53 protein-coding genes, 3 pseudogenes and 1 riboswitch (2 of these 57 running past the window's edge) are annotated in these 56,006 nt (G+C 68.1%); of the genes and pseudogenes, 26 read left to right on the forward strand and 30 right to left on the reverse strand.

Annotated features, from left to right (window positions below; translation table 11 throughout):
* Positions 1-77, reverse strand: partial view of a phosphomethylpyrimidine synthase ThiC gene (thiC, locus tag RLT59_RS18295; protein WP_311304392.1) — the 5' end (the start) only. Its footprint begins 1,735 nt before the window's first position; only the first 77 of its 1,812 coding nucleotides appear in the window; the start codon lies at positions 75-77; its stop codon lies beyond the left edge, outside the window.
* Positions 70-203: riboswitch (TPP riboswitch) on the reverse strand. It overlaps the preceding gene by 8 nt.
* Positions 204-273: 70 nt before the next feature.
* Between thiC and RLT59_RS18300 the strand changes: the two genes are divergently transcribed.
* A complete protein-coding gene (locus RLT59_RS18300) occupies positions 274-1,611 on the forward strand; it encodes a YibE/F family protein (protein WP_311304393.1) in 1,338 nt (445 codons plus the stop codon).
* A gap of 82 nt (positions 1,612-1,693) precedes the next feature.
* Here the strand turns inward: RLT59_RS18300 and RLT59_RS18305 are convergent, their stop codons facing one another.
* From RLT59_RS18305 to RLT59_RS18320, 4 genes are all read right to left on the reverse strand, one after another.
* Positions 1,694-2,131: an SsgA family sporulation/cell division regulator gene (locus RLT59_RS18305; protein ID WP_024489558.1), complete on the reverse strand. Its 438-nt coding sequence runs from the start codon at positions 2,129-2,131 to the stop codon at positions 1,694-1,696.
* 101 nt (positions 2,132-2,232) lie between these two features.
* Entirely contained in the window at positions 2,233-3,003 is a 771-nt protein-coding gene (locus RLT59_RS18310) for an IclR family transcriptional regulator (protein ID WP_311304394.1), read from the reverse strand.
* Between the two features lie 259 nt (positions 3,004-3,262).
* The gene (locus tag RLT59_RS18315; RefSeq protein WP_311307768.1) at positions 3,263-3,475 is read right to left on the reverse strand and encodes a DUF5326 family protein; all 213 of its coding nucleotides are present in this window, start codon (positions 3,473-3,475) and stop codon (positions 3,263-3,265) included.
* 143 nt (positions 3,476-3,618) lie between these two features.
* Entirely contained in the window at positions 3,619-3,936 is a 318-nt protein-coding gene (locus RLT59_RS18320; protein WP_073736338.1) for a cupin domain-containing protein, read from the reverse strand.
* Between the two features lie 68 nt (positions 3,937-4,004).
* Between RLT59_RS18320 and RLT59_RS18325 the strand changes: the two genes are divergently transcribed.
* The 6 genes from RLT59_RS18325 (at position 4,005) to RLT59_RS18350 (ending at position 8,754) form a co-directional block, all read left to right on the forward strand.
* Positions 4,005-4,382, forward strand: a complete 378-nt coding sequence (locus tag RLT59_RS18325; RefSeq protein ID WP_311304395.1) for a phage holin family protein — start codon at positions 4,005-4,007, stop codon at positions 4,380-4,382.
* 67 nt (positions 4,383-4,449) lie between these two features.
* A complete protein-coding gene (locus RLT59_RS18330) occupies positions 4,450-5,580 on the forward strand; it encodes a cystathionine gamma-lyase (protein WP_311304396.1) in 1,131 nt (376 codons plus the stop codon).
* A 217-nt stretch (positions 5,581-5,797) separates the two neighbouring features.
* A complete protein-coding gene (locus RLT59_RS18335) occupies positions 5,798-6,694 on the forward strand; it encodes a LysR family transcriptional regulator (RefSeq protein WP_311304397.1) in 897 nt (298 codons plus the stop codon).
* Positions 6,695-6,757: 63 nt separating this feature from the next.
* Positions 6,758-7,237: an NUDIX domain-containing protein gene (locus RLT59_RS18340; protein ID WP_073736334.1), complete on the forward strand. Its 480-nt coding sequence runs from the start codon at positions 6,758-6,760 to the stop codon at positions 7,235-7,237.
* A 96-nt stretch (positions 7,238-7,333) separates the two neighbouring features.
* The gene (locus RLT59_RS18345; protein ID WP_311304398.1) at positions 7,334-7,861 is read left to right on the forward strand and encodes a DUF2269 domain-containing protein; all 528 of its coding nucleotides are present in this window, start codon (positions 7,334-7,336) and stop codon (positions 7,859-7,861) included.
* A gap of 5 nt (positions 7,862-7,866) precedes the next feature.
* Positions 7,867-8,754 carry a GNAT family N-acetyltransferase gene (locus RLT59_RS18350; protein WP_311304399.1) on the forward strand — a complete coding sequence of 296 codons (888 nt, stop codon included), beginning with the start codon at positions 7,867-7,869 and terminating at the stop codon, positions 8,752-8,754.
* Between the two features lie 24 nt (positions 8,755-8,778).
* Here the strand turns inward: RLT59_RS18350 and RLT59_RS18355 are convergent, their stop codons facing one another.
* Entirely contained in the window at positions 8,779-9,216 is a 438-nt protein-coding gene (locus RLT59_RS18355) for a hypothetical protein (protein ID WP_311304400.1), read from the reverse strand.
* A 58-nt stretch (positions 9,217-9,274) separates the two neighbouring features.
* Positions 9,275-10,486, reverse strand: coding sequence for an MFS transporter (locus tag RLT59_RS18360; protein WP_311304401.1), 1,212 nt, complete (start codon positions 10,484-10,486; stop codon positions 9,275-9,277).
* Between the two features lie 143 nt (positions 10,487-10,629).
* On the opposite strand from RLT59_RS18360, the gene RLT59_RS18365 reads away from it, so the two are divergent.
* From RLT59_RS18365 to RLT59_RS18375, 3 genes and pseudogenes are all read left to right on the forward strand, one after another.
* Entirely contained in the window at positions 10,630-11,088 is a 459-nt protein-coding gene (locus RLT59_RS18365; protein ID WP_311304402.1) for a MarR family winged helix-turn-helix transcriptional regulator, read from the forward strand.
* A 46-nt stretch (positions 11,089-11,134) separates the two neighbouring features.
* Positions 11,135-11,332 (forward strand): annotated as a pseudogene (locus RLT59_RS18370) (GNAT family N-acetyltransferase); the annotation flags it as partial.
* Positions 11,306-11,914, forward strand: a pseudogene (locus RLT59_RS18375) (DNA glycosylase AlkZ-like family protein); the annotation flags it as partial. The pseudogenes RLT59_RS18370 and RLT59_RS18375, both read left to right, overlap by 27 nt.
* Positions 11,915-11,954: 40 nt before the next feature.
* Here RLT59_RS18375 and RLT59_RS18380 read toward each other — a convergent pair.
* Entirely contained in the window at positions 11,955-13,337 is a 1,383-nt protein-coding gene (locus RLT59_RS18380) for a serine hydrolase domain-containing protein (RefSeq protein WP_311304403.1), read from the reverse strand.
* Between the two features lie 161 nt (positions 13,338-13,498).
* Here RLT59_RS18380 and RLT59_RS18385 point away from each other — a divergent pair, with 161 nt between their 5' ends.
* Positions 13,499-14,254 carry a dienelactone hydrolase family protein gene (locus RLT59_RS18385; RefSeq protein WP_311304404.1) on the forward strand — a complete coding sequence of 252 codons (756 nt, stop codon included), beginning with the start codon at positions 13,499-13,501 and terminating at the stop codon, positions 14,252-14,254.
* Between the two features lie 58 nt (positions 14,255-14,312).
* Positions 14,313-14,720, forward strand: a complete 408-nt coding sequence (locus tag RLT59_RS18390; protein WP_311304405.1) for a RidA family protein — start codon at positions 14,313-14,315, stop codon at positions 14,718-14,720.
* 23 nt (positions 14,721-14,743) lie between these two features.
* Here RLT59_RS18390 and RLT59_RS18395 read toward each other — a convergent pair whose 3' ends face one another.
* On the reverse strand, positions 14,744-15,445 hold the full coding sequence (locus tag RLT59_RS18395; protein ID WP_311304406.1) for an N-acyl homoserine lactonase family protein: 702 nt from the start codon (positions 15,443-15,445) through the stop codon (positions 14,744-14,746).
* 137 nt (positions 15,446-15,582) lie between these two features.
* On the reverse strand, positions 15,583-16,263 hold the full coding sequence (locus RLT59_RS18400; RefSeq protein WP_311304407.1) for a TetR/AcrR family transcriptional regulator: 681 nt from the start codon (positions 16,261-16,263) through the stop codon (positions 15,583-15,585).
* A 116-nt stretch (positions 16,264-16,379) separates the two neighbouring features.
* Between RLT59_RS18400 and RLT59_RS18405 the strand changes: the two genes are divergently transcribed.
* The 3 genes from RLT59_RS18405 to RLT59_RS18415 all read left to right on the forward strand — a co-directional run bounded on the left by RLT59_RS18405 (position 16,380) and on the right by RLT59_RS18415 (position 19,346).
* Positions 16,380-17,489 carry an FAD-dependent oxidoreductase gene (locus RLT59_RS18405; RefSeq protein WP_311304408.1) on the forward strand — a complete coding sequence of 370 codons (1,110 nt, stop codon included), beginning with the start codon at positions 16,380-16,382 and terminating at the stop codon, positions 17,487-17,489.
* Between the two features lie 130 nt (positions 17,490-17,619).
* Positions 17,620-18,486, forward strand: a complete 867-nt coding sequence (locus RLT59_RS18410) for an alpha/beta fold hydrolase (RefSeq protein WP_311304409.1) — start codon at positions 17,620-17,622, stop codon at positions 18,484-18,486.
* Positions 18,402-19,346: a helix-turn-helix domain-containing protein gene (locus tag RLT59_RS18415; protein ID WP_311304410.1), complete on the forward strand. Its 945-nt coding sequence runs from the start codon at positions 18,402-18,404 to the stop codon at positions 19,344-19,346. The genes RLT59_RS18410 and RLT59_RS18415 overlap by 85 nt, the downstream gene beginning before the upstream one ends.
* On the opposite strand, the pseudogene RLT59_RS18420 reads toward RLT59_RS18415, so the two are convergent.
* The 6 genes and pseudogenes from RLT59_RS18420 to RLT59_RS18445 all read right to left on the reverse strand — a co-directional run.
* Positions 19,307-19,888 (reverse strand): annotated as a pseudogene (locus RLT59_RS18420) (NADAR family protein); the annotation flags it as partial. The gene RLT59_RS18415 and the pseudogene RLT59_RS18420 sit on opposite strands and share 40 nt — an antisense overlap.
* 117 nt (positions 19,889-20,005) lie before the next feature.
* The gene (locus tag RLT59_RS18425; RefSeq protein WP_311304412.1) at positions 20,006-20,350 is read right to left on the reverse strand and encodes a DUF7638 domain-containing protein; all 345 of its coding nucleotides are present in this window, start codon (positions 20,348-20,350) and stop codon (positions 20,006-20,008) included.
* Positions 20,351-20,380: 30 nt separating this feature from the next.
* Entirely contained in the window at positions 20,381-21,481 is a 1,101-nt protein-coding gene (locus RLT59_RS18430) for a VC0807 family protein (protein WP_311304413.1), read from the reverse strand.
* Complete coding sequence (locus RLT59_RS18435) at positions 21,478-21,714, reverse strand: hypothetical protein (RefSeq protein ID WP_311304414.1); 237 nt, start codon at positions 21,712-21,714, stop codon at positions 21,478-21,480. The genes RLT59_RS18430 and RLT59_RS18435 overlap by 4 nt, the downstream gene beginning before the upstream one ends.
* Positions 21,677-21,991, reverse strand: a complete 315-nt coding sequence (locus tag RLT59_RS18440) for a TetR/AcrR family transcriptional regulator (RefSeq protein ID WP_311304415.1) — start codon at positions 21,989-21,991, stop codon at positions 21,677-21,679. The genes RLT59_RS18435 and RLT59_RS18440 overlap by 38 nt, the downstream gene beginning before the upstream one ends.
* Positions 21,992-22,016: 25 nt before the next feature.
* Positions 22,017-22,334: an ArsR/SmtB family transcription factor gene (locus tag RLT59_RS18445; protein ID WP_311304416.1), complete on the reverse strand. Its 318-nt coding sequence runs from the start codon at positions 22,332-22,334 to the stop codon at positions 22,017-22,019.
* A gap of 101 nt (positions 22,335-22,435) precedes the next feature.
* Here RLT59_RS18445 and RLT59_RS18450 point away from each other — a divergent pair, with 101 nt between their 5' ends.
* Positions 22,436-22,777 (forward strand): putative quinol monooxygenase, encoded by a 342-nt coding sequence (locus RLT59_RS18450; protein WP_311304417.1) that lies wholly within the window; start codon positions 22,436-22,438, stop codon positions 22,775-22,777.
* 236 nt (positions 22,778-23,013) lie between these two features.
* Positions 23,014-24,102: an IS630 family transposase gene (locus RLT59_RS18455; RefSeq protein ID WP_311304418.1), complete on the forward strand. Its 1,089-nt coding sequence runs from the start codon at positions 23,014-23,016 to the stop codon at positions 24,100-24,102.
* Positions 24,103-24,436: 334 nt separating this feature from the next.
* Here the strand turns inward: RLT59_RS18455 and RLT59_RS18460 are convergent, their stop codons facing one another.
* From RLT59_RS18460 to dnaB, 7 genes are all read right to left on the reverse strand, one after another.
* Positions 24,437-26,467, reverse strand: a complete 2,031-nt coding sequence (locus RLT59_RS18460; RefSeq protein ID WP_311304419.1) for a hypothetical protein — start codon at positions 26,465-26,467, stop codon at positions 24,437-24,439.
* A 58-nt stretch (positions 26,468-26,525) separates the two neighbouring features.
* Complete coding sequence (locus RLT59_RS18465) at positions 26,526-28,613, reverse strand: hypothetical protein (protein ID WP_311304420.1); 2,088 nt, start codon at positions 28,611-28,613, stop codon at positions 26,526-26,528.
* Positions 28,610-29,290 carry a hypothetical protein gene (locus tag RLT59_RS18470; protein ID WP_311304421.1) on the reverse strand — a complete coding sequence of 227 codons (681 nt, stop codon included), beginning with the start codon at positions 29,288-29,290 and terminating at the stop codon, positions 28,610-28,612. The genes RLT59_RS18465 and RLT59_RS18470 overlap by 4 nt, the downstream gene beginning before the upstream one ends.
* Before the next feature lie 83 nt (positions 29,291-29,373).
* Positions 29,374-31,995, reverse strand: coding sequence for a TniQ family protein (locus tag RLT59_RS18475; protein WP_311304422.1), 2,622 nt, complete (start codon positions 31,993-31,995; stop codon positions 29,374-29,376).
* Positions 31,992-33,152: an AAA family ATPase gene (locus RLT59_RS18480; RefSeq protein WP_311304423.1), complete on the reverse strand. Its 1,161-nt coding sequence runs from the start codon at positions 33,150-33,152 to the stop codon at positions 31,992-31,994. The genes RLT59_RS18475 and RLT59_RS18480 overlap by 4 nt, the downstream gene beginning before the upstream one ends.
* Positions 33,149-36,202 carry a TnsA-like heteromeric transposase endonuclease subunit gene (locus RLT59_RS18485; protein ID WP_311304424.1) on the reverse strand — a complete coding sequence of 1,018 codons (3,054 nt, stop codon included), beginning with the start codon at positions 36,200-36,202 and terminating at the stop codon, positions 33,149-33,151. Before RLT59_RS18485 ends, RLT59_RS18480 begins: the two co-directional genes overlap by 4 nt.
* 231 nt (positions 36,203-36,433) lie before the next feature.
* Entirely contained in the window at positions 36,434-37,894 is a 1,461-nt protein-coding gene (gene dnaB, locus RLT59_RS18490) for a replicative DNA helicase (RefSeq protein ID WP_063624777.1), read from the reverse strand.
* 476 nt (positions 37,895-38,370) lie between these two features.
* On the opposite strand from dnaB, the gene RLT59_RS18495 reads away from it, so the two are divergent.
* A complete protein-coding gene (locus RLT59_RS18495) occupies positions 38,371-39,708 on the forward strand; it encodes an MATE family efflux transporter (RefSeq protein ID WP_311304425.1) in 1,338 nt (445 codons plus the stop codon).
* 114 nt (positions 39,709-39,822) lie between these two features.
* Here RLT59_RS18495 and rplI read toward each other — a convergent pair whose 3' ends face one another.
* The 4 genes from rplI to rpsF all read right to left on the reverse strand — a co-directional run bounded on the left by rplI (position 39,823) and on the right by rpsF (position 41,563).
* The gene (gene rplI, locus RLT59_RS18500; RefSeq protein ID WP_073733221.1) at positions 39,823-40,269 is read right to left on the reverse strand and encodes a 50S ribosomal protein L9; all 447 of its coding nucleotides are present in this window, start codon (positions 40,267-40,269) and stop codon (positions 39,823-39,825) included.
* An 18-nt stretch (positions 40,270-40,287) separates the two neighbouring features.
* On the reverse strand, positions 40,288-40,524 hold the full coding sequence (gene rpsR, locus RLT59_RS18505; RefSeq protein ID WP_003967857.1) for a 30S ribosomal protein S18: 237 nt from the start codon (positions 40,522-40,524) through the stop codon (positions 40,288-40,290).
* Positions 40,525-40,568: 44 nt separating this feature from the next.
* The gene (locus tag RLT59_RS18510; protein ID WP_311304427.1) at positions 40,569-41,198 is read right to left on the reverse strand and encodes a single-stranded DNA-binding protein; all 630 of its coding nucleotides are present in this window, start codon (positions 41,196-41,198) and stop codon (positions 40,569-40,571) included.
* A 74-nt stretch (positions 41,199-41,272) separates the two neighbouring features.
* Positions 41,273-41,563: a 30S ribosomal protein S6 gene (rpsF, locus tag RLT59_RS18515; RefSeq protein ID WP_018101872.1), complete on the reverse strand. Its 291-nt coding sequence runs from the start codon at positions 41,561-41,563 to the stop codon at positions 41,273-41,275.
* A gap of 280 nt (positions 41,564-41,843) precedes the next feature.
* Between rpsF and RLT59_RS18520 the strand changes: the two genes are divergently transcribed.
* The 3 genes from RLT59_RS18520 to RLT59_RS18530 all read left to right on the forward strand — a co-directional run bounded on the left by RLT59_RS18520 (position 41,844) and on the right by RLT59_RS18530 (position 44,654).
* The gene (locus RLT59_RS18520; RefSeq protein ID WP_311304428.1) at positions 41,844-42,158 is read left to right on the forward strand and encodes a hypothetical protein; all 315 of its coding nucleotides are present in this window, start codon (positions 41,844-41,846) and stop codon (positions 42,156-42,158) included.
* A 191-nt stretch (positions 42,159-42,349) separates the two neighbouring features.
* A complete protein-coding gene (locus tag RLT59_RS18525; protein WP_311304429.1) occupies positions 42,350-43,468 on the forward strand; it encodes a lipid II:glycine glycyltransferase FemX in 1,119 nt (372 codons plus the stop codon).
* A gap of 154 nt (positions 43,469-43,622) precedes the next feature.
* The gene (locus tag RLT59_RS18530) at positions 43,623-44,654 is read left to right on the forward strand and encodes an alanine racemase (RefSeq protein WP_311304430.1); all 1,032 of its coding nucleotides are present in this window, start codon (positions 43,623-43,625) and stop codon (positions 44,652-44,654) included.
* 56 nt (positions 44,655-44,710) lie between these two features.
* On the opposite strand, the gene RLT59_RS18535 is transcribed toward RLT59_RS18530, so the two are convergent.
* Positions 44,711-46,207, reverse strand: a complete 1,497-nt coding sequence (locus RLT59_RS18535) for a glycosyltransferase family 87 protein (RefSeq protein WP_311304431.1) — start codon at positions 46,205-46,207, stop codon at positions 44,711-44,713.
* Between the two features lie 122 nt (positions 46,208-46,329).
* Positions 46,330-49,086 (reverse strand): transglycosylase domain-containing protein, encoded by a 2,757-nt coding sequence (locus tag RLT59_RS18540; RefSeq protein WP_311304432.1) that lies wholly within the window; start codon positions 49,084-49,086, stop codon positions 46,330-46,332.
* Positions 49,087-49,488: 402 nt separating this feature from the next.
* On the opposite strand from RLT59_RS18540, the gene RLT59_RS18545 reads away from it, so the two are divergent.
* The 5 genes from RLT59_RS18545 (at position 49,489) to RLT59_RS18565 (ending at position 54,738) form a co-directional block, all read left to right on the forward strand.
* Positions 49,489-50,193 carry a helix-turn-helix transcriptional regulator gene (locus tag RLT59_RS18545; protein ID WP_311304433.1) on the forward strand — a complete coding sequence of 235 codons (705 nt, stop codon included), beginning with the start codon at positions 49,489-49,491 and terminating at the stop codon, positions 50,191-50,193.
* 62 nt (positions 50,194-50,255) lie between these two features.
* A complete protein-coding gene (locus RLT59_RS18550) occupies positions 50,256-51,338 on the forward strand; it encodes an inositol-3-phosphate synthase (RefSeq protein WP_311304434.1) in 1,083 nt (360 codons plus the stop codon).
* 256 nt (positions 51,339-51,594) lie between these two features.
* Positions 51,595-52,731, forward strand: coding sequence for an IS30 family transposase (locus RLT59_RS18555; RefSeq protein ID WP_399126920.1), 1,137 nt, complete (start codon positions 51,595-51,597; stop codon positions 52,729-52,731).
* A 77-nt stretch (positions 52,732-52,808) separates the two neighbouring features.
* On the forward strand, positions 52,809-54,077 hold the full coding sequence (locus tag RLT59_RS18560; protein WP_311304436.1) for an MFS transporter: 1,269 nt from the start codon (positions 52,809-52,811) through the stop codon (positions 54,075-54,077).
* A gap of 277 nt (positions 54,078-54,354) precedes the next feature.
* Complete coding sequence (locus RLT59_RS18565) at positions 54,355-54,738, forward strand: LppU/SCO3897 family protein (RefSeq protein ID WP_311304437.1); 384 nt, start codon at positions 54,355-54,357, stop codon at positions 54,736-54,738.
* Positions 54,739-54,871: 133 nt separating this feature from the next.
* On the opposite strand, the gene RLT59_RS18570 is transcribed toward RLT59_RS18565, so the two are convergent.
* A protein-coding gene (locus RLT59_RS18570; protein ID WP_311304438.1) for a CCA tRNA nucleotidyltransferase crosses the window boundary here: on the reverse strand, positions 54,872-56,006 show its 3' portion. The gene runs 308 nt beyond the window's last position; only the last 1,135 of its 1,443 coding nucleotides appear in the window; its start codon lies beyond the right edge, outside the window; it ends in the stop codon at positions 54,872-54,874.

Genomic DNA, 56,006 nt, shown 5'->3' on the forward strand with positions numbered 1-56,006 from the left:
CTCGGACCGGCCCCGTCGCTCCGACCGCCCTCGTCGTTCTGACTGGAGGCAGGCATGCGTGCATCCGCTGTGGTCATGAGACCTACTCCCTACGCCGGCATTACCCGGTAACAGGTTCGGCGGTCGGCGCAGCTTGTCCCGTACGGATGTACGGAGATCAGCGCCCTCTCAGCCCGGTGCTCCGAGCTCCCGCGTGTGCAAAGGTGCCACCACGCTAACGCCCTCACGGGTGTGCTGAACAGTGGGCCCCGCTCCTCTTGCGATGATCGGCCGGTGACGTCTCCCCATATCGTTCCCGAGCAGCCGTCCCCTCAGCACACCCACACTCACGCGCACGGCCCTGCCGCACCCGTGTCCAAGCACCTGCGCAAGGTGATCGCCGCCGTACTGATCCCGTTCGCGGCCGCGGTCGCCGTCGGGCTCGTGGTGCTCTGGCCCGGTGGTGCGCCGGCGCACGAACGAACCGGTGTCGGTTTCGACCGGCAGACCCAGCAGGCGAAGGTGGTGAACGTCGACAAGGTCGACTGCAAGGACGTGAACGCGGCCCAGCTGCCGGTCGAGGGCGAGACCCCGTCGACCAAGGACCCGACGACCGGTGGCGGCGGGGCCGCACCCTGTGAGAAGGCCACGGTCGAGGTCACGAGCGGCAAGGACAAGGGGCGCACCTTCATCGAGGTGGTGCAGCCCGGCGCACCGCGACAGCTGCGGGAGGGGCAGGAAGTGGTGGTCGCGTACGCCCCCGACGCGCCCCATGACCTCCAGTACTCCGTGACGGACGTCAACCGGAAGTTCCCCATGGCGCTGCTGGCCGGGATCTTCGCCGTGGCGGTGGTCGTCGTGGGGAGACTGCGCGGGGTCATGGCACTGGTGGCGCTCGCCCTGTCGTTCGCCGTGCTGACCCTGTTCATCCTTCCGGCCATCCTGCAGGGCTCGAATCCGCTGCTCGTGGCGGTGGTCGGGGCCAGCGCCATCATGCTGATCGCCCTCTACATCTGCCACGGGCTGACCGCCCGCACCTCCGTCGCCGTCGTCGGCACCCTGATCTCGCTGCTGCTGATCGGGCTGCTCGGCTCGCTCTTCATCGGCTGGGCGAGCCTGAGCGGGAACACCGACGACAGCACCGGCCTCATCCACGGCCTGTATCCGCACATCGACATGAGCGGTCTGCTTCTGGCCGGCGTCATCATCGGCTCCCTGGGGGTGCTCGACGATGTGACGGTCACCCAGACATCGGCCGTCTGGGAACTGCACCAGGCGGACCCGACGATGAGTGCGAAGCAGCTTTACCGGGCAGGTATCAGAATCGGAAGGGATCACATCGCCTCGGTGGTCAACACCCTGGTGCTCGCCTATGCGGGCGCGGCGCTGCCGTTGCTGCTGCTGTTCTCGATCGCCCAGAGCGGCGTGGGCACGGTGGCCAACAGCGAGCTGGTGGCGGAGGAGATCGTGCGGACGCTGGTCGGCTCGATCGGGCTGGTCGCCTCGGTGCCGGTGACCACCGCGCTCGCGGCACTGGTCGTCGCCGCGGACCGTACGGGGGTCGGCGCGGAAGCCGGGGCTTCGGCACCCGTACGGAGTGGCAGAGGACGACGGCGACGGGCGAAGGCCTGAACGGTCACACACGGAGAGTGATTCACCCGTTAGGCAGGTGTGATGTTCGACCGGCACCCGGGCCCCGATAAGGCGGCTCCCGTCAGCCCGCGTTCTGTTCCTCGGCCAGAATTCGCCCCAATGCCTCTTCCAGATTGCCCTCGAAGTCACCCAGCGTGCACTCCTGGCCGAGCGGGACGAGCTTGTCCGTCCGGTCGAGAAACGCCACAAGGGGTGCCGTACCCGCCCTGAAGAGAGCGCGGTCCGCCCCCACCTGGAGCCGGATGTGGACGTCGCACAGTCCTTCGGGCTCGGTCGGCCCGATGTGTACGTCCCCGTCGCCACTGGGGCTGTTGAGGCCGTCGAGCAGCAGCTCGCGGCCAAAAGCCCAGGTGACCGGGGCATCGCCGGGGAGATGGAAGGTCATCCGGATCGCGTACGGATCGCACACTTCGTACCGGAGCTCCACCGGGATACGGAATGAGAGCTCCTCGGAGACGAGGAAGCTCATCATGACCTCAGCTTGAACCGACTCGCGCATCGTTCAACCCCGCAGTAGATGAATCTGGCCAGGAATGATCCCCCATGGCCCTATTGACGCCATCGTGGTGCACGCGATAGCAGATCACAAGGAGTGATTTTTCAGATACTGATAGAGAACACGAACGAACGCAAGAGGCTGGCCACTTCGCCACGTAGTCGTTCGACCGCGGGGAGCAACCGTTCTTCCTGGTCGAGAGGTACCGAAATGGCCATCGCCGCAGCCGTGAAACCGGCCGCGATCGGGATGGCCGCGCAGACCGTCCCGAGGGCGTATTCCTGCCGCTCGATGACGGGTTCCGTTCGCTCCAGGGATCGCAGCCGTTCAAGAAGTGCCGCGCGGTCGCGTACGGAGTACCGGGTCAGCGGACGCACCGGATGCCGGTCCAAGTGGTCCTCGCGGGCCTTCTCGTCGAGCTGGCTCAGCAGGCACTGGCCGATCGCGTGGGCGTGCCCGGTCTCCTGGAACGCGGCCCATTCGTCCACCGCGGGCGTGGCCGGGGTATCGGCGACGGCGACGAGCTCGATCTCGCCGTCGCGGTAGACGGCGCAGTACACCGGGGCCCCGATGATGTCCCGCCAGCGGTCCAGGGACTGGGTCATCCGGCTGCGCCGGTTCTGCAGAGCGCCGTCGCCCACCAGCCGCTCGGCGGCCGCGCCGAAGAGGAAGACGCCGTTCTCCCGGCGCAGATATCCCTCGTGGGTGAGGGTGCGCAGCAGGTGGTAGGCGGTGGGCAGCGGGAGTCCCGCCTCACGCGCGAGCTGTTTGGCCGGCGCCCCGTCACGATGGGCGCCCACGGCCTCCAGCAGTCTCAGCGCCCGCTGCACCGATCCGATCAACGTCGGCACAGCGGTACTCGATGCCGTGGTCAACGGTCACCCCCAGGCATGGTGACGGGCGGTCAGCCCGCCTGTGGAGGCCGCCCCCACAGGTCTGCCGCAGGTTCGAGTCCGGAGGCCGGATGCCTGTCCACCACTTGTCAGGTGGTGACTGACAGTGCTCTCCCAGGCGGCGGCAGCGAATTTCCACTGTATCCGCAGCGTCCGGAAGGGTTGCGGTTTCGTCTTCCGCTTAGCTCACCTGGGCTAACCGTGCGACCGGTGGTGCGGCCACCGGTCGTCCGCCGGTCGCCTACCAGTCGCCGCGCGAGGACGAGGACGACATGAACTTCCGCACGAGGAAGACGATCCCGCCGACCAGCACCACGAAGATCAGGATCTTGAAGAGCAGCCAGACGACGAAGCCGACCACGCTGGCGATCAGACCACCGAACACGACGATCGCGATGACGGGCACCGCGATCCACTTCACCCACCAGGGCATTCCCGCGAATATCTCCCGCACGGCCATCTGTCCTACCTCGTCTCTGTGAGTTCCTGCTCCGATGCTAGAGGCGCGGGGGTGGTCGGCGGGGGCCTCGCATCCCTTGAACTCCCCTGATCGAACCCTTAGGGACCCCCGAGAGACCACTCCGTCTCCCGGACCCCTCAGCCCTCGGGCGGCGAGAAGACCACCATCACCCGCAGGTCCTCGGTGATGTGGTGGAACTTGTGAGCCGTGCCGGCAGGTACATACACGACACTTCCTCTGCCCACCTGCGTCGTTTCCATGCCCACGGTGATCGACGCGCGCCCGCTGACGACCAGGTAGACCTCGTCCTGCTTGTGCGGCTGCTGCGGATCGAGCTCGCCGGCGTTCAGCGCGTACAGGCCGACAGACATGTTCCGTTCACGGACGAACTGCAGATACGCGCCGTCGTTGGCGGCCCGCTCCGCCTCCAGTTCGTCCAGTCTGAATGCCTTCATGGCCTGCCCGTCCCTTGCCTCTGCCCAGCCGGTGTCCGCCACCGATCATGTCTGCCACGATCAGACACATGAAGAATTTCGTAGTCAAGACGATCGCCAACGCGGGTGCGCTGGCAGTGGCCATCTGGCTGCTCCAGGACATCACGCTGACCGGCGGAAACACCGGCCGCAAGGTCCTGACCCTGATCGTGGTCGCTCTGATCTTCGGCCTGGTCAACTTCTGTGTAAAGCCGATCCTGAAGCTGCTCACCCTGCCGCTCTTCCTCCTCACACTGGGGCTGTTCACCCTGGTGGTGAACGCGCTGATGCTGATGCTCACCTCCTGGCTGGCCGGCCAGTTCGATCTGAGCTTCCACGTCCACGGCTTCTGGACCGCCGTCCTCGGCGGACTGATCATCTCGATCGTGTCCTGGGCGCTGAACGTGGTCCTGCCCGACGAGGACTGATCCGCGCGCACCTGGAACAGTGCAGGCAGTACCTGTGACGGACCGGGGAGAGAAGTGAGGACTCAGCATGAGCACCATGGGCGACGGAACCCGCGCGGTACGGGCCGGCCTGCCGGAACCGCAGCAGTACGAACCGACTCTCCCCGGTCCGGTCTTCGCCGCGCACTTCCACCTCTCCGGCGAGCCGACCGGCCCGTACACCTACGGCCGCGACACCAACCCGACCTGGACCCATCTGGAACGGGCCATCGGTGAGCTCGAAGCGCCGGGGGAGAGCGTCGAGACCACGGTCTTCGCCTCCGGAATGGCGGCGGTCTCGGCCGTACTGCTGTCCCAGGCGCGCAGCGGTGACGTGATCGTGCTGCCCGAGGACGGTTACCAGGCACTCCCCTTGGTACGGGCGCAGCTGGAGGCGTACGGGGTCGAGGTGCGGACCGCCCCTACCGGCGGCGATGCCCAGCTGGCCGCCCTGGAGGGCGCCAGGCTCCTGTGGATCGAGACCCCGTCCAACCCCGGGCTCGACGTCTGTGACGTGCGGCGGCTCGTGGAGGCCGCGCACGCGGGCGGGACGCTGGTGGCCGTGGACAACACGCTCGCCACCCCGCTCGGCCAGCGTCCGCTGGAGCTGGGCGCGGACTTCTCGGTGGCCGGCGACACCAAGGGCATGACCGGGCACGGCGACATCCTGCTCGGCCACGTGGCCTGCCTCGATCCCGAGCTGGCGGCCGGAGTGCGGCGCTGGCGCAAGGTGGCCGGCGCGATCCCGGGACCGATGGAGGCCTGGCTCGCACACCGCTCGCTGGCCACCCTGGAACTGCGGATCGAGCGCCAGTGCGCGAACGCCCTCGCGCTGGCCGAGGCGCTCACCAAGCACCCGGAAGTGACCGGACTGCGCTACCCCGGACTGCCCACCGACCCCTCGCACCGGAAGGCCGCGCGGCAGATGCGGCGCTTCGGCTCCGTGGTCTCGTTCGTGCTGGCCGACCGGGAGACCGCCGAGCGCTTCCTCTCCGCGCTCCGGCTGGCCGAGGACGCGACCAGCTTCGGCGGGGTGCGCTCCACCGCCGAGCGACGGGCCCGCTGGGGCGGTGACGCGGTGCCGGAAGGCTTCATCCGCTTCTCGGTGGGCGCCGAGAACCCGGAAGACCTGCTGGCCGACGTGGAACGGGCGCTGGCCGAGGCGGTCGACGGAAGCTGAGCGGCCGCACCGGCGGCAGCCGGTGCGGTACGGACGGCCCGAGCCTCCCCCCTCGTGGCTCGGACCGTCCCGGCCCTCCGCGTTCCCACACGAAGCACCACCACGACAAGGCTAGTTGACTCTGAGTCAGTGTCCAATCACAGTAGCCGCAGCGGCCTATCGACATATTTATGGTTGTCGGGGCCCGACACGTCGCAGCGGTGGGAGGGGACAGGACATGGACCTGGCCCTGCTGCGCACGTTCGTCACCGTGCACCGGGCCGGTTCGTTCACCCGGGCCGCCGCTCTGCTCGGCCTCTCCCAGCCCGCGGTGACCTCGCAAATACGCACGCTGGAGCGGCAGTTGGGCCGCCCCCTCTTCCTGCGCCGGGCCCGCGGCGTGACCCCCACCACGATCGGGGACGAGCTCGCGCACCGGGCCGCTCCCCATCTGGACGCGCTGGTGGAGATCGCCGAGGCGGAGCTGGACGAGGAGTCGGGCGTCCGGACGCTTCATCTGGCGGGTCCGCCGGAGTTCACCTCGCTACGGGCGCTGCCCGCGCTCACCCCGTTGATCGCCCAGGGCCTCGCCCTGCGCAGCTCGTTCTCCGCGGACACCGACGAGACGCTGGAGGGCCTGGCCGCCGGACACCACGACCTGGCCATCGTGACGGCCCGCCCGCGCGGCGGGCTGCTCACCGCGACCCCGCTCTGCGACGAGGAGCACGTGCTGATCGCCGCGCCCCGCTGGGCCGGGCGGCTCGGTCCGGGGACCTTGCGGCGGAACGGCCCGGTGGTCCTGGAACAGTTGCCGGTCGTGGAGGTGCACGAGAGCCTGCCGCTCGTCTCCCGGTACTGGGCCGCGGTCTTCGACACCCGGCCCGCGGCCGCCGGGACCGTCATCGCCCCGGATCTCCGGGCCGTCCTCGGATGCACCGCAGCGGGCGCCGGGCTGGCCGTCCTGCCCCGCTATCTCTGCGAGGGCGCCCTGGAACCGGGCGAGGTGGTGGCACTCCTCGACCCTCCGGTACCGCCGCTGCGGACCTACTTCCTCGCCGCACGGACCGGCACGCTCGCCCTGCTGCATCTCGCTCGCGCGCACGAGTGGCTGCTGCGCGCCGCAGCCGACTGGTGACCGCAGAGCGGTCCGGCAGCCCTCAGGTGTTTCAGAAGGGGTCCAGCGGGCCACTCTCTTGCCATGACCGAACGTCCCGTGGTCAAGCGCACCGCACGCGCCATCCTGCTCGACGGCAACGACCTCATCCTGATCAAGCGCACCAAGCCGGGGGTCGACCCCTACTGGGTCACGCCGGGCGGCGGGGTCGAGCCCGAGGACGCGACCGTAGTCGACGCCCTGCACCGCGAGGTGGACGAGGAACTCGGCGCCAAGATCACCGATGTGGTCCCCTGTTTCGTCGACACCGTGGAACACATCGAGGGCAGCGGGGTGAAGGGCGTCAAGGTCCAGCACTTCTTCGTCTGCCGGCTCGACTCGATGGACCTCTCCCTGCGTCACGGACCCGAGATCGACGCCCCCTGCGGGGAGTACGACGTCGTCCGGGTGCCGTTCAGCCGGGTCGGCATCGCCGCGGTGCACCTCGTACCCCTGTCGCTGCGGCATTACCTGGACGGCAACATCGAGGGCGTCCGGGCGATGCACGCGACCGACCTGGGCTGATCGGGGCCCCAAGCGGCCGGCTGCGCCGAGCTCGGTACGGACGGATACTCCCCTGGGCAGATGACCGGCCGGGCGGCCCCCGGCACCGTGTTTCACGTGAAACCACTCAAGCGTCGCCCCCGCAGAAGCCTCCTTGTCGCACACGTCGCGGTATCCGTCAGCTGGCTCGGACTCAGCGTCGGCCTGCTGACGCTGGCCATCGTCGCCCTCTCGACCGGCGACCCGGATACCGCGCGTGCCGCCACCCTCTCCATGAAGATCTTCAGCGACTGGCTCGTCGTTCCGGTCGCACTGCTCTCACTCATCAGCGGCCTGGTTCTGTCGCTCCGCACCCCGTGGGGGCTGGCGCTCCATCGCTGGGTCTGGACGAAGTTCTGGCTCACCCTGATCACGACGGCGCTGTCCGTCTTCGCCTTGCGCCCCGGCATCAACGAGGCAGCGGAGCTCGGCAGGGTCGACATCGACCTGGTCGTCGCCCCGTCGGTGGCCACGGCGACCTATCTCTTCATCACTGCCGTCTCGGTACTGAAGCCGTGGGGCCCTACCCGGCGCGGCCGGAGGCTGCGGATCTCGGCCAGTTCCGTTAAAGCGGTGGACGCGCGATCATCGCGTCGGACAGCCTGACCCTCATGCCCAGCTCACTGCCCCGCCCGCTCGCCGGTCTGCCCGTCCGGCGTCTCACCCGGGACGATCTGGTCCCCTGCGCCGACCTCAGCGAGGACCGCGGCTGGCCGCGTGACGAGCACCGCTGGGGGCTGCTCCTGGCGGCGGGAACCGCTCTCGGTATCGACGATCCGGACGGCAAGGGCCTGATGGCCACCTGTGTGGTGACCTCCTACGGCCCCCGCATGGCCGCCATCGGCATGATGCTGGTCGCGGAACGGTACGCAGGGCAGGGGGTCGCCCGGTACCTCATGCACGAGACGATCGGGACGACCGGCGGCTTCCCGCTCAGCCTCTACGCGACGGCTGCGGGCCGGCCGCTCTACGAGGAGCTCGGATTCACCGCGGTGGGCAGCGCTCAGCGCGTGAGCGGGCATTTCCGGCCGGCTGCCGGCTCCGGCGGTCCGGACGCGACGGATCAGGCGGGACGCACGGTCCGTCCTGCCTCGGCCGGGGATCTCCAGGCCATGCTCAGGCTGGACGCGGACGCCTTCGGGCTCGACCGGACACACCTCCTGACCCGCCTCCCCGCCTTCGCCGACCATCTGCGGGTGGCCGAGGACGACGGTGAGCTGATCGGCTACGCGGCGCTCTGGCCGAGCGCGGGCAGCCATGTCGTCGGCCCGCTGGTCGCGCGGGACACAGCGGCGGCGAAGCTGCTCGTGGCCTCGCTGGCCGGGGCGACCGAGCGGCCGCTCCGTGCCGACATCGACGCCCGCCACCAGGAGCTCCTGGACTGGCTCGGCGAACGCGGGCTTCAGCCCGGTTCCGAGACCACGGTGATGAGCCTCGGGGACCGGCAGCCGGGGGACTGGAAGCAGTGCTTCGCACCGCTGAGCGTGGCGACCGGCTGACGCCGGGACAGCACTCACAGCGAGTCAGTTGTCGAACCAGACGGTGAGCCGGACGTTCTCGCCGCCGTGCACGGCGGCGAGGGCTTCCATCACGGACCACACCGGCTCCCACTCGCCCTCCGCCGGCACCGCGTCACGCCGGAGCATCCGCTCCACCCGGTAGCGGCGCCCGCCGTCCCGCCGCTCCGTGCCCTCCGGCCACTCCGCGTCGCCGTAGCCGCCGGCCGCACCCGCCACGGGATCGACCGTCAGCCCGGCCACCGCGGCGAACCGTGGACTCCAGGCCGCCTTGGAGACGAGCGCCCAGACGCCGTCCACCTCTTCGTACTCGTGGATACGGCGGTCCGTCGTCTCGGCCGGTTCGTCCCAGTCGACGGACTTCAGCTCGTCCCAGCCGATCCAGCTGGGGCTGTGCGCTGTGTCGCATGAGCGGAGATTCTCCGGCCGCAGGGGAGTCGGCACCACTGAATTACCTTGGCCCTCAGGGCGGATGAGGCTTGTATGACGCAGGGGGCCGAGGTCAGCCCCGGCCCGCGGGCGCGGCGGCCGGTTCCGGGAGGCGGTCGGTGGCGGTCCGGCCCCGGGTCGCCGTGCGGCGCTCCAGGGTGCTGGAGACGAAGGCCAGGACCAGCGCGGAGGCGGCCAGGACCGCGCCGACCCAGTTGGGCGCGGTGTAGCCGAGACCGGCGGCGATGACGATGCCGCCGATCCACGACGACAACGCGTTGCCGAGGTTGAAGGCACCGATGTTCACGGCGGAGGCGAGGGTCGGAGCACCGGCCGCCTGGTCGAGCACCCTCTTCTGGAGCGGGGGCACGGTCGCGAAGCCGAGGCCGCCGATCAGGACGAGGGTGACGGCTGCCGCGATCTTGTTGTGGGCGGTCAGGGTGAACAGCGCCAGGACCACGGTGAGAGCGCTCAGCGACACGTACAGCAGGGGCATCAGGTGGCGGTCGGCGAACTTGCCGCCGAGCAGGTTGCCGCCGACCATGCCGAGGCCGAACAGGACCAGCAGCCAGGTGACGGACGAGGCCGAGTAGCCGGCGATGTCGGTCATCATCGGCGTGATGTAGGTGATCGCGGCGAAGACACCGCCGAAGCCCAGCACCGTCATCGCCATGGCGAGGAGTACCTGCACGTTGCGGAAGGCGGCGAGCTTGTGGCGCAGCCGGACGCCTTCGGTCCTGGGCTGCTCGGGGACGAGCTTGGCGACGCCGAGCAGGCCGATGACTCCGAGGGCGGCAACGAGGAGGAAGGTGGTGCGCCAGCCGGCGCTCTGCCCGATGTAGGTGCCCAGCGGGACGCCGACGACGTTGGCGACGGTGAGTCCGGTGAACATCATGGCGATGGCACCGGCCTTCTTGTGCGGGGCGACGAGATCGGCCGCCACGACCGATCCGATGCCGAAGAAGGCTCCGTGCGCGAGCGAGGCGATCACGCGGCCGGCGAGCATGACACCGAAGACGGGGGCGGTCGCGGAGACCACGTTGCCGATGACGAACAGCCCCATGAGGAGCATCAGCATGCGTTTGCGGGTGACCCGGGTACCGAGTACGGACATCAGCGGAGCGCCGAGGACGACCCCCATCGCGTAGCCCGAGACGAGGTAGCCGGCGGTCGGGATGGAGACCGGGAAGTCCGCGGCCACCTCGGGGAGCAGTCCCATGATCACGAACTCGGTGGTTCCGATACCGAAGGCCCCGATGGCGAGAGCGAGGAGCGCGAGCGGCATGGGTGACCCCTCCCTTGGAGATTGCGTCTGCGCCTTACGAGCGTTCACAATAATTGCAGGCGCTGATTAATTGCAAGCGCGGGCTATTGCGCGGGTCGCCTATCCTGTAGGTAAGCAGCTCCAGCACCGGAGGAGAGACACCCATGACCGCGACGGACCCGGCACTGACCGCCCTCTCCCAGGGCTGGTGCGCGCTCTCCCTGCTCCACGGGAAGATCGAGGCCCATATCGAGCGTGCTCTGCAGAGCCGGCATGACCTCAGCGTGCGGGAGTACTCGCTGCTGGACGTGTTGAGCCGGCAGCACAGCGGTCCGGGCGGGCATCTGCAGATGAAGCAGGTGGCCGACGCCGTCGTGCTCAGCCAGAGCGCCACCACTCGACTGGTCACCCGCCTTGAGGACCGCGGTCTGCTGACCCGGTACCTCTGCGACACCGACCGCAGGGGCATCTACACCGATGTCACGGAGGCCGGTCTCACCCTGCTCGCCGAGGCGAGGCCGACCAATGACACCGCTCTGCGCGCCGCACTCGACGATGCCGCCAAGGACCCCGAGCTGGTGCCGCTCGTGCGGGCGGTCGAGGAGCTGAAGGCCCCCGTGTAGGCGGATGCCGCAGCACGGCCCGGGGCCACTGCGTAGGCTGCTGATCATGAGCGATCTGGACATACGTGCCGCGGCCATCGACGACCTGCCCGAGATCGTGGCCATGCTGGCCGACGATCCGCTGGGCGCCGAGCGCGAGTCGCCGGACGACCTCACGCCCTATCTGGCGGCCTTCCGGCGGCTGGCCGGGGACCCGAACCAGCACCTGATGGTCGCCGTGCGCGCGGACCGGCACCGTGGTTCCTGAACGTCCAGCCAGTTCCGCTGGACGGCGGCCGAGCCGCGACCGGTTCCGGCAGCCGCAGAGGCGCAGGCAGAACTGGCCCTGCACTGGCTCCGCTCCTACGGGCCCGCCTCCGAGGCCGACCTCAAGTGGTGGACGGGCTGGGGGCTCGGCCAGGTCCGCAAGGCGCTGGCAGCCGTCGGAGCCGAGGAAGTCCGGCTCGACGACGGCTCGACCGCCTGGGTCTCGCCCGGAGACACCGCACCCGAACCTGCCCCGGAGCCCTGGGCGGCGCTGCTGCCCGCGCTCGACCCGAGTGCGATGGGCTGGGCCGACCGAGGCTTCCACCTCCCCGCCGAGCACCGGGCGGCCCTCTTCGACCACTCCGGCAACATCGGCCCCACGGTGTGGTGGGACGGCCGCATCGTCGGAGGCTGGGCACAGCGCGCCGACGGCGAACCGGTGTGGCGGCTCCTGACCGACACCGGGCGGGATGCCGCCTCCGCGATCGAGCAAGAGGCATCCCGGCTGGCGGGCTGGGTGGGGGAAGCACGGATCACACCGCGCTTCCGCACCCCTTTGGAGCGGGAGTTGACCGCCTGAGCCGCCCGCCCGCTGCCCTGTTTCACGTGAAACAGGACGCTCAACTTCCCAGGCCACGCCACCCGTTCTCGTCCACTCCGCCCGGAACGGCTGCTGCGGGGTCGTACGGCTCGCGCGTGAAGACGAACGAGCCCAGGTCCAGGTGGTTCACGCTGCCGTCGTCGTTCCGGACGATCCGCAGCGTCTCCCCCGCGTAGTAGCCGTCCAGCCCGATCCAGGTGCCGTCCGGCCGGGCGGTGAACCGAGCGCCTCGGCCGTCACCGTGGAGGCCTCGGAGCTCCAGTCCGCGATCGGCGTGCAGGCGCAGGATGTTGGCACGCGTACCCCAGTACCAGGGGCCGGTCAGCGCGAGCAGCTCCGCGTCCACCTCGGGCAGCGGGCGCCAGGGCTCCGGAATGCGGGGCTCGGCCTCCGCGACGATGTCCACGAGCTCGGCGGCGACCTCACCGATCAGCGGCCCGGAGGTGGCGTTGGCGAACACCACCGCCGCCACGTCCTCCTCTGCGCAGAACCACAGGGCGGCCAGGAATCCGGGGAGCGAGCCGGTGTGCCCGACGAGCGTGCGGCCCTTTCTCTGGATCACCTGGAGCCCCAGACCGTAATTCCCTTCCCAGTCCCCCTGCTCGGGGGGTGCGGACGGCGCCTTCATCTCCGCCACGGAGGCGGCGCAGAGCACCCGGTCGTCGCCCTCAGCTAGGAAGGCGGCGAACCGGAGAAGGTCGGCGGTGGTCGACCAGAGCTGGCCGGCCGGAGCCATCAGTCCGAGGTCCTCGGCCGGCTCGGGCAGCATGGCGTCAGCCCACGGGTGGACGGCCCAGCCACCGGTATGGGGTGCCTCCGGCCCCGGACTCGTACGGTGCATGCCCAGCGGCTCCAGCAGCTCTCGCTTCAGGACCTGCGCCCAGGCCGCCCCGCGCACGGCTTCGATCAGCGCTCCGAGCACGGTGTATCCGGGGTTGGAGTAGTGATGACGACGGCCGGGCGGGTGCATCCGGGTCTGCTCACCGAGCACATCCGCGAGCTCGGGCCGCAGACTTCCCGGCGTCCGTTCCCACCACGGAGCGGGCGACTCCGCCGCGAGCCCCGCGCTGTGCCCCAGCAGCTGATGGATGGTGACCTCGCCCGACCCCGTTCCGGGCAGGTGCTTCTCCAGCGGATCGGCCAGATCCAACAGCCCCTCGTCACGCAGCCGCAGGACCAGCACCGCGGTGAACGTCTTGGTGAGGGATCCGATTCTGAACTGCGTGTCGTCATCGGGGGCATGGCCGTCGACACAGGTGCGGGCGCCGTTCCAGACGGTCTGCCCCTGCCGCCGGACAGCGGCGACGACGGAAGGTGAGCGCCCGTCGGACTGGGCGGTGGCGATGCGGTGCAACAGGGCGCGCCGCGTAGCCGGAAGCAACTGTTCAGCGGGAGTGGTCATCGTCAACAACTACCGCCCCGGCCCGCTCCGGGGCCACCTCATTCCCGGGTCCGGTGACCGCCGACAGCCGTTGGTGCCTGCTACGAGGGGGCGTCCGGCGGTGTTCCGCCGAGGGTGAAGTCCCGCCCGGCCGGGGCCGGGGATCACTACAGTCCAGTCATATGACGACGGTTACCACGCGCACGGTCGAGTACCCGGCCGACGGGCTGACGATGATCGGATACCTCGCGCTCCCGGCCGGCACCGGCCGCGCGCCCGCAGTTCTGCTCGGGCCCGAAGGGCTCGGCCTGACCGATGTCCAGCGCCGCCGGGCCGACGCACTGGCCGAGCTGGGTTACGTGGCGCTGGCCTTCGACATCAACGGCGGACGCTGTCTCGAAGACCCCCAGCAGATGCTGGCGCACGTGACCCCACTGCTCGCCGCCCCCGACCGGATGCGGGACATCGGGCACGCGGCGCTGGACGTGCTGCGCGCCGAACCACGGACCGATCCCGACCGGATCGCCGCCATCGGCTACGGCACCGGAGGCATCATCGCGCTGGAACTCGGACGCGACGGAGTCGACCTCCGCGCGATCGGGACGGTCAACGGACTGAACACGGGCCGGCCGGGCGAGGCGGCACGCATTCACTGCCCGGTCTGGGCCGGCGTCGGTTCGGAGGACCCCATCATGTCGTCCGCCCAACGCGACGCGTTCACCGCCGAGATGCAGGCGGCGGGCGTCGACTGGCGCTTCGTCGTCTACGGCGGAGCCCTGCACGCCTTCCACCATCCGACGGTCGACCACACCGTGCTCCCCGGCGTCGGCCACCATCCGCTCCACGCGGGGCGAGCCTGGCGCGACGTACTCGATCTGCTCGCCGAATGCGTGCCGCTGGGGGAGCCGGCCACGGCGGCGGGAGGGCCGGCGGCATGACACGGCAGGCGGGGCGGCGTCCGTCCCGCCGCACCGACCGGGAAAGGAACCCGCAACCATGGCTCGTGCCATCACCCTGATCCGCTCCGACTCCCTCTCCGACGTCGCCGAGTACGCCTACGCGGCCACGGCACCCGCCGAGGCCCGCCTGATCTTCCTCGCCGGTTCGTGTCCGCTGAACGATGACGGCTCCACGGCCGCGATCGGGGACTACGCGGGCCAGGCGGCGAAGGCGATCGAGAACATGCGGACCGCTCTCGCCGCCGCGGGCGCGTCGCTCCAGGACGTGATCAGCACCCGCGTGCTCGTCGCGTCATCCCGCCAGGAGGACCTGGTGACCGCCTGGCAGGTAGTCCGCGACTCGTTCGCCGACCATGACGTCCCCAGCACCTTGATGGGTGTCACCGTGCTCGGCTACCACGACCAGCTCGTCGAGATCGAAGCCGTCGCCGCCGTAATCGACTGAGCCCCGCCCGCACCTCCGAGTGCTCAGCGAGGCGGTTCCCAGACCGAGCAGTCATGTGCGAACAGCACACGCCGCGGGTCGAACTCCAGGAGCCGCCCCAGCCACGGCCTGTACGTGGGAAGCGGCTGCCTCAGATCCTGGAGTCCGGCGAGGTGAGCCAGCTGGTCGGCTGCGAAGTGGGACGCGAAATCGTGTGCCTGCCCGGCGAGGACGACGGTGCCGTCGTCCTGCCGGACCACCAGGGACTGATGGCCGTCGGTGTGGCCAGGGGTGGGGATGATCCACACTCCTGGCCAGATCTCCGCCTCTCCGGAGATCTCCTCGTAGCTCGCACCGGGGAAGTCGACGAGTTCGTCCACGGTGTGGTCGCCCCGCCGTGCGGCCGCCAGTTCCACGTCCTGCACCAGGATCGGTCTGCCGCCCACCAGTGGATCGCCCCCGCAGTGGTCGAAGTGAAGGTGACAGTTCACCACCAGGGACACATCCGAGAGGGAGACTCCGGAGGCTGCGAGCGCCCTCCGCAGTTCTCGGCGCTGTGGGCGGTAGTGGGCTTCGGTATCAGGACCGGCGTCCCCGATGCCCGTGTCGAAGAGGATCAGCCCCTCGTCACGTCGGACCAGGTAGGCGAGTACGGATTCGACGCGCGGCTGAGGGCCACCGGTCTCCGACGCGGGTCGGACGAAGTGCCCCAGGTCGAGGCGACGAACGGCCGTGTTGTTGCTCATCCGGTCACCCTGGCAGGGAACTGCCGCCGTCCCAGGGATGTTTGCCGACGGCGTACAGGGGGGCGGCCGAGGACAGGCCGGACAGCGGGGGCCACGGCGGAGTATGCGGCGAAGCCGTCGTGTCCTCCGGCCGCGCGTCACCGTGAGAGACGGGCCTCGATGCCGTCGAGCAGGAAGTCGAGGCCGAGCCGGAAGGTCTGGTCGGCGTCCAGGTGGGCGGCATCCCGCACCACCGTGGCCAGCGCGGGGAACCGTCCGGTGGCGAAGGTCCGCTCCAGATAGGGCCCGAGCGAAGCCTGCCAGCGCTTCTCGTCCATCCCGGTGGCCCGTTCGGCACGCCGCTCGGCGTTCTCCCGGCGCACCGCGCCGATCACGTACGCGTTGACGGCGGCGACCACCGGCATGGTGGCGTCCAGGCCGATATCGCCCAGGGCCGCCACCACCCTCTCGCCGCCGGCCAGCGCGTTCGGCCCCAGCTGGGGCCGGCCGCCCAGCAGATCCGCGAGCCATTCGTGCTCGTGAGCGGCGTGCCGAGTGGCTTCGGCAAGAGAGCGGAGCACCTCGCGCCAGCCGTCTCCGGCCGGCCGGATCTCGGCGTGGGCAGCATCGACCATCAGGTCGAGCAGCTCCTCCTTGCCCGCGATGTAGCTGTACAGCCGCATCGGACGGACATCCAGTGCGGTGGCGACCTTGCGCAGCGACACCCCGTCCAGGCCGTCCGCGTCGGCCAGCCGGATCGCCGCTCGCACGATGTCCTCCCGGCACAGCGGCACCGGTACCGGACGATTCGGGGGCTCCGGCCTCTCCCACACCAACATGCGCTCACAATACATCGCATCGAGCGATACAGTGTATCGGCCAGTACGGTGTATCAGCGTGTTCGTGTATCAGCAGGTTCATGTATCAGCAGGTTCGTGTATCGAAGGGGAAGAGCATGACCATCGCCATCGTCGGAGCCGGCCCAGGCGGCCTGGCCCTTGCCCGGGTGCTGCACGTGAACGGGATCGACGCCACCGTGTACGAGCGGGAATCTTCACGGGAGGCGCGCGGTCAGGGCGGCATGCTCGACATCCACTCCGGGCAGTGGGCGCTCCGGGAGGCCGGTCTGATCGACCGGTTCCACGCTCTCGCCCGGGGCGAAGGGCAGGACATGCGTCTCCTGGAGCCGGACGGCACCCTGCTCCTCCAGGAGGACACGCCCGACGACGCCCCGTCCGAGCGCCCCGAGATCGACCGCGCCGATCTGCGCGACCTGCTGCTGGACTCCCTCCCCGAGGGCACGGTGCGCTGGGGACACGCCTACGAGTCCGCCGACAACGGCCTGCTGCGCTTCGCCGGCGGCGGCAGCGCCCCGTACGACCTGCTGGTGGGCGCGGACGGCGCGCGGTCCCGGGTCCGCGCCCTGCTCACCGACGCCCGCCCGGCGCACATAGGCCAGAACGTCGTCGAGATCGGCATTCCCGACATCGACCGCACCCACCCCGACCTCGCGGCGATGGTCGGGCGCGGCAACTACTGGGTGCTCGGCAACGGAATCTCCCTGGCGGCGCAGCGCAACGGCGACGGCCGTGTTCGCATCGGCATCAGTTTCTACAACACCGCCGAGGACTGGTTCGCCACCAGCGGTATCCCGTTCGACGACCCGGCCGCCGCCCGTGCACGGCTGATCGACCTGCTCCCCGGCTGGGACGCACGGTTCACCGCGCTGATCGCGGCCTGCGACGACACGGTCGTACCGCGCTCGATCACCACGCTCCCGCCCGGCCTGACCTGGCCGTCGGCGCCGGACGTCACCCTGCTCGGTGATGCCGCGCATCTGATGCCGCCGGTCGGTGAGGGCGCCAACATGGCGCTGATCGACGGCGCACTGCTCGGCCTCGCGCTGGCCGCGCACCCGGACGACGTACCCGCCGCCGTCAAGGAGTACGAACGCGAAATGTTCGAACGCACCGGCGCCGCCGCCCGGATGTCCGCGAAGATGCAGGACCTGCTGATGTCGCCGGACGCCGCCCGGCGGATGCTTGAGTTCTTCCAGCCCGGCTGAGGGCGGTACCGCCCATGCCGCCCTCGGCCACTCGGTGACGAGGCGGCGTGGGCGGTATCGCCCCTGGGGCCTGTCCGGCGGCGACATTTGTACAAGACCGATCGCCGTACGCGCAGGCATCGTCCCGTACATGGAACATGAAGACGTCACGCACTCGCACGGGATGCACGTGGACCGCCACGGCCCGCGGCAGGCCCCGCCGCTGCTGCTCATCCACGGATCGGGATTCTCCGGCGGCTCCTGGAGACCGATCGTGCCGGCCCTCTCCGCGCGGCATCACGTCATCCGGGTCGATCTCCCGGGGCACGGCCAGTCCCCGCCCGCGCCGTCGTACGACGTGCCTGGGCAGGCGGGCCGCCTGGCCGCCGCGCTGGACGAGCTCGCCGTCGGTCCGGTCACCGCGGTCGGGCACTCCAGCGGCGGCTACATCGCCACCGCGCTCGCCGAACAGCGCCCGGACCTGGTCCGTGCGCTCGCGCTGATCAGCAGCGGCCCGAGCCCGGACGCGCTCCTTCCGCAGTCCACCGTCCTCCGGGCCCTGACCGCCCCACCGCTGGGCCCGCTCCTCTGGTCGGTCCGCTCGGACTCGATGCTCCGCAGGGGGATGACCTCGCTGTGCGACCGTCCGGTGGACATCCCGGACGACCTGATCACCGAGGCCCGGGGCATCGGCTACCGCACGTTCAGGACCGTGCTGCGCCGGAACACCGCGTACATCGCCGAGCGGAGCGTCCCAGAGCGACTCGTCGCCCTCGGCGTCCCGGTCCTGGTGATCTTCGGCGCGGCCGACCGCCGCTGCCCGCCGCTGACGCCGCTCGCTGCCCTGGTGCCGTGTGGACCACCGGGTCACCCGACTGGACATCCGTGGAAGTCGCCGTCCCGCGGAAGCCCGAGCGGCTTCCCGGTGTCACCATGGCCGGATTCGCCCAACGCGCCCCGGCGCTCGTCGACATCACCATGGTCGCCCACCCCTCGGTCACCCTGTTCGTGGCCCTGAGCGAGGGAGAAGGCCCCGCTTACGACGCCCACGGCCGGCGCGAACGCGGCAGCGTCGTCGTCGGACTTACCCCGGGCGTCCTCCGGCTCAGCGGCCCGGAGACGGAACGGTGCCGGTGCCTCCAGATCCGGCTGTCGCCGGTCGTGGCGGCCGCCGTGCTCGGCGCATCGACCGAACTCGTCGGCTCGGTGGTCCCGCTGGCAGACGTCTGGGGTCGCGACGCCGGACGGACCGAGGACAGACTGCGCGCCGCCACGTCGTGGGACGAGCGGTTCACGATCGCCGGGGACGTCCTCGGCCGGCGGCTGGACGCCCGCCCTCCCCGCGACCCGGAGGTCGCTGCCGCCTGGTCGCGGATACTCACCGGCCGGGGGCCGGTGCGGGTCGGCGACCTGGCGAGCGAGGTGGGGTGGAGCGGTAAACGCCTCTGGTCCCGCTTCCGATCCCAGGCCGGCCTCACCCCCAAGCTCGCCGCCCGGCTGGTGCGCTTCGACCACGCCGCTCAGCTGCTCGCGGCCGGGGACGCCGCCGCTACGGTGGCGGCCGCGACCGGCTACGTCGACCAGTCCCACCTCCACCGCGAGGTCAGGGCGTTCACCGGCGTGACCCCCACCGCCGTCGCCGCCGCGCCGTGGCTCGGGTTCGACGACGTGGCGTGGCCGGCTCCGTCCGCCGCCCTGCCGTCGTCGAAGGGGCGCCGTAGCGGACGGACGCGGTCCGCTACGGCGGTCCCTCAGGGCCGGAGAGCCTGCTGGGCAACGAGTTCGGAGCGGGTCAGCTCAAGCAGCCGCCCCATCCAGTTCCGTCCCCGGCCGTCGGGAACATCTCGCCAGAAGGGCGAGTCCGAGAGACCGGTGTAGCTGATCCTGGCGTCCCCCGTGGAGAGGAGGACCCGGGCGGGTCCGGGGTGCTGGGTGAACTTCGCGTGCAGCAGCCCCGCCATGACCGCGTGCCGTACGTCCGGCCAGTCGTTCCGGTGCGCCGCGCGGCCGCCCAGCTCATGCGCCTCCCGGCCGGACGCCGCGTCCCGGATCGCGGCGCTGTCGGAGGCGTCAGCCGCGGACAGCGCCCAGTATCCGTGGAGCACGGACGCGTAGGACTCGCCGCCGAACATGATCTGCGCCGGGAATTCGTTGCGGAGCATGAACAGCCCCGGCTGCTCGGGCCAGCCCCGCGGGTAGACGGTCTCGTACGAGGTGAGCACCGCTCGGCCGGGGTCTGAAGGGTCGTCGGCATACCGGACGGCCTGCCGTTCCTGTTCGCTCCGTACGCCCTGGTCGCCGCGGTTGAAGTAGTCCAGGACGTCCCGGTGCATCTCCGCCGTCACGACGGGCCCATCGCCGTCGACGGCCTCACCGATGTCCGTGAGCAGGATCCGCAGAGGGCGGTCCTGACGGTCCATGTCCCCGAGCACATAGATCCGCAGATGCGGCGGAACCGCCAGGTACGCCGCCCGGAGCAGCGCCCGACCGGACTCGGTCGGCTCCCGCTGAAAGCTGCGGATCGCATCCCGGCTACGTTATCCGGCAGTCGGCCGCTGGTTGAGTGCTTCGATGCGGTCCGCGACCTCCAGAAGAAATCCCTCCGGAGTCAGCGGCTCGCCATGACGAGAGGCCCACTTCGACGGTTCTTCGGGAAGCGCCGGAGTCGTGGGGTTGCTCACCGCCAGCCGGCCCGTCGCGAGCGACTTCTCCAGGCCGGCCAGGTCCGTACGTTCTCCGCAGGTGATCGTTCCGTCCGCGAATACGATCAGGTCGTCGAGGTAGTACTCACTGTCCGGTGGATACCTCCGCCAGATGTGAGTCCAGGCACCGTCGATCCTCTCACCGTCCACCATCCTGTACGTCGGTCCACGCCAAGTCATGCGCGCACGCTACCGCCTGACCGTCAACCGTCATGGTCGGCCGTTCTCCAGGACGACGGAGCCGCCACCCGCCCGGCGCGGCCGCCCGAGCAGCAGGACCACCATGAACCAGCGGAAGCGGAATCCGTACTTGGCCGTCAGGGCGCGTCGTGCGTGACGCAGTTCGGGCGACGGCAGTATCCGGGCACGTGCGGGGACGGCGGGGCCGTGCGGGGTGCCGTCGAACGAGCAGGCCGCGAGCGCCACATCCGGATCGGCCCGGATCCGGAGGACCTTGCCGGAGCGGGAGGGGGTGTACACGTAGAGGCGACCGCCGTCGGGCGCGGCCCACACCGGGGTCGTGACCGGCGTGGCGTCCCGACGGTAGGTCGTCAGGGCGACGTACTCCTCGGCCGCGAGACCATCCGGCGAGCCGCCCGCGTCCCAAGTGTCCGGACGGCCCCGTACCGGTTCCGCTTCTCCGGCCGGGGCAGCGGCGAGCGGGGCGTAGAGCGCGGACGAACCGTTGTACAGGCCCGCGGCGAAGTAGTAGCCGTTGGTCACCGCGATCAGCACGGCCGACGTCACGCAGTACAGCACCGTGCCGAGACCCGGCACCTGGTCAACCGGCAGCGCGTACGCCATCCACACCCGCACCGCGGAATCGACCAGCAGGGCGAGGCCCCACAGCACTGTCGAGACCCGCCAGATACGGCGGAACGCCGGTAGCCGGTCCCAGAGTTCGTCCCAGTCGGCCGACACCCCGAGCCTGCGGGTTCGGCGTTCCAGGAGCGGCCGGCTGTAGAGGAACGCGAGCGGGCGCCCGGCGAGGGTGGACGCCAGGAACCACAGCCCCGCCACCCCGGTGAGGTAGCCCTCCCGGGCCAGCAGGGCGCGCGGGCTGCCGGACAGCACCGAGACCAGTGCGCCGAGCGCCATCGTGGAGAGCATGAAGAGGCCGAGGCCGTCGACCCGGCGGTACCGGACCAGCCGGACGGCCACCACGGCAGCCGGGACGGCCGCGGCCACCACCAGCGTCGGGTACACGCCGAGGCCCGCGGCGCGCAAGCCGTAGAACAGGCCGAGCGGAACGACGATGTCCACCAGCAGGTCGCGCCCCGGGCGCCGACGGGCAGGCGCACGGGCCGTCATCGGCCGGCCCCGGCTTCGGGCCCCGCGTCGGCGCGGTTCACTCGGGTCGCTCGGGTCGCTCGGTCGAACAGCTCGACCAACTCCTCCGCGTACGCGGCCAGATCGAGATCGGGTTCGGAACGCAGCAGGAACGGCAGCCCGTCGATGGAGCGCTGGATCGTCGTCGCCATCACGAAGGTGTCGAACTCACGGAACTCACCCGCCCGCTGCCCCTCCGCCAGGACTTGCCGCACCGGGTCGACCGCATCGCGCTCGTCGCCCCCCGTCGTAACTGCGCCCGCCGTCCTCGGCCCGGTGGTCCAGGAACACCGACATGAGCGTGCGCATCCGCTTCGGATGCTCGGCGATGTAGCCGACCAGCGCGCGGATGTACGCGTGCAGCGCCTCGCGGGGGCCGGTCGCCGCACGGGTGTGCTCGGTCATGTGGCGGGTGATGTCCGCGTACGCCTCCTGGACGAGAGCGGCGATCAGCTCACTCTTCCCGTGAGTAAAACCGACAAGAGACGGCACCGCCGACCATGGGAACCGAGCTGAACTACTCCTTCGGCTCTGCTGCCACGATGCCCAGCAGCCCAGGAAACCTCTGCTCGATGTCGGCCCGGCGCAGGCTGGCCATCCGGCTGTTGCCCCGGTCGACCTGCCGGATCAGGCCGGCCTCGCGCAGTGCGCGGAAGTGGTGCGTGACAGTCGCCTTGGAGACCGGCAGCCCGAAGGAACTGCACGTCCGCGCCGCGCCGTCGGGTTCCGCCGCCAGCTCACGCACCACTCGGCGGCGCAGCGGATCCGCCAGCGCGGAGAGTACGGGGCCGAGCTCGATCTCCTCGACGCTCGGGTGGCCTTCGTCGTCGGGCATGTGCGACAACCCCTTTCAGGTATGGATTGCATCATACCTACGAGTTCGATAGCGTCCCGCAGGTACGAAATTGGTTGTACCTATCGGAGAAGGACCCCCGCGTGACTCAGCTACTCGCCCTCGTCGGCACCGCTCACCCGAAACCCGAACGCGCGGAGGAGTTGAAGAAGCTTCTGCTCTCGTTCGTCGAGCCGACCCGCCAGGAGTCCGGCTGCCTCGAATACCACTTCCACGAAGATCGCAACGAACCCGGCGTCTTCGTCTTCTACGAGGCCTGGCGCTCCCAGGCCGATCTCGACGCCCACCTCGCCCTCCCCCACATGCAAGCCTTCTGGGAACGGCGCATGGACTACCTGGAGAGCGACCTCGACATCCGCTTTCTCACCATGCACAGCCCCTACCAGTCGGCGGTGCGGCGCCGGCCCCTGAGCACGATGACGTGAGAATCACGTACAACATCTGCGGGTTCTCCGCTTCCCCCGTCAGATGGCAGCGCCGTGACCCGCGGCTCTTCTGAGCGTCTCAGGTCGTGTCGCTGACGTGCCGCTCAGCAGTCGCCGGCTCCGGCGTCCTGGCCATCTCCGGCCTTGCCGTCGGAGCCGCCCAGGCCGCGCTCCCCGCGTGGAGAGGTCGCTAGTGTCCTGAGTCGTTAGTTCGCGTGCGGTTGTAGAGTGTGGCGATGCCTGGTCCGAAGCCGTTGTCGCTGGAGCTATCCGATCACGAACGCAGCGTGCTGCGGGGCTGGTTACGCAAGCAGACGGCGTCGCAGGCACTGGTGCTGCGGTCGAGGATTGTGCTGGCGTGTGCAGAGGGCCGGTCGAACGCGCGGGTCGCGGACGACCTGGGTGTCTCGCGGGAGACGGTGCGCAAGTGGCGGTCCCGGTTCGCCGCGGACCGGCTGGAGGGTCTGGTGGACCGGCCGCGTTCGGGTGCACCGCGGAAGATCACGGATGAGCAGGTCGAAGCCTTGGTCGCCAGGACGCTGGGCCAGAGCCCACCAACAGGCGATTCGCACTGGTCGACACGTTCGATGGCCCAGGCCCAGGGCATGTCGCAGTCGGCCGTCTCGCGGATCTGGCGGGCGTTCGGCCTCAAGCCCCACATCGTGGAGACGTGGAAGCTGTCGACCGATCCGCAGTTCGTGACCAAGGTCCGTGACGTGGTGGGCATTTACCTGTCGCCGCCGGAGAACGCGCTGGTCCTGGCAGTGGACGAGAAGTCGCAGATCCAGGCCCTGGACCGAACCCAGCCCGTCCTGCCGATGGCACCGACTACGCCGGCGAAGATGACGCACGACTACGTCCGGCACGGCACGACCAGCCTGTTCGCCGCCCTCGACATCGCCTCCGGATCAGTCATAGCCCAGCACTACCGCCGCCACCGCCACCAGGAGTTCCTCCGCTTCCTGAAGGTCATCGACGCCGCCGTCCCCAAGGACCTCGAACTTCACCTGGTCCTGGACAACTACGCCACCCACAAGACCGAACCGGTCAAGAAGTGGCTGCTGCGGCACCCCCGCTTCCACCTGCACTTCACCCCCACCTCGGCGTCCTGGCTCAACCTCGTCGAGCGCTGGTTCGCCGAGCTGACCTCCCGCAAACTCCGCCGCTCGGCCCACCGCAGCGTCATCGAACTCGAACGCGACATCCGCCGCTGGATCAACGAGTGGAACAAGAACCCCAAGCCGTTCGTCTGGACGAAGACCGCCGACGACATCCTCGACACACTCGCCGCATACTGCACACGAATTAACGACTCAGGACACTAGGTCGCTCCTTACGCCAACCGGGAGAGTGAACGTCGCGAGCTGTGAGTCGCACGATGGCCGCACACATGCCAACGACATGCAGCCGGCGCCGAGATGATGAAGCTGGGTTCGGGACCCTGCGAATCTGTAGGTTCGCATTTCTGATGTCCCCAGGCACAGCGTTAACCAGGCTCAACGCTTGACGTCTCACGCAGTGTCCTCGTGAGTTCGTCTCACCTCCGTGTCCTTTTCCCTGCCGCACGGGGCAGTTGAGACGAACACGGGCTGCCGGAACACGAGACCAGTTGCCTGCCTGCGGAAACCCGCCGAGGGTTCGCTAGCCCGGACCTCGACCCTACTGCGAGGCAGGTCTCAGATTGTTCGGGCTCTCGCGTCCGCCGGGAACGCGCACAACGACCACGAGGCACGGCTCCAGCTCGCCGGGGCGTTGCACCTCCTCGATCCAGATGCTGTCGAATAGATTGACTGCGCCCTCTTTGCCAACAGTCTTGTCCAGGACCAAGAGGATCGCGAAGGAAGGGCCAGCGTTCTGGTATTCGGCTGCCTGAGCGACATAGGTGCGCAGGGACCCCTTGCTCCCGTCTTTCTCTTCAATCTTGCATTCGACGTTGAAGTAGGCCGAGGGGAAGGTGGCCAATACGTCAACGCGACCTCCAGCCTTGTCGATCACCTCAAAATGTGCTACCCGGAACAGGGCAGTGACAGCGAGGAATTCCCGGTAGTGCTGATGAAATAGAGCCTCATCGACCTTCTGTTTCTTACCGCCCTTGTCGCGACCGCGCAGATACTCTGTGTAGCCGCCGCCCATCGTGCGGCCCACGTCATAGCAGAGGAAAGCGAATCGGACGGTTGCTTCCAGGAGAACCTGAAAAGGCTCCGCGACTGTGGGGATCCAGTCGCGAGACTGCTCCAGTCTCACAATCAGCGCGTCCATCAGACGGCTGTATTTGGCATCAGTCACGGAGAAGAGAAACTCCTCGCTGTCACGCAATGCCAGCTCCAGCCTGTCCAGCACGTACTCGCTGTTCTGATCAGCGAAGACGGTGAAATCCCCGGGCAGCTGGCGCGCCAGCTGCGGCCAGCGACGCGCTTTTCCCGGGTCACCCACCGTCCCGGGCTCATGTGGAGCGGGACTGCGCAGGCGCGCGCCGAGCGACGCGTAGAGGCGCTGCGCATCCTGATCGTCGCGCAATTCCTCATCGTGGGCCAGAGCGTGCTGAAGGATATGGAACCGGTTCTCGCGCCTGAGAAAAGCGTCCTCGATCACTGGGGCCACGAGAGTCTCGACAACCTGCTCGGCCGGAGTGTCGGTCAGTACCTTCACGGTGTGGTGCGCTGTGTAGGCACGCAGGAGGGCAGTCAAGATGCCGTGGCCGTGGGTGTACCACGGGTCGTCGTCGCCCATGTGCTGAGCGGCATGGTCCAGGAGGACTGTCAGCTCGTACCAGGCGGTGATGTCGTCCTGTCTTCCCTTTGCCCAGGCGGGAGTGTTGGTGCGTATGCGCCAGGCCCGATAGTGATGTAGCCGGTCGTACAACGCCTTAGCTGCCGCAGCCACGCGCACGGGGGCGTCCGGGGCAGACAGGCCAAGCAAGCCATCGATACCGACCAGGTAGATCTGGGCATCCAGGCGGTCAGGGTCGATTGCCGTTAACTCGGCGAGACGCTGCCTGCAGACTGAGAGCTGCTCAACCATCGCTTGATAACCGTCCTGCTCCAAGGCGGTGCGCACGTCGCCCAGGGCAAGTTCGAAGGCCGCGTCCCGGAAGGTGTGCTCCGGGGTAAGACAGCGTTTCAGGGCTTCCCGCAGCCCAGCTCCGGGATGGTGCGCGTCCAAGACGCCCAACAGGCGGGGAAGCCTTACCGCGAACTCAGTCGGCAGAGCAGTTGTGTCCTCCGTGACCATGTCCATCGCTCCCAGCAGCTGAGCTGGGGTGGTAACACCGGCCAGGGTGAGTTGAACAAGGCACTCAGCGGCTTCGGCGCCAATGAGCGCAGTTGCTGGGTCGTCCCCAGCGTCCGGGGCATCTGTGAGCCGGCGTAGCAGAGTCCTAGTCGCCTTGCTTCCCAGGTCGCCGACCAGCCGTGGATGGGTGGCCAGCTTGTCGACGGCCTCCGCGAAAGCTAGATGCCGGGTGGAGGACGCCAGCCCAGTGATGATCGCGTCGCTCAGGGCCGACGGGAGGGAGGATCCTTCCACCTCGTTTGCAGCAGCACTGACGAGGAAGCCCAGGAGCGGGCCGCCCGTGAGGTAGCTCGTATGTGTGACGACTTCGTCCAACCCGCCCAGATCATTGAGAGTCGGTCCGGCGCGGCGCTGGTCGGGAGTGGCAGTGCGCGCCCACGCGGAGATTCGCTCATCCATGACGTGCACGGCTGCCCCCCAGCGTAGGTTGAATTCCCGCCTTGCCCCTTTTTGCCTGTCAGAACAGTTCTCGGCCGTCGGTTCCCGTCACGATACGGTCCTTCGGGTAGATGTCCCAGACGGCTTCCTCGATCGAAGTAATGATCATCTGCAAGCCAGGCACCTTGTTGCCAGTGCGGTACAGGGTATCCAGCACTTGGTAGGTTGCCTGCGGAGTTAGCTCCTCGGCTGTGGGCGCGTCAATCAGCAGCAGCCCCGGGTGGGACATGATGCCCCGCCTACGACTCACCTTGATCATGCCGACGACGACCGCGATTCTCATTCGTAGCCGGTCGACCGGGCTGAAAGCGGAAAATCGGTGCTTTGAGCCGGATTTGACGGCGTTGAGCTGACCCCCCAGTGAGAGATTTACACTCGTGAGGTTCGTGACCCCCAAGTCGTGGGCAATCTGAACGATCTCGTCGTTGAGTTCGGAGAACAGCGCACGACTGTGCTGGTCCACCACATCCTTGATGACTTCAGCTGCTGCGGTCAGCAAGGTCTCGTCGTCCGGGCCTTGCTCGACAGAGGTCTTCTGAGCTGGCTTCGCCGCGGCCAGCGCCGCCACTAGCGCCGGCGGAGTGTCTCCGCTCCTACCGCCAGTGGACAGGGTCACCGCTCCTTGCAGCTGGTCAACTTCACGTTGAGCCTTGTCGAAGAGGGCGAACCAGTCGCTCGAGCGGGTCCTTTCCAGCTGAGCTACGGACTGATCGTAGGTTGCCCGCGCGGCCGTAAGTCGCTCTGTGGCGGTAGCGAGCGTAGCTGCGCAACTGTCCTCGGCTGTCTTCGAGGCAGCCAGACGGGCTTCGATGCGCGCGAGTGCGTCAGCCTGAGCCTGCGGGTCTTGCGGCAGGCTGGGTAGTGGACGGGCGCATACGGAGCACTGGTGCTCGTTGTCTTCGGCGGCTCGGCGCTCGTCGTCGATGTCGTGATCGCATCGTGGACATACCTCCGGGTCCAGCGCGCCCAGCAGGAGCCGTGCAGCGCCGCTTTGCTTGGCACGGCGCTCAGCTCGCTGATCCGATTGGCGGCTCTTCTTCGCGGCCTGGTGCTGCTCAGCCGCCTCCTGATACGCCGCCTGGCATGGGGCAAGTTCGGCGGCCGCATGATCCACCGCCGCAACAAGATTCCCAACGTCCGGCCGGCCAGCCTCCAGTCCCCTGAGGCGCTGTTGAGCTACCTCGAGGGCCTTTCGAAGCGGGGCGGCCTGCTCGTCGCGGGCGCGGGCGTCCTCTTTGGCGCGACGCGCTACCCGGCTGACCTCTTGTGTCTCCGCTTTGCGCAGTGTGGTCAAGCGGGACAGCTCCGGCGCGTACGGGACATCCAAGAACAACTGCATCAGCTTGACCGGAAGCTGTCCGACGAGCGTCGGTCCGAGGAGGAGACTGTCGCTGGCCGAGTTCAACGCGATGGCGTAGAAGAAACTTGCCCAGCCATGAACCTGCTCGGTGCTATCCCGGTTACCGTCCTCGTCCTTCGGCGCGTTTGACTCAGCCACCCATACCGATACCGACTGCAGACCAAGGCGCTCCATCATGAACCGGCCGATCAAACCCTTCACGCCGCTAGGTTCGGCCGTGGCTGCGAGGCGCACACCTATCCGCCCCTCGGCCCGGCCTTCAAGCACGAGTAGATCGCTGATCGAGTCGGCAGTTAGGAGCCGGACGCTGGGGCGCCCAGGTTTGTCGAAGTACAGACGGATCGACGCTGCGGCTCCACCAACCTCGATGTCGACACGAACGAAGCGGAACCAGCTGACGGTCTCGGGGCGGCAGAACGCATCGAATCCCTCGCCTCTTAGCGCGAAACTCAGTGCCCAGAGCAGGCTCGACTTACCGGCCGAGTTGATACTGCTGGAGATTACCCAGGGGCCGCGCCCCAGGCCCATGTCTACGGTGAAGGGACCGTCATTGCCAGTGGTGCCGGTCTTACGGCCTTCGCAGATCAAGCGATGTACAACCAACTCACGCTTCGCTGGCAGTGACCCCGTCAGCTCCAGCCCGTGAGACGTTAACACCTCGGCTATTCGATCTGAATCGACACCGACCCGGTCAGCAATGCGCTTGTAGAGCTCGCCCTCCGATGGAACCGGCAGGTCTGCGTTCATGCGGCGTTCCCCCCCAATGCGGCGGCGCGAAGATACGCCAGCCTGCTCCGCGTCCTGTCTGCGATCGACGGAATGATGGCACCCAGCGGCGTCTGCGCGTAGTCCCGCTGCAGATACTGGCGCTTGCGCAGAGCCAATGCGGTATGCCCCGTAGCCTCCGCTAATGCCCGGACCAGCAAAGCCCGTTCGGTGTACCAAGCCAGTTCGGAGAATTGCGCCGTGGCCTGCTCGGCGACGTCTCGACCCTTCTGCGTCAGGTAGTAGCTGTCCTTGATCACTTGTCCGCTCGCTCCACGCTGGCTGGACACCACGAGCAGCCGAGGAGCCACCAAGACACTCAACGCACGATCCAGGTGCTCAAACGCTCCGAAGAGGTAGCGGACCATCGGGATCGCGTAGATCTCTGGCTCCTCCGAGTCCAGGATCCGACCAGCCAAGTCCAGCAACAGTGGTTCCGGCTGGCGTTCGTAGTCGTTGAGCAGTTCGTCCGCAAGATAGTCTGGATTGCGTAGCCAAAAATCCAGCTTCTGCAATCGACTCTCCGCGTGTAGGACCGCAACTGCGTTGGCTGGCGCCGCACGCATAGCGACCTCGTCGAGGGGATCAGCGGTCGCTGCTATGAGGAGCAGAAGCCGGACCGCATCGGAGAACCGGTCACCCTCATCTTCCACAGGCATTGACTCAACGTACCGATACGTAAGGTATTCGATCAACCCGTCTGCGCTACGAGATCTACACGGGCGTCTCCACGATCTTCGGCTCAGGAGGTCGCGATCCGGACGGCGTCCGCGACCCTGGTGCCAAACGGTGTTAGTCGCATCCCGCGGCCTCGCTCGGCTCGCTCGATCAGAGGGTGGCCCAGATCCCTTTCGAGCTCGTTGACCTTCTTGATCAGGGTGGAGTGATGGATGTCGAGACCCTGGGCAGCCTTCCTCATCGTGGCGTACGGCATCGCAGCAACAACGACTTCCAACCACTTCCAGGCGTATGGGGCGGTCAGAGCGTCCCGCAAGAACTCCGGAGCACGGGCCGCCCAGTCAGGGGCGCGGTATGCGGCAGCGGGTACCCCGCCACGGCGAAGCGGGATCTCGTGGTGGCGTGCCCAGCGGGCCATGGTCCTCTGGTTCATTCCCATCTCACGGGCAAGATCGGCCAGAGTCCGGCGGTGAACCACGTACTGGTCATGGAGCCAGTCACGTTCCACGGCGTCATGTCTCCCGTAGTCCTCGCGCCTGCGCATCGGGATCTCGTACTCGTGGGCGAGCCGGGCCACCACCCTGTAGGAGAACCCGGTGAGCTTGGCGATCTGCGACAAAGAGTGGTGCTCGTCGAGATACAGGCGGACCATTCGCTCCTTGGGCAAGGTCTGCATGGCTTTGGCGTACCTTTCCCTGTCCATGGCCTGGTCTGTCGTCGGTGGGAGCGAGGGAGCAGGCTGTTCCCCCAAGAGATATCGGACGGCTTCGACCGAAGTACCCAGGACGTCAGCGGCGTGTTGAACGGCATGCCTTCGCTGACGCACGAGGTGATGCAGGTGGGAGATATCGACCTGGCCGGGGTCCGGGCCGGGGAGAACGAGCCCGTTCAGGAGATCTTTGGGCGGCTGCCAGGTGATCGGCTCGTCGTGGATGGCCTGGGAGTCGAGGAAGGCCCGTGCTTCGGCGTCGACGGCCTGCGCCAGCTGCGGGCTCTGCTGGGCAAGGAAGCGGAAGTAGTCCGTACGGAACAGTGCCTCACCGGCGTTCGGGGCACCCGGTGTGGATTCGGGTGGGAGTCCACTGATGCGCTGGAAGAGGTAGCAGCGGATGATCTGTTCGCGGCGCTCTGTTCCGGGGTGTGTGCCGGTGCGGCGGCAGATCTCACCCCAGCGGCCGCGCGGCAGCAGGGTGGTGTAGTCGAGGTGCCGCCGCCTCGCATAGTCGATGGGGACGTCGGCGGCATCGAGGTGATCGGCCAGCCTGGTCAAAGCGGTGACGATATGGAGCCACTGTGGTTGGTCGTCCAATGCCTGCAGGGCGTAGGAAACGTCCATACGGTGCACCACCGATCCCAGGAGTTCACCGGCGGTGTCGAAGTCGGTGCGGCTGTCGACGGTCAGCACAGCTGCGGCCAAGGCGGGTGCCAGGATGCGCGGGACGGTGCCGTCGGGCGGAGCCAGCCGGAGAGTCCACAGGCTCCAGAACGTGCTGGGGATCTTCCGGCTCCGCTGTGCGATGTCCTCGCTCCTGGCCATGGGCCGTCGCGGGACCGGTGAGGTCATGCGGTGCCGCAGATAGTTCGCGGGGCGAAGTAGGGGTGCTGCTGCTGCCAGTTGCACGCTTGTGAGCACTGGGGTGACGCGGTTCCCCCAGCCCTTAATCTGACCGATGCCCGCTTCGGAGAGATCTGCGTGCATCGCGACGAGCAGGTTGCGCATCGCCTCGCCGGCTTGGTGGATGTCTGGCTGGTCCAGGACGCTCAGCGCGACGGTAACGGCGGCCGCCGCGCTCGCGGCTCTGGGCGGAGCCATGAAACCGGGTCGATCGCCGACCACCGCGAGCATGCCGACGGCGCCGGGGCCAAGGTGGGCATCGGTGATGTCAGCCGGGACCCGTCGGGCGAGGTCCTCGGTGGGGAGGCTGGACAGCACGCGTCCGGAAAGGGCACGAATGTCGCTGAGCGCACCCGCCGCCGGCTGCGGTGCGAGTGCGAAGGCCCCGAAGGTGGCTGTGCCTGTCTCGATGATGTCCATGATGAGTGCCTGGGCGGCTGTGACCGGGTGCCCGGCGGACAGGCGAAGGGTGCACGTCTGAGTGAGGTCGAGACCGCAGCCACTGGTGAAGGAACCACTCTGAGTGGAGGGCGCGTTCCCGCAATGCCCGAGTTTGGGGATGACTCGCTCGCTTCGGGGCCGCAGACGAGGAACGCGCCCGCAGTTCGGACAGCAGTCAGCCAGCAGCCGGTGGCGCCGCAGGCAGGCGAAGGACCAGCCCAGCCGCCAGGACAGCATCCAGCGGCCGTCGGATTCCGCCAGGCAGTCCGGGCAAAAGCGGGAGCCGCCGCCCCGTCCCCAGAGCACCCGGCGGTTGACGAAGCGCCGTTCATGGTCGATCTCCAGCGCCCGCCGATCGTAATGGCGCAGCGTCATCGCGTGGAGGCGGGCCTCCGCCAGGCCAGTGGTCGCGGACAAGACGGCGGCCTGCTGGGGACCCAACAGGATCGTCCAGTCCGGCGGGATGCCGAGCAAAGAGTTCCCTGTCTTCTGCAAGAGCGGCAGGCCGATGCTCAGCATCACCTCACCCAGCGGCGTCCGAAGCCTGTAGGCGAGGGCCTCCAGCCAGGAGTCCAGAGCCTCGCCGGGGAGCGGGTCCCGGCGGAGCGGCAGCGTACGGGCCCGGCTCATGCCACAGTCTTCGCCGACACGGTCCTCGCCACGCGGGAACGGGGCTTGGTCGTCATGCGTTTGCGCGCGAACTTCTTCTCCAGTGCCTTGCGCGCCCTCTCCGCTCCCGCGTCGAGTTTCACCTGGTTCAGCAGCTCCTGGTCGAGGAGTTCGGCTCCCGTGCGGGCAGCACGCTGACAGCCCCGGTTGATGAGCGTCATCAGTGAGCCGATGTGGCCGGTGGTGCGGATGTAGAGGTAGTCAGACAGGTCGTCGGCGAGCATGCCGGGGTACTTCCGGGCCAGGACGAGGCGTTGTTCGAGCCCCAGCATCAGCTTGCGCCACTGGTGCCGCTGCTTGTCATTGCCCACCACATAGGCGTCCATGGTGAGCGGGGTGGTGCGGCGCGCGGTCTGGGCGAGTGTGATGTCGCCGTAGGAGTCAGACTCGGAGTACAGGCCGCGGTTGCCCAGTTCGACGCCGATGAAGATGAGCGTGACCGGGAACTCGTTCGCGATGTACTTGAAGTGGTTGCTGACCTCCTTGCCATTCTTGTCCTGCCACTTGAGGAAGTGCAGGTCGTCGATGATCAGCAGTTTCGTCTCGCATTCCAGGACACAGTCCAGGGCCCGCTGGGCGAAAAGTGTGGCCGTGCCGGACTTGCGGCCGGGGTGTGCGTAGAACTCCAGCAGGGCGCGGTTGAAGTCCTTCATGCCGATGTTGCTGGTGAGCCCGACCCGGCACACGGGCCACCGTTCGTGACCGGAGTCGGTGAAGGATCCGGCCCGCGCAATCTCCTTCTGGTGGTACTTCAGTGCGAAGTCCAGTACCGCTGTGGTCTTCCCGAGCCCGGGAAACGCGTCCACGGCGACGGCTCCTTTGGCCTTGTCACCGTCCTGCTGATTGCTGGCGACGATGTCCCACAAGTCCTCGTGCAGCGCTTCGAGTTGCGGCGTCTTTAGCGGGCCGAGGTTGGCGTGCCAGACACTGCGGCCATGCTCGTATTCCAGTCTGGCCACCTCCCCCAGAGCGACGATCTGCTTGAGCGTCAAGATCTCCGGTTGGACACGGCGGGGCGCCTCGGCCAAGGCCTGCAGCCCCTCCTTGCGGGAGAGCGTGAGGTTGTCCAGCTTCGGACGCGCGCCCTCAGGCGGCTCGGTGGTGCGGGGCGGCGTCACGCGTCCTCCAGGGCATCGACGTAGAAGTCCTCGTCGTCATCGGGACCGTCGAGTTCGTCGTCATCGTCGTCGTCACTGGGCGCCAGGCCCTCATACGGCTCCGCCTCACCCACCTGGAGGTCATCCGCGTCTTGGTCGTCTTCGTCGCCACTACTGGCAAGGAGCCGGGCGACGGACGGCAGCGCACGCACGTCATCCCAGTCGGTCTCCGGCAGGTCGAAGGCAGACTGTTCACGGGCCTGGCGCAGGGCAAGACGCCGTTCCGGCAACGTCAGCCCCAGTCCCAGGTGCCACCGCTTGAGCAGGTCGGCAACCGCACTCTCGTCGTCAGGGAAGGGCGACTTCGCACCCGCCGCTTTCCGAGCGAGTTGGAGGGCTCCCTCGCTGATCGGGAACTTCAGCGCCGGTGCGTGCTCCCACTCCAGGGCTTGCCAGCGGCGGGTGTCGGGGCGTCGGAAGTAGATGTAGTTGATGTTGTCCGGGTCGACCTGGATCGGCCACAGGCCCTTCGCCTTCGCCCCGGTGTACTCGCTACTCTCGCCCCGGTAGCCGTCGAGGCCAGGGCCGTTGTAGCGGCACTTGCGGATCTCCACGCCGTAGTGGTGCAGCTGCTTCCACTCGGTCTTGAGGAACTCGAACCCCAGTGCCGGGTCGCGGGGCACGTCGATGTATCCGGCGCGGGCGATCCCGTGCTCGAACATCGCTGACGGCGACAGTCGCAGGCCCGGCACGTTGGGGTCGAGGAGACCACGATGGGCCCGGCGGTGATATACGCACGCCACCCACTCGCGGATGATCGCCTCCAGCTCGTGCAGGAAGAAGAACGCCTCGTCTTCTGGCCGCTCGCCCCGCGAGAACACATCCGGCCCCTTGTATCCGGGCAGCACTTCGAGTGGTCCTTCGCGCAGGGTCTTGAAGAAGCGTTCGATCGGGCCCTTGTCCCGGCCCGTCCGCAGGCGGGCCGGCTGGATGGACAGCCCGAGGCGCTGGCACACGGAGGTGATGTGCTCGCTGATGTACGGCTTTCCGTGGTCGACCACGATGGTCTCCGGAACCAACGCGGGCCCCGCCGCACCTTTCGTGGCGCCGCCCTTCGATTCTTCGGCCACGTCCTCTTCAAGCGCCTTGCGTTCCACGAAGACGCCGCGGGGAATGCCGTGATCGGGCCAGACCGCCGAGGAGGGCCAGTCCTTGCCCGGCGGCCGGGGACGGTAGGTCTGGAACAGCACCGCTGCGACGTCGATGGACTGCGTGGACACCGGCGTCACCCTGAGCCCCGTGATGCACCGGGTGTACCAGTCCATCGCGACGGTCAGCTCGGCCTGCACCCACTTCATCATGATCGGGTCCATCGCGAAGACATCCAGGCGCGTGGTGTCCATCAGCAGGTATTCGCCCGGCCGTGTCGGCCGCAGCTTCCCGTACGTGCCGCGTGGCCGGGCGGCGATGTCCCGGTTGCGTTTAGTGCTCAGCCGGAACGTCGGCAGCCGTCGCTCGAGCTCCTCCAGCCACCGGTATGCGGTCGCCCGGGTCGGCAGCTTCACCTCGCCTTTGCCGTGGCGGGCCTCCAGGCGTGGGCCAATCATGCGGATCACTTTCGCGCGGGTCGGCTTCGACTCCTTCCCGTGCTCGGCCATGATCTCCAGGGCCACCTCCACCCACCGCTCGTCGGCACGGCCGAGCCTGCCCATGTCCCCGCTTCCGCGCTCCGGGCCGCCGTGCACGAGTCCGGCCTCCCGGTCGAGCAGGTAGGCGCGCACCCACCGTTTGATGGTCCGTACGCTCACGCCCAGCTCGGTGGCCTTCGCTTCGTACCGCTGCAGCTTGGGCACTGTGGCCGCGTACTGCGGCGTCGGCTCACCCGGCTCCGCCAATTCCTCGCTGCCCGAACGAAAACCGGTCAGCACCTCATTGACATGGGCGGCTCGCTCCCTGACCTCGGCCAGTTCCTCCTCGCTGAGGAGAGCGAACAGCACCGAGGCCGTCTCACGGTCGTCGTCGGCCTCTGGTCCCGGTCCGGTCGCGATGACCGTGGCTCGGCCCGAGGAGAGCACACCCCGCAGAGACAGCCGGAATCTGCGGTCGGCCCCGTCGCGAACCAGAAGCTCGTTGCCGGCCGCCGAGCCGAACATCTCTTCCACCACGACGACTTCGCCGTCGTACTTCAGCCTCGTGCCCACCCCGACACGCACCGCGGCTTCGCTCACATGCCCTCCCGAACGAGATCCCTGCATCCGCCAGACCAGTTCGTCATCACCGTCGTCGAGCTCGGACTCGTCGACGGGTCGAGGAAGATCGCCGCGACCTGAGCCGACCACCGTGGCCAGCCCTCCATGCAGCACATGCCGCTGGGACAGCACCGTCGTCAGGTCAGTCACCAAGTGCTGGCTCCACAACAGCCGCAGTACGGCGGCCCGCACCCTCCAGTCGGGGTGGCCGGGGAAGGCGTGCAGCGCATCCCCCAGCGTCGCCCCATCCAGATCGGCCGCCCGGATTTCCGCAAGCAAGTCCTCGTCGAAGAGCCGGTCGCGGCGATAGCCCGCGAGGAAACGCAGGTTCGCCAACTCCGCTTCTGGCGGCTCGGACCACACCTCGAAGTCCCAGCCGCGTGATAGGACGACCTCGCGGGCCCAGCCGAGCACGAAGTTCACCTTCGGCCGCGTGAGCAGATGCCGCGGTTTGACGTCCACGACCAGCGGCACGTCCTTCTCGCGCAGCACGAGATAGTCCGGGACATGGCGACGCCTTCGCCCGTCCACCGTGGTGCTGAGGAGGAATGGTTGCGCGAATACCGCCGTCACGTCCTGGTCGAAGTCTGCGTAGAGCAAGCGCGTCAGCTCAAGGCGTGATTCGTAGGCGACGTGATCACGCATGGTGGAAGACCAGTGAGTGCCCGAGTAGTGCTTCTGCCCGTTGCGCCAGCGGAACGTACGCCAGGGGATCGAGGGCTCGAAGACGTCGACGCCCGACCTGGACCAGATCAGGTCCTCGTCGATCTTCCCGTCCGTACGACGGAGACTCATCGAGACTTCGCCGATCACCCACGACATGCCCCACCCCCGACTAGCAAGAACGGGTGCAGAGATCCCGTTCTCGACCAGTTGCGACAGCCTCCAGCATCAGACGGAAGAGGAGCACTGCATAGATCGAGTCCGGGAACAGCACTACGACGAGTGAACGATCAAACAGGAGTCCGTCTCACTGCGTTGTCCCATGGGCCAGAAGAAGGCCATCGCCGATGAGAAAGGGACACGCGAAATGCGAACCTACAGAATCACCGGTCAGGTCTGCGCCATGTCCACGAAGCGCGAGTAGTGCCCCTGGAAGGCGACGGTGATCGTCGCCGTCGGACCGTTACGGTGCTTGGCCACGATCAGGTCCGCCTCGCCCGCCCGCGGTGACTCCTTCTCGTAGGCGTCCTCGCGGTGCAGCAGGATCACCATGTCGGCGTCCTGCTCGATGGAACCGGATTCACGGAGGTCGGAGACCATTGGCTTCTTGTCCGTGCGCTGCTCCGGGCCACGGTTCAGCTGGGAGAGCGCGATGACCGGCAACTGCAGCTCCTTGGCGAGGAGCTTGAGGTTTCGGGACATGTCCGAGACCTCTTGCTGACGGCTCTCGGCGCGCTTCGAGCCACCGGACTGCATCAGCTGCAGGTAGTCGATGACCACCAGTTTGAGGTCGTTGCGCTGCTTGAGGCGGCGGCACTTCGCCCGGATCTCCATCATGGAGAGGTTCGGGGAGTCGTCGATGTAGAGCGGGGCGGCGGAGACGTCCGGCATCCGTCGCGCCAGCCGGGTCCAGTCCTCGTCGGTCATGGTGCCGGAGCGCATGTGGTGGAGCGCCACCCGCGCCTCGGCGGACAGCAGTCGCATCGCGATCTCGTTGCGGCCCATTTCCAGGGAGAAGATCACGCTGGGCAGGTTGCTCTTGATCGAACAGGCCCGCGCGAAGTCCAGGGCGAGCGTGGACTTACCCATGGCGGGCCGGGCCGCGATGACGACCATCTGGCCCGGGTGGAGGCCGTTGGTCAGGGCGTCGAGATCGGTGAAACCGGTCGGCACACCGGTCATCTCTCCGCTGCGGGACCCGATCGCCTCGATCTCGTCGAGCGCGCCTTCCATGATGTCGCCGAGCGGCAGATAGTCCTCGCTGGTCCGCTGCTCGGTGACGGCGTAGATCTCGGCCTGTGCGGAGTTGACGATGTCGTCCACATCGCCGTCGGCCGCGTATCCCATCTGCGTGATCTTCGTGCCCGCCTCGACGAGCCGCCGCAGGACGGCACGCTCGTGAACGATCTCCGCGTAGTACGAGGCGTTGGCCGCGGTCGGCACCGACTGGACCAGGGTGTGCAGATACGGGGCTCCGCCGACCTTGGTGATCTCGCCGCGCTTGACGAGTTCGGCCGCGACGGTGATCGGGTCGGCCGGCTCGCCCTTGGCGTAGAGGTCGAGGATCGCCTGGAAGACGGTCTCGTGGGCGGGGCGGTAGAAGTCGTGGCCCTTGATGATCTCCACGACATCGGCGATGGCGTCCTTGGACAGCAGCATGCCGCCAAGGACGGACTGCTCCGCGTCGAGATCCTGGGGCGGCACCCGCTCGAATTCCCGGGAACCGCCTTCCCAGCCGCCGCTCTCCCGGCCCCGGTCGTGCTGCTCACCTCGGTCACGACCCTCGCCCCGGCGCTGGCGGGAGACGGGCAGCCGGTCGCTGGGGCCGGTGTCGGCCCAGGGGTCGTCCAAGGGCTCGGGGATACTCATCCGGCCACCTCCTCCCGTCCGCTCCGCGGACATAGCCGTGCCACTCTTTCTTACGGCACGGCACCGACAAACAAGACGCCCGACTCCGGTTGCGGTGTGTCGGGTTCTGCCGGTTTCCAGGCCGAAACAGGGTGGGGGCGCCGCCCCACGTTAGGCCTCCGAGCACCGTCAGCCAATCTGGTTATCCACAGGGCATGTGGACGACGGACCAGATGCTGTGGAGAACCACGCAGAACCTGTGCACGGACCGGGGGACAGCACTGTGGAAAAACTCATAGCACCCCCACCATCACCATCCTGACCTGCACGTTTCTCATCCACCGACTGTGGGGGAGAAAAACTTTCCGAGTCGGCGCAAGATCAGGGCAACGCACACGCGGCGGAACACCGAACTCCTCTAAATGTAAGGATCAATAAGGGATTGCATCTGTTACCTGTGGAAGATTAGATTGACCCCTATGACCCAGGCACCGGCGAGCCCGCCACCCAGTCGCCGTCGGCACGACCGCGAGATCATCGCACTCGCGGTTCCCGCCTTCGGCGCGCTCGTGGCCGAGCCCCTTTTCGTCATGGTCGACAGCGCCATCGTCGGCCATCTCGGGACTCCGCAACTGGCCGGCCTGGCTGTCGCGGCAGCCCTCCTGACGACCGGCGTGAGCATCTTCGTCTTCCTCGCGTACGCCACCACAGCAGCGGTCGCCCGCCGGGTCGGAGCCGGGGACCTGTCCTCCGCGATCCGCCAGGGCATGGACGGCATCTGGCTGGCGATCCTGCTCGGCCTCGCGGTCATCGCCCTGACGCTCCCCCTGTCCCCCTGGCTCGTGGAGATCTTCGGCGCGTCCGACACCGCGGCCCCCTACGCCACCACCTATCTGCGGATCTCCAGCCTCGGCATCCCCGCCATGCTCGTCGTGATGGCCGCGACGGGCGTGCTCCGGGGCCTGCAGAACACCCGCACCCCCCTCTATGTCGCCATCGGCGGTTTCACAGCCAACGGAGTCCTCAACGTGGGACTCGTCTACGGCGCCGGCCTAGGTATCGCCGGATCGGCCTGGGGCACGGTGATCGCCCAGATCTCGATGGCCGCGGCCTATCTCGTCGTGGTGGTCCGCGGCGCCCGACGGCACGGCGCCTCACTGCGGCCCGACGTCGCCGGCATCAAGGCCAGCGCCCAGGCCGGCGTCCCCCTCCTGGTCCGTACGATGTCGCTGCGCGCCGTCCTGCTCATCGCCACCGCCGTCGCCGCCCGGCTCGGCGACACCGACATAGCCGCGCACCAGATCATCCTCTCGCTCTGGAGCCTGATGGCCTTCGCGCTGGACGCCATCGCCATCGCCGGGCAGGCCATCATCGGACGGTATCTGGGGGCCGATGACGCGAAGGGCGCACGCGAGGCCTGCCGCCGCATGGTGCAGTGGGGCATCGCGTCCGGCGTCCTGTTCGGGGTACTCATCATCCTCGCCCGGCCGCTGTTCGTGCCGCTGTTCACCAGCGACCAGTCCGTCCAGGACACCCTCTTCCCAGCCTTGCTGGTGGTAGCCCTGACCCAGCCGATCGCCGGGGTCGTCTTCGTTCTGGACGGTGTACTGATGGGCGCCGGCGACGGCCCGTATCTGGCCTGGGCCATGATCGTCACCCTGGCCGTCTTCGCTCCGGCGGCCCTGCTGGTTCCCGCTGTCGGCGGCGGGCTGACGGCACTGTGGTGCGCGATGACACTGATGATGGCCGTCCGCATGGCGACGCTCTGGCTGCGGACCCGCTCGGGCAAGTGGCTGGTCACCGGCGCCGCTCGCTGAGCCACTCACCGGAGCTCTGCGCTCTGCGGCCCTTCGCCTGTTTCACGTGAAACAGGCGAAGGGCCGCACCTCAAGAGGTGCGGCCCTTCGCTGTTCTGCTGAGATGCAGCCTGATCAGGCCGCAACAACCTCGACGCCGAGCTTCGCAGCGACCTCGGGGTGCAGGCGCACGGACACCTGGTGTCCGCCGAGCGTCTTGATCGGCGAGCCGAGCTCGACACGACGCTTGTCGACGTCCGGACCACCGGCAGCCTTGATCGCCGAGGCGATGTCGGCCGGGGTGACGGAGCCGAAGAGACGGCCGGCGTCGCCGGAGCGAACGGCCAGACGGACCTTCACGGCCTCAAGCTTGGACTTGATCTCGTTGGCCTGCTCGATCGTGGCGATCTCGTGGATCTTGCGGGCGCGGCGGATCTGCGCCACGTCCTTCTCGCCACCCTTGGTCCAGCGAATGGCGAAGCCACGCGGAACCAGGTAGTTACGGGCGTACCCGTCCTTGACGTCAACGACGTCGCCAGCAGCACCGAGGCCGGAGACCTCGTGGGTGAGGATGATCTTCATGATTCGGTCACCCTTCCCTTATCGCGCGGTGGACGTGTAGGGCAGCAGCGCCATCTCACGGCTGTTCTTGACAGCCGTGGCGACGTCACGCTGATGCTGCGTGCAGTTGCCGGTGACGCGGCGGGCACGGATCTTGCCACGGTCGGAAATGAACTTCCGCAGCATGTTCGTGTCCTTGTAGTCCACGTACTGGGTCTTGTCCTTGCAGAACGCGCAGACCTTCTTCTTAGGCTTGCGCACAGGCGGCTTCGCCATGGTGTTTCTCCTGTGTGATCAAGAAGTGGGGGTACGAGCTGCCCTTAGAAGGGCGGCTCGTCCGAGTAGCCGCCGCCAGACGTTCCAGAGCCGCCGGAACCGCCGGAGCTTCCGCCCCAGCCGCCTCCGCCACCCTGCTGGCCCCCGCCCTGCTGGCCGCCGGCCGGCGCGCTCGTGGCCCACGGGTCGTCGGCGGGAGCGCCGCCACCACCCTGCTGGCCACCAGCACCGGGACCGCCGCCCCAGTTACCGCCACCCTGCTGACCGCCGCCGTATCCACCCTGGCCCTGGCCGCCCTGGCCACCGCGACCGGTGGTCTTGGTGACCTTGGCCGTGGCGCTCTTGAGACTGGGGCCGACTTCCTCGACGTCCAGCTCGTAGACCGTGCGCTTGACGCCCTCGCGGTCTTCGTACGACCGCTGCTTCAGCCGGCCCTGCACGACAACGCGCATGCCTCGCGTGAGCGACTCGGCGACGTTCTCCGCCGCCTGCCGCCAGACCGAGCAGGTGAGGAACAGGCCTTCGCCGTCCTTCCACTCATTGGTCTGCCGGTCGAAGATGCGGGGAGTGGACGCGACGCGGAACTTCGCGACCGCCGCACCGGACGGGGTGAAGCGCAGCTCGGGGTCGTCGACGAGATTGCCGACGACCGTGATGACGGTCTCGCCTGCCATGGATGAACCTCTCGGCGGGGATTGCTTCTGGCTGCTTGCTGCTACTCGAACCCGATGACCACTGAGCTAGAAGCTCAGTGGATCTCGGGACGGAGGACCTTGGTCCGGAGGACCGACTCGTTCAGGTTCATCTGGCGGTCGAGCTCCTTGACGACCGCAGGCTCGGCCTGCAGGTCGATGACCGAGTAGATGCCCTCGGGCTTCTTCTTGATCTCGTAAGCGAGCCGACGACGGCCCCAGGTGTCGACCTTCTCAACCTTTCCTTCGCCCTCACGGACGACGGAGAGGAAGTTCTCGATCAGCGGGGAGACTGCTCGCTCCTCGAGATCGGGGTCGAGGATGACCATCACCTCGTAGTGACGCATGTGGAACCCACCTCCTTTGGACTCAGCGGCCACGGTCGTTCCGTGGCAGGAGGGTCGTGATGCGTAAGCAACAGTGTCTCCGAGTAAAACAGCCGCCACTGACAACGCCCTCGGTTGAGAGGGGGCTGAGATGGGGTGGCCGGGGCAGACACCGGTGCAGACCGTCCAGAGTACCTGTAGACGGGCTTCCGGTTGAAATCCGGTGGTCAGGAGACGCAATCTGTACACATCGGGTGTGAGCGGCGCCACGATGCGCCGCCTTTCGGCCAGGAGGTACTCCATGGCACACGCAGTGCGACCCCGTTCGTCCGTCTCCCTCTTCGCCACGGACGGAAAGGCTCATCCACTCCAGGACGCCCTGGTGGCGGTAACGCTGGCCCTCGGCATCCTCGCCTTCGTAACGGCGTGGTTCCACGGCCTGCATCTGATCAGCTCGTGGTCCGGGCTCATCGGAATTCTCGTAGGCGCGTACGGGCAGTACATCTCCGTGACGACGCGGGAGAGGTTCCCGCTGATCCTCGGTATCGGGGCCTCCGCCATCGGGTTCTTCCTCGGTATGGCCCACGGCGGCCTCTTCGGCGGCGTGGTGGGCTGAGCGCGCCGCCGGCCGGCGGTCCCGGCAGGGGCCCGGGGCGGCGTCGCAGCCCGGCGCCGCCCTCCGCACCACCTGCCGGAACCGTCCCGGTCCGACAGGGCCAGACCGCGCGCTTCCCGGTCACAGTAGGCTTCGGCGCGAGAGCCGGAGCCCCTGACCGATGGGGACACACCTGCCGAGGAGCGCCCCGCATGAGCCTGACCCTGAGGACCATCAGCCGAGAGCAGCATCTGGCGTACATCCAGAGTCTGCCCGCGGCGAGTCACATGCAGGTCCCGGCATGGGCGGATGTGAAGGCCGAATGGCGCTCGGAGAGCCTGGGCTGGTTCGACAAGAGCGGCGAGCTCGTCGGCGCCGGCCTGGTGCTCTACCGGCAGCTCCCCAAGATCAAGCGATACCTCGCTTATCTTCCCGAGGGCCCGGTCATCAACTGGTACGCCCCGAACCTGACCGACTGGCTGCAGCCGATGCTGACGCATCTCAAGCAGCAGGGCGCCTTCTCGGTGAAGATGGGCCCGCCGGTCGTCATCCGCCGCTGGGACGCCCACGCGATCAAGGCCGGTATCCAGGACCCCGACGTGAAGCGCCTGCGCGACGTCGAGGCAACCCACATCGAGCCCCGCGCCTTCGAAGTCGCGGACCGGCTGCGGAAGATGGGGTGGCAGCAGGGCGAGGACGGCGGCGCCGGCTTCGGTGACGTACAGCCTCGCTACATCTTCCAGGTGCCGCTGGCGAACCGTTCGCTCGAAGACGTCCACAAGGGCTTCAACCAGCTCTGGCGGCGCAACATCAAGAAGGCCGAGAAGGCCGGCGTCGAGGTCGTCCAGGGCAGCTATGCGGAGCTCGCCGAGTGGCAGCGGCTGTACGAGATCACGGCCGAGCGCGACCACTTCCGGCCGCGCCCGCTCGGCTACTTCCAGCGCATGTGGACGGCCCTCAACAACGAGGACCCCAACCGGATGCGGCTGTACTTCGCCCGGCACGAGGGTGAGAACGTCGCGGCCGCGACCATGCTGATCGTCGGCGGTCACGTCTGGTACTCCTACGGTGCGTCGGCCAACCACAAGCGTGAGGTCAGGCCCTCGAACGCGATGCAGTGGCGGATGCTCCGCGACTCCTACGCCATGGGCGCCACCGTCTACGACCTGCGCGGCATCTCCGATTCGCTGGACGAGACCGACCACCTCTTCGGCCTGATCCAGTTCAAGGTCGGCACCGGCGGTCAGGCCGCGGAGTACCTCGGTGAGTGGGACTTCCCACTCAACAAGCTGCTGCACAAGGCGCTCGACATCTACATGTCCCGCCGCTGATCCGGGGCACAAGGATCCATGGTGCGCGGATCCACGAGACAACGATCCGTGGCGCAAGGCTGACGAAATCGGCTTCATTCGTTTCAATGGGCTCTTCAAGTAGCTCTTCACACCTCTGATACACCGCAGCCACCAGAAAGGTTCCGGACCGGCCATGGCGCTCTCCCTGTACGTCGACACCGCGCGCTGGCGGGCGCACCAGAAATCCGTGCTCGATCAGTTCCCCGGGCTCGTACCGGTCTGCAAGGGCAACGGGTACGGCTTCGGTCACGAACGGCTGGCCGACGAGGCGATCCGCTTCGGCTCCGACACGCTCGCGGTCGGCACCACCTACGAAGCAGCCCGGATCAAGGACTGGTTCAGCGGCGATCTGCTGGTGCTCACGCCGTTCCGGCGGGGTGAGGAGCCGGTGCCCCTGCCCGACCGGGTCATCCGTTCCGTGTCGTCCGTGGACGGGGTGCACGCCCTGGTGGGCGCCCGGGTCGTCATCGAGTGCATGAGCTCGATGAGGCGGCACGGCGTCAAGGAGGAGGAGCTCGGGCAGCTGCACGCCGCCATCGAGGACGTACGGCTCGAAGGCTTCGCCCTGCACCTGCCGCTGGACCGCACGGACGGCTCGGACGCGGTCGAGGAGGTCATCGCCTGGATGGACCGCCTCAGGGCGGCCCGGCTGCCGCTGCACACGATGTTCGTCAGCCACCTGCGGGCAGAGGAGCTGGGTCGGCTCCAGCAGCAGTTCCCGCAGACCCGTTTCCGCGCCCGCATCGGGACCCGGCTCTGGCTCGGCGACCACGAGGCGACGGAGTACCGGGGCGCGGTGCTCGACGTCACGCGCGTCGCCAAGGGCGACCGGTTCGGCTACCGGCAGCAGAAGGCCGCGTCCGACGGCTGGCTGGTGGTCGTCGCGGGCGGTACCTCGCACGGGGTGGGCCTGGAGGCCCCGAAGGCGCTGCACGGCGTGATGCCGCGCGCCAAGGGCGTCGCCCGCGCGGGCCTGGCGACCGTCAACCGCAACCTGTCGCCGTTCGTCTGGGCCGGCAAGCAGCGCTGGTTCGCCGAACCGCCGCACATGCAGGTGTCGATCCTGTTCGTGCCCTCGGACGCGGAGGAGCCGAGGGTCGGCGACGAGCTGGTGGCCCACCTGCGCCACACCACCACGCAGTTCGACCGCCTCGTAGACCGCTGAGCCGCTCCGGGGCCGCCGCATCGCGGCGGCCCCGGAGCGCTCACCCGTCCCGTAGCTCAGTCGGCGGCCGGCGAGCCTGCGGCGCTCCACTCCACGCGCGGTCCCTCGACCGTGAGCGCGGCATGGCGAGGCGGACGTCCGGCCGCACGGCCCAGCACGAAGGCGTCCGGCGCCCCGTCGAGCACCCCGCCGGAGGGATCGTCCGAACCGTCGCGGCGCACACCGTCCCGCTCCGGCATCAGGATGTCCCGCACGACCACGGCGCAGAGGTACAGCGTGCCCAGCAGATGCAGGGCGATGGCGAGCTGGTAGCCCTCCGTCGGCAGGCCCTGGTGCTTGTCGCCGCTCGTCGTGTAGGCGAGGTACATCCAGATCCCCAGGAAGTACATGACCTCGCACGCCTGCCAGATCAGGAAGTCCCGCCAGCGCGGCCGGGCCAGTGCGGCGAGGGGGATCAGCCACAGCACGTACTGCGGTGAGTAGACCTTGTTGACGAGGATGAACACCGCGACGACGAGGAACGCGAGCTGCGCGAACCGGGGCCTGCGCGGCGCCGTCAGCGTCAGCGCGCCGATGGCGGCGCACAGCCCGACCGTCGCCAGCGTCGAGACGGTGTTGACCGTGCTGACGTCGATGGACTCACCGGTGCGCTGCGTGATGATCAGCCAGAACGAGCCGAAGTCGATCGAGCGTTCCTCGCTGAAGGTGTAGAACTTCTTCCAGCCCTCGGGGGCGAACACCATCACCGGCAGGTTGACGACCAGCCAGGAGGCCGCGGCGCCGAGCGTCGCCACCCAGAACGCCCGCCATTTCGCGGCCCGCCAGCACAGCACGAAGGCCGGGCCCAGCAGCAGCACGGGATACAGCTTGGCGGCCGTGGCCAGCCCGATCAGGATGCCGAACGCCAGCGGCCGGCTCCTGGACCACATGAGCATCGCCGCGGCCGTGAGGGCGACGGCCAGCAGGTCCCAGTTGATCGTGGCGGTGAGCGCGAAGGCGGGTGCGAGAGCCACCAGGAGGCCGTCCCAGGGACGGCGCCGGTGCGTGCGCGCGACACAGACGGCGATGATCGCGGTGCAGATCATCAGCATGCCCGCGTTCACCAGCCAGTACACCTGCTCCTGGTGCTGGATCGAACCGCCCGGGGTCAGCCAGGCCGCGATCTGCATGAACACCCCCGTGAGGACGGGGTACTCCAGATACTGCATATCGCCGGGCAGCCGGTCGAAGTAGGGCACCAGGCCGTCGGAGAAGCCGCGCCCGGCGTACAGATGCGGAATATCGGAGTAGCAGGCGTGGGTGTACTGGGAGCCCGCGCCCTGGAACCAGGCCCAGTTGTAGCAGGGCAGCTTCTGCACCATGCCGAGCGCGAACATCCCCAGCGCGACCAGCGCGACGGCACCCACGGGGGTGAGTGCGGTACTGCCGAGCCGCGACCAGCGGCCCGACCTCCCGCCGATCAGCTCGCTGCCGGCCGTGGCGACCTCGTCCTCACGCGTGGGCCGTACGACGGACCGTTCCTGCTGCACGCTCGTGTCCTCTGCACTTGGCATGCCGCACATCCTGCCGTACCGGACTGTGCGAACGGCGAGGGCCGCCGCACCCCGTGGTGCGGCGGCCCTCGCCATGGCTGTCGGACTGCCCCGCGCCGGCCTGCCCGGCCGGGCGGAGGCCGCTACCCGTTCGCACCTCCGAGGATGCCGTTGTTGCCGTTCCCGTTGCCGTTGCCGTTCCCTCCGTCGCCGGCGGGCGGGCTGGAGCCACCGGGATCGCCGTTGCCGGCCGTTGTCCCCTCCGTGGTACCGGGTGTGCCGCCGTCGTCCCCGCCGGTCGTGCCGGCGTCGGCGCCGCTGTTGTCCCCTCCGTCGGACGTACCGCCGTTGTTGTTCTGGCAGTTCCAGTCCCAGGCACCGCAGCTCTCCGTCGGGTCGGGCGGCGACGGCGGCGAGGCCGGAGCGCTCGGCGGGGGCGTGTCGGACGGCGTTATGGACGGGCTCGGCGGGGGCGTGTAGCTGGGCGTCGGCTTGGGGCTGCTCGCGCCGCCGCCGTAGAGCTTGTCGCCGATCGGCTCCGCCTTCGGGAAGTCCACGACCTTCTTGCCCTGCATGGCTTCCGCCATGTAGTCGTGCCAGATCTGGGCCGGGAACGAGGCGCCGTGGATCTTCTCCTCGCCGCCGGTCCCGTACATCTTCTCGAACTTACGGTCCTTGTGCTTCTCGTTGTCGTCCAGCCGGTACATGCTGATCGCCGTCGAGAGCTGCGGGGTGTAGCCGACGAACCAGGCGGAGAGGTTGTCGTCCGTCGTACCCGTCTTGCCCGCCACATCGCGGCCCGGAAGCCTCGCGGGCGTACCCGTACCGTGCTCGACGACGTTCTTGAGCACGTCGGTCACGTTGTCGGCCACGTTGTTGTCGAAAGCGCGCTTGGTGACCGTCTCGTGCTGGTACATCACTTCGCCGAGCTTCTTCACCTGGGTGACCGAGAACGGCTCCCGCTGCTGGCCACTGGCCGCGAACGTGGCGTACGCACCGGCCATCCGGATCACGCTCGGCGAGGACGTACCGATGGAGAACGACGGAACGGTCGAGTTCGCCATGTTCTCGTCGTCCTTCAGGCCGGCGGCCATCGCCGCCTCCTTCACCTTGTCCGTGCCCACGTCCATACCCAGCTGGACGTAGGGGGAGTTGGCGGAGACCTCCATCGCCTTACGAAGCGTGATGTTGCCCTCGGAGTGGTTGCCGTCGTTGGTCTGCAGCCACTCCTCACCCTTCGCGTTGGTCCAGACCTGGCCGTTGTACTTCTTGATCTTCAGCTTGTTGTCGCCGTTGTAGACGCTCAGCGGCGAGACCTTCTCGCGCTGCGAGTCGTTCTGGTCCTCGCCGAGCTCGGGGTCCCGTCTGCCGTGTTCCATCGCGGCGGCCAGCACGAAGGGCTTGAAGGTCGAACCCACCGCGGCGCCGGTCGGGTCGGCGTTGTTGGTGTAGTGCTGGGTCGCGTCCTTGCCGCCGTAGATCGCCTTGATGGCACCGGTCTCCGGATCGACCGAGCCGCCACCGAACTGGACGTGGGTGTCCTTGTCGGGGCGCTTCTTGGGGTCGATCTTCTCGTCGTAGACCTTCTTGACGGCCTTGTTGAGCTGCTCGACCTTCTTCCTGTCGAAGGTCGTGTGGATCTCGTACCCGCCCCGGTTGAGCATCTCGGCGGTGACACCGCGGGTGTTGTTCGCGAGGAAGTACTTCCGGGCCAGCTCGACCAGGTAACCCGTCTGCCCGCCCAGCTGGGCGTCCTTCTTCAGCGGCTTGGGCGTCGGGAACGTCCGGTACTTGTCGTGATCGGCCTTCGACAGCCGGCCGTCCTTGAACTCCTCGTCCAGGATCCACCGCCAACGCTCCTTCGCCCGGTCCAGGTTCTTCGCCGGCGTCGCCTGCTCCGGGTCGACGTCCGGAGCACCCGCCGGGTCGTAGTAGCTGGCGCCCTTGAGCAGCGTCGCCAGGAAGGCGCACTCGCTCGGGTCCAGCTTCGCGGCGTCCTTGCCGTAGTACGTACGGGCGGCCGCCTGGATACCCGAAGCACCCCGCCCGTAGTACGAGACGTTGAGGTACCCGGCCATGACCTCCTTCTTGTTCCCCTGCTCGCCGACCTTCAGCGTGATGAAGAGCTCCTCGACCTTCCGGCTCAGGGTCTGTTCTTGGGAGAGCCGCGAGTTCTTCACGTACTGCTGCGTGATGGTCGAGCCACCCTGCGTCTGGCCGCCCTTGGCCATGTTCCACAGGGCGCGGCCGATGCCCATCGGGTCGATGCCCTTGTCGTGCTCGAAGGACTTGTTCTCCGCCGAGATGACGGCGTTGCGCATCGCCTCCGGGATCTGTTCGTAGGCGATGACCTGGCGGTTGGCCGCACCACCGGTCGCGACCATCTGCGTGTTGTCGGACCAGTAGTAGACGTTGTTCTCCGCCTTCGCGGCATCGTTCACCTCGGGCATCGTCACCATCGCGTACGCGAGGCTGGCAACGCCCATCAGAAGGCCCACGAAGCCGATGCACAGGCCGGAGACGAGCTTCCACGACGGCACCCAGCGCCGTACGCCGTGCTTGCCGGCGCGCGGGTAGTCGATGAAGCGCTTCTTGGCCGGGCGCTGGCTTCCGCGCCCTCGGCCCCGGCCGGGGCCCTCGGCCCCGTCGTCGCCACCGCAGCCCCGGCGCCGTCCTCCGCCGTCGGAACCACCGCGGCCGCCGGAACCGCGCTGAGCGGCCCGTCTCGCGGCGGCTCGCCCGCCGTACGGGGTTTCCCCGCCGTGCGGACCGGAAGGTGATTCAGAAGTCACGCTACGTGACGGTGCTGCGCGGCGTCCTGAGGACTGCTGGGTGGCTCGTCTGGTCGCTGCGCGCCCGCCACCTTGCGGCTGCGGTGCTTTGCGACGGTGCTCGCTCATCGAACGACTACTCCTCGGGCAGGCGAGAACGCCTGGAAGCGGCAGTTGAGATCCGGTCCCCCCGAATTACGGACCAGCCCTGCGACGGGCACGTCCGCAGCACATCCGGTCAGTACGCGGGGACTGACGCGGTCGGGCGTCACGCGGTTCCCGGTGGTCTGCATGCCGGACAGACTACGCACGGTCAAAACCCTCCTAGGACCGAACTTCACCTCAAATTACGCAAGTCGGTTCCCAAGAATTAGTTATGTGACGCCGTTCACTAAGGCCGCCCTTGCCCCGGCGGAGACTCCGATCTATCGTGCTGATGTATCGAGTCGATACATCAGCTCGGTACATCGGCTCGGCATAACTGCCCGGCACAGGGACGGACGAGAGCACTCGGAGAAGGAGGAGGCGAGGTTGAGCAGACGCTCCGGCATCCTTGAGTTCGCTGTCCTCGGGCTGCTCCGCGAGTCCCCGATGCACGGCTACGAGTTGCGTAAACGTCTCAACACATCGCTGGGGATCTTCCGCGCCTTCAGCTACGGAACCCTCTACCCGTGCCTCAAGACGCTGGTCGCCAATGGCTGGTTGATCGAGGAGCCGGGAAACGCTCCACCAGACCTTCCGCCCGGCTCCGGCCGCGCGGTGGCCCCCTCCTCTTCTCTGGCAGGGCGCCGCGCCAAGATCGTCTACCGATTGACGGCGGAAGGTAAGGAGCACTTCGAAGAGCTGCTCTCGCACACCGGCCCGGATTCCTGGGAGGACGAGCACTTCGCTGCTCGTTTCGCCTTCTTCGGACAGACGGAGCACGAGGTGCGGATGCGGGTGCTGGAAGGCCGTCGCAGCCGGCTGGAGGAGCGTCTTGAGAAGATGAGTGCCTCTCTGGCCCGCACCCGCGAGCGTCTCGACGACTACACACTTGAGCTTCAGCGACACGGCATGGAGTCCGTGGAGCGCGAAGTGCGCTGGCTGAACGAGCTCATCGAGAGCGAGCGGTCGGGACGGGATCAGCGACGATCCTCGCCCGAGGGCTCAGCTCAGCAGAACACCGCAGGAGAGCCGGACGGCCTGCCCCGGCGGGGTAACAACCCGCCGGATCCGTCCGGCGACACCGCCAAGTGAGATCTCCGCAGATCCGCGGGGCCCTCATCAGGAACATCCATTACACACAGGGAGCAACCGGAATGGGTTCGGTTCGCGTAGCCATCGTCGGCGTGGGCAACTGCGCCGCCTCGCTGGTCCAGGGCGTCGAGTACTACAAGGACGCCGATCCGGCCGGCAAGGTGCCCGGCCTGATGCACGTCCAGTTCGGCGATTACCACGTACGGGACGTCGAGTTCGTCGCCGCCTTCGACGTCGACGCGAAGAAGGTCGGCCTCGACCTCTCGGACGCCATCGGCGCCAGCGAGAACAACACCATCAAGCTCTGCGACGTGCCGAACGCCGGCGTGACCGTCCAGCGCGGCCACACCCACGACGGTCTCGGCAAGTACTACCGGGAGACCATCGAGGAGTCGGCCGAGGCCCCGGTCGACATCGTCCAGATCCTCAAGGACCGCAAGGTCGACGTTCTGGTCTGCTACCTGCCCGTCGGCTCCGAGGTCGCTGCGAAGTTCTACGCGCAGTGCGCCATCGACGCCAAGGTCGCGTTCGTCAACGCCCTCCCGGTCTTCATCGCCGGCACCAAGGAGTGGGCGGACAAGTTCACCGAGGCCGGTGTCCCGATCGTCGGCGACGACATCAAGTCGCAGGTCGGCGCCACCATCACGCACCGCGTGATGGCGAAGCTCTTCGAGGACCGGGGCGTCGTCCTGGACCGCACGATGCAGCTGAACGTCGGCGGCAACATGGACTTCAAGAACATGCTTGAGCGTGAGCGCCTTGAGTCCAAGAAGATCTCGAAGACGCAGGCCGTCACCTCGCAGATCCGCGACCGCGACCTCGGTGCGGACAACGTCCACATCGGCCCGTCGGACTACGTGGCCTGGCTGGACGACCGCAAGTGGGCGTACGTGCGCCTTGAGGGCCGCGCCTTCGGTGACGTTCCGCTGAACCTTGAGTACAAGCTTGAGGTCTGGGACTCCCCGAACTCGGCCGGTGTCATCATCGACGCCGTCCGCGCCGCGAAGATCGCCAAGGACCGCGGCATCGGTGGCCCGATCCTCTCCGCGTCCTCGTACTTCATGAAGTCCCCGCCGGTCCAGTACTTCGACGACGAGGCCCGCGAGAACGTCGAGAAGTTCATCCGGGGCGACGTCTCCAACTGACGCCACCTGAGCAGGGTCCGCTGTCCGGTTCAGGCTGAATCCGGAGGATCGGCCCCAGGTATGTCGGTGCGGGAGCCCGGGAGCGGTAACGCTCCCGGGCTCCCGCACCGTTGAGGGTCCCCGGGTAATCCTTGAGTTCTAGTGGTCGTTGCAACACTCCAGCTCAGGGGATGCGATGGACTTCGAGATACGCAAGGACCGGGGGCCGCAGGGGCCGCGGAAGCTGACCCGTGAGCGGGCGGCATGCTTCCAGCTCATGCAGCAGGGCTGCAGCAGCAGGGAAGCCTGCCGGATCGTCGGTATCAACCTGCGGACCGGCAGGAAGTGGCGCGACGGGTCACACGCGCACATCGGCAAGAAGAAGGCGGCGCCTCCGGTCCACCAGGAGGCGCCGTCTTCTGGCCCGTCCCGCTACCTGCGTGAGGCCGACCGTATCCACATAGCCGACCGGCTGCGGGAGAAGGCCACGGTCCGCGCGATCGCCGCCGAGCTGGGCCGCAGCCCGTGGACAGTCAGCCGTGAGATACGCCGCAACCGGCACCCCGGCAACGGTCAGTACCGGCCGCACGCCGCCCAGGCCCGCGCCGATACCCGCCGGCCCCGCCCCAAGGCGGGGAAGATCGGCCAGAACCCCGAACTGCGGGACTTCATCCAGGACCACCTGACCCTGCGCTGGAGCCCCGAGCAGATCTGCCACGCTCTCCACAGACGGTTCCCCGACCGGCCGGAGACGCACGTGACCCACGAGACGGTCTACCAAGCCCTCTACGTCCAAGGACGCGGCGAACTACGGCGCGAACTCACCCGGGCCCTGCGGACCGGCCGCGCCCGCCGCCGCCCCCACCGCCAGGCAGCCAAACGCCAGCCCCGCTTCACGACCCCGATGGTCATGATCAGCGACCGCCCGGCAGAGGCCGAAGACCGGGCCGTCCCAGGCCACTGGGAAGGGGACCTCATCATCGGCAAGAACAGCGGATCGGCGATCGGCACCCTCGTCGAACGCAGCACCCGCTACCTGATGCCGGTCCACCTGCCCGGCGACCACAGCGCCGAAAGTATGCGCGACGCCCTGACCGACACCGTGAAAACACCGCCGCCCCACCTGCTGCGGTCCCTCACCTGGGACCAGGGCTCCGAGATGGCCGCCCACCACGCCTTCAGCATCGCCACCAACATCCCGGTCTACTTCTGCAACCCCGCCAGCCCCTGGCAACGCGGCTCGAACGAGAACACCAACGGCCTGCTCCGCCAGTACTTCCCCAAAGGCACCAACCTCGCCACCCACAGCCGCGACCACCTCGACGCCGCCGCCGCCGAACTCAACAGCCGCCCACACAAAACGCTCGGCTGGGAAACCCCAGCCGAGCACCTGCATAAACTACCCGCGGCCTGAACAACCGACCACGTGTTGCAACGACCCCTCGAATTCGCCATCCCCCGGGCCCCTCAACGTATGTGACCCTTGCTCCCATGCCCGTCGTGCGCGACCTGCGCGTTCTCCTGCGCCTTCGGAACTTCCGCCGCCTGCTGGCCGTACGGGTGCTGTCCCAGTCGGCCGATGGCGTCTATCAGGTGGCGCTCGCGACGCATGTGGTCTTCTCCCCGGAGAAACAGACATCGGCGGGCGCCATCGCCTCCGCCATGGCCGTGCTCCTGCTGCCCTACTCGCTCATCGGCCCGTTCGCCGGAGTGCTGCTGGACCGCTGGCCCCGACGCCAGGTCTTCCTCTACGGCAACCTGCTGCGCGCCGGGCTCGCCTGCTGCACCGCACTCCTGATCCTGGGCTCCGCCCCGGACTGGCTCTTCTACACATCGGCCCTGTGCGTCACCGCCGTCAACCGCTTCGTCCTGGCCGGCCTCTCCGCCGCGCTGCCGCGCGTCGTCGACCAGGAACGGCTGGTGCTGGCAAACTCCCTCTCCCCGACCGCCGGCACGCTCGCCGCGACGGCGGGCGGTGGCCTCGCCTTCGTCGTACGGCTCCTGCTGTCCGACTCCGACGCGGCGGTGGTGCTGCTGGGCGCTGGGCTCTACCTCGCCTCGGCGGGTACGTCCCTGACCCTTGCCACCGGGCTCCTCGGCCCGGAGCGGGGCAGCGGCCGCCTGTCCCTGCGCAGGGCGCTGGCCACGACCGCCCGCGGTCTCGGTCACGGGCTGCGCCATCTGGCGGAACGCAGGCACGCCGCACGGGCGCTGGCCGCCATGACGGTGATCCGCTTCTGCTACGGGGCGCTGACGGTGACGGTTCTGATGCTGTGCCGGTACGCCTGGGCGGACACCGAGGCCCATGGGCTGGCGCTGCTCGGTCTGGCGGTGGGGGTGTCCGGGGCGGGGTTCTTCGCCGCGGCGGTGCTGTCCCCGTGGGCCGTGGCGCGGCTCGGACGGTTCCGCTGGATGACGGTGTGCGCGGCCGCCGCAGCCGCTCTCGTACCGGCGCTGGGGCTCTGGTTCACCCCCACGCCGATGCTCGTCGCCGCGTTCGTGCTCGGCCTCGTCACTCAGGGGGCGAAGATCGCGACGGACACGGTGGTGCAGACCTCGGTGGACGACGCCTTCCGCGGCCGGGTGTTCTCGCTCTACGACGTGCTGTTCAACGTGGCCTTCGTGGGCGCGGCCGGTGTAGCCGCTCTCATGCTGCCTCCTGACGGCAGGTCGGCCGCGGTGGTGATCACAGTGGCCGCGCTCTACGCCCTGGTGGCCGTGGCCCTGTACCGCTGGAGCCGGACCCGCGAGGTCGTATAGCGTGCGCGCGTCAAAGAAAGCAGTGCAGGATTCACGGGGGTACGCGCATGACCTATCCGCCTCAGCAGGGCCCTGGACCATACGGGCAGCAGGCTCCACAACAGCCCTACCCGCCGCAGCAGCAGCCCGGATACGGCTACCGCAGCAGCCCGGATACGGCTACCCGCAGCAGCCGGGATACGGCGCGCCTCAGCAGCCCTATCCGCCGCATCAGGGGCAGCAGCCCTGGGGAGGCCCGCCCGGCGGCCCGGCACCGCAGGGGATGCCTCCACAGGGAATGCCCCCGCAGGGCCCGCCGCAGAACCCGTCCGGCGGTAAGAAGGCCTTCCTCGCGGTGCGCAACCTCGTCATCATCGTGGTGGCTCTCGGCGCACTGGCGGGCCTCAAATTCGGCTGGGCCAAGATATTCGAGTCCGACGCCAAGGCCGCAGCGGTAGGCGACTGCCTGGAGAACAAGGGCACCAACCTCAGCCCGGACATGAAATTGGCTGACTGCGGTTCGAACGCCGCCGAGTTCGAGGTCGTCGCAGTACACGACGACACCTCCGAGACCGATCTCTGTGACGCGAAGAAGTACGTCGCGTACACCGAGACCTCGGGCAGCCGGAAGAGCCGGAGCAGCGTGGTGCTCTGCCTCATGCCGATCAAGCCCGGCGGCTGATCCTCCGGAACGGAAGCGGGACCGGGCGAGGGTGCTGTTTCACGTGAAACAGCGCCCTCGCCGTATGAGCTGCCGGTCATGTTTCACGTGAAACATGACCGGCAGCCCTCCCGTCCGTACCGCCCGGCGGAACTCAGTCCTGCGATTCCCACCACTTCTTGAGCTCTGCCACTGCCTCGTCATGCTCCATCGGCCCGTTCTCCAGGCGCAGTTCCAGCAGAAACGCGTACGCCTTGCCGATGACCGGTCCGGGCCCGACGTCCAGGATCCGCATGATCTCGTTGCCGTCCAGGTCCGGCCGGATCGCGTCGAGCTCTTCCTTGTCCTGCAGTTGCGCGATGCGCTCCTCCAGCGCGTCATAGGTGCGCGAGAGGGCGGACGCCTTGCGCTTGTTGCGCGTGGTGCAGTCCGAGCGGGTGAGCTTGTGCAGCCGCTCCAGCAGCGGGCCGGCGTCACGTACATAGCGGCGGACCGCCGAGTCGGTCCACTCCCCGTCGCCGTACCCGTGGAAGCGCAGATGCAGCTCCACCAGCTTCGAGACGTCCTTGACCATGTCGTTGGAGTACTTGAGGTCGGTCATCCGCTTCTTGACCATCTTGGCGCCCACCACCTCGTGGTGATGGAACGAGACCCGGCCGTCCTTCTCGAAGCGCCGGGTCCTCGGCTTGCCGATGTCATGGAGAAGCGCGGCAAGCCGCAGAACGAGGTCCGGGCCGTCCTCCTCCAGGTCGATCGCCTGCTCCAGAACGGTCAGGGAGTGCTCGTACACATCCTTGTGACGGTGATGCTCATCACTTTCGAGGCGGAGCGCGGGGAGCTCGGGAAGGACCTGTTGTGCCAGCCCAGTGTCGACAAGAAGCGCCAGACCCTTCCGTGGGTGCGAGGAGAGAAGGAGCTTGTTGAGCTCCTCACGGACCCGCTCGGCGGAGACGATCTCGATCCGCCCCGCCATTTCCGTCATCGCCTCGACCACATCGGCAGCCACTTCGAAGTCCAACTGCGCGGCGAAGCGCGCGGCTCGCAGCATGCGCAGCGGGTCGTCGGAGAACGATTCCTCGGGGGTTCCGGGAGTACGCAGGACGCGCTCCGACAGGTCCTCGATGCCACCGTGGGGGTCGATGAAGTCCTTCTGCGGCAGCGCGACAGCCATCGCGTTGACCGTGAAGTCACGTCGAACGAGGTCGTCCTCGATGGAGTCGCCGTAGGAAACTTCCGGCTTGCGCGAGGTTCGGTCGTACGCCTCGGACCGGTATGTGGTGACTTCGATC

Origin of the sequence: Streptomyces sp. ITFR-6, from assembly GCF_031844725.1 — a bacterium.
Classification (GTDB): domain Bacteria; phylum Actinomycetota; class Actinomycetes; order Streptomycetales; family Streptomycetaceae; genus Streptomyces.

What these genes read in the sequence shown, in the direction of transcription:
- RLT59_RS18305 (WP_024489558.1), bottom strand. Translation starts at nt 2,131, where the DNA reads ATGCGCGAGTCGGTTCAAGCTGAGGTCATGATGAGCTTCCTCGTCTCC.
- RLT59_RS18320 (WP_073736338.1), bottom strand. Translation starts at nt 3,936, where the DNA reads ATGAAGGCATTCAGACTGGACGAACTGGAGGCGGAGCGGGCCGCCAAC.
- RLT59_RS18325 (WP_311304395.1), top strand. Translation starts at nt 4,005, where the DNA reads ATGAAGAATTTCGTAGTCAAGACGATCGCCAACGCGGGTGCGCTGGCA.
- RLT59_RS18330 (WP_311304396.1), top strand. Translation starts at nt 4,450, where the DNA reads ATGAGCACCATGGGCGACGGAACCCGCGCGGTACGGGCCGGCCTGCCG.
- RLT59_RS18335 (WP_311304397.1), top strand. Translation starts at nt 5,798, where the DNA reads ATGGACCTGGCCCTGCTGCGCACGTTCGTCACCGTGCACCGGGCCGGT.
- RLT59_RS18340 (WP_073736334.1), top strand. Translation starts at nt 6,758, where the DNA reads ATGACCGAACGTCCCGTGGTCAAGCGCACCGCACGCGCCATCCTGCTC.
- RLT59_RS18350 (WP_311304399.1), top strand. Translation starts at nt 7,867, where the DNA reads ATGCCCAGCTCACTGCCCCGCCCGCTCGCCGGTCTGCCCGTCCGGCGT.
- RLT59_RS18360 (WP_311304401.1), bottom strand. Translation starts at nt 10,486, where the DNA reads ATGCCGCTCGCGCTCCTCGCTCTCGCCATCGGGGCCTTCGGTATCGGA.
- RLT59_RS18365 (WP_311304402.1), top strand. Translation starts at nt 10,630, where the DNA reads ATGACCGCGACGGACCCGGCACTGACCGCCCTCTCCCAGGGCTGGTGC.
- RLT59_RS18380 (WP_311304403.1), bottom strand. Translation starts at nt 13,337, where the DNA reads ATGACCACTCCCGCTGAACAGTTGCTTCCGGCTACGCGGCGCGCCCTG.
- RLT59_RS18385 (WP_311304404.1), top strand. Translation starts at nt 13,499, where the DNA reads ATGACGACGGTTACCACGCGCACGGTCGAGTACCCGGCCGACGGGCTG.
- RLT59_RS18390 (WP_311304405.1), top strand. Translation starts at nt 14,313, where the DNA reads ATGGCTCGTGCCATCACCCTGATCCGCTCCGACTCCCTCTCCGACGTC.
- RLT59_RS18395 (WP_311304406.1), bottom strand. Translation starts at nt 15,445, where the DNA reads ATGAGCAACAACACGGCCGTTCGTCGCCTCGACCTGGGGCACTTCGTC.
- RLT59_RS18400 (WP_311304407.1), bottom strand. Translation starts at nt 16,263, where the DNA reads ATGTTGGTGTGGGAGAGGCCGGAGCCCCCGAATCGTCCGGTACCGGTG.
- RLT59_RS18405 (WP_311304408.1), top strand. Translation starts at nt 16,380, where the DNA reads ATGACCATCGCCATCGTCGGAGCCGGCCCAGGCGGCCTGGCCCTTGCC.
- RLT59_RS18410 (WP_311304409.1), top strand. Translation starts at nt 17,620, where the DNA reads ATGGAACATGAAGACGTCACGCACTCGCACGGGATGCACGTGGACCGC.
- RLT59_RS18415 (WP_311304410.1), top strand. Translation starts at nt 18,402, where the DNA reads ATGGCCGGATTCGCCCAACGCGCCCCGGCGCTCGTCGACATCACCATG.
- RLT59_RS18425 (WP_311304412.1), bottom strand. Translation starts at nt 20,350, where the DNA reads ATGACTTGGCGTGGACCGACGTACAGGATGGTGGACGGTGAGAGGATC.
- RLT59_RS18430 (WP_311304413.1), bottom strand. Translation starts at nt 21,481, where the DNA reads ATGACGGCCCGTGCGCCTGCCCGTCGGCGCCCGGGGCGCGACCTGCTG.
- RLT59_RS18445 (WP_311304416.1), bottom strand. Translation starts at nt 22,334, where the DNA reads ATGCCCGACGACGAAGGCCACCCGAGCGTCGAGGAGATCGAGCTCGGC.
- RLT59_RS18455 (WP_311304418.1), top strand. Translation starts at nt 23,014, where the DNA reads ATGCCTGGTCCGAAGCCGTTGTCGCTGGAGCTATCCGATCACGAACGC.
- RLT59_RS18460 (WP_311304419.1), bottom strand. Translation starts at nt 26,467, where the DNA reads ATGGATGAGCGAATCTCCGCGTGGGCGCGCACTGCCACTCCCGACCAG.
- RLT59_RS18465 (WP_311304420.1), bottom strand. Translation starts at nt 28,613, where the DNA reads ATGAACGCAGACCTGCCGGTTCCATCGGAGGGCGAGCTCTACAAGCGC.
- RLT59_RS18470 (WP_311304421.1), bottom strand. Translation starts at nt 29,290, where the DNA reads ATGCCTGTGGAAGATGAGGGTGACCGGTTCTCCGATGCGGTCCGGCTT.
- RLT59_RS18475 (WP_311304422.1), bottom strand. Translation starts at nt 31,995, where the DNA reads ATGAGCCGGGCCCGTACGCTGCCGCTCCGCCGGGACCCGCTCCCCGGC.
- RLT59_RS18485 (WP_311304424.1), bottom strand. Translation starts at nt 36,202, where the DNA reads ATGTCGTGGGTGATCGGCGAAGTCTCGATGAGTCTCCGTCGTACGGAC.
- RLT59_RS18495 (WP_311304425.1), top strand. Translation starts at nt 38,371, where the DNA reads ATGACCCAGGCACCGGCGAGCCCGCCACCCAGTCGCCGTCGGCACGAC.
- rplI (WP_073733221.1), bottom strand. Translation starts at nt 40,269, where the DNA reads ATGAAGATCATCCTCACCCACGAGGTCTCCGGCCTCGGTGCTGCTGGC.
- rpsR (WP_003967857.1), bottom strand. Translation starts at nt 40,524, where the DNA reads ATGGCGAAGCCGCCTGTGCGCAAGCCTAAGAAGAAGGTCTGCGCGTTC.
- RLT59_RS18510 (WP_311304427.1), bottom strand. Translation starts at nt 41,198, where the DNA reads ATGGCAGGCGAGACCGTCATCACGGTCGTCGGCAATCTCGTCGACGAC.
- rpsF (WP_018101872.1), bottom strand. Translation starts at nt 41,563, where the DNA reads ATGCGTCACTACGAGGTGATGGTCATCCTCGACCCCGATCTCGAGGAG.
- RLT59_RS18520 (WP_311304428.1), top strand. Translation starts at nt 41,844, where the DNA reads ATGGCACACGCAGTGCGACCCCGTTCGTCCGTCTCCCTCTTCGCCACG.
- RLT59_RS18525 (WP_311304429.1), top strand. Translation starts at nt 42,350, where the DNA reads ATGAGCCTGACCCTGAGGACCATCAGCCGAGAGCAGCATCTGGCGTAC.
- RLT59_RS18530 (WP_311304430.1), top strand. Translation starts at nt 43,623, where the DNA reads ATGGCGCTCTCCCTGTACGTCGACACCGCGCGCTGGCGGGCGCACCAG.
- RLT59_RS18535 (WP_311304431.1), bottom strand. Translation starts at nt 46,207, where the DNA reads ATGCCAAGTGCAGAGGACACGAGCGTGCAGCAGGAACGGTCCGTCGTA.
- RLT59_RS18540 (WP_311304432.1), bottom strand. Translation starts at nt 49,086, where the DNA reads ATGAGCGAGCACCGTCGCAAAGCACCGCAGCCGCAAGGTGGCGGGCGC.
- RLT59_RS18550 (WP_311304434.1), top strand. Translation starts at nt 50,256, where the DNA reads ATGGGTTCGGTTCGCGTAGCCATCGTCGGCGTGGGCAACTGCGCCGCC.
- RLT59_RS18555 (WP_399126920.1), top strand. Translation starts at nt 51,595, where the DNA reads ATGCAGCAGGGCTGCAGCAGCAGGGAAGCCTGCCGGATCGTCGGTATC.
- RLT59_RS18560 (WP_311304436.1), top strand. Translation starts at nt 52,809, where the DNA reads ATGCCCGTCGTGCGCGACCTGCGCGTTCTCCTGCGCCTTCGGAACTTC.
- RLT59_RS18565 (WP_311304437.1), top strand. Translation starts at nt 54,355, where the DNA reads ATGCCCCCGCAGGGCCCGCCGCAGAACCCGTCCGGCGGTAAGAAGGCC.